This window comes from Pseudomonas sp. MT92, from assembly GCF_058792515.1.
In genome coordinates, this window is the sequence record NZ_JBXAFA010000006.1 from 1 (window position 1) to 56,699 (window position 56,699).

The window sequence follows — 56,699 nt, forward strand, 5'->3', positions numbered from 1 at the left end:
CGTTTCCACGCCGCCAACGCCCTGGTGGCCGTGGCCGCCGACCTGCTGGCCCTGACCCTGCTGGCCCCGCCGGGCGAGTTCGGCGCCGACGTGGCCATCGGCAGCGCCCAACGTTTCGGCGTACCGCTGGGCTTCGGTGGCCCGCACGCGGCGTACTTCTCCACCAAGGATGCGTTCAAGCGCGACATGCCGGGCCGTCTGGTCGGTGTCTCGGTGGACCGTTTCGGCAAGCCGGCCTTGCGCCTGGCGATGCAGACCCGCGAACAACACATCCGTCGCGAGAAGGCCACGTCCAACATCTGCACCGCGCAGGTGCTGCTGGCCAACATCGCCAGCATGTACGCCGTCTATCACGGCCCGAAAGGCCTGACGCAGATCGCCAACCGTGTGCATCAGCTGACCACGATCCTGGCCAAGGGCTTGAGCGCTTTGGGCCTGAACGTTGAGCAGGAACACTTCTTCGACACGCTGACGATCAAGACCGGCGCCGACACCGCCCAACTGCACGAACAGGCGCACGCCCGGCAGATCAACCTGCGCGTGGTCGATGCCGAGCGTCTGGGCCTGTCCCTCGACGAAACCAGCACCCAGGCCGACGTCGAAACCCTGTGGGCCTTGCTGTCCAGTGGCAAAACCCTGCCGGACTTCGCCGCCCTCGCCGCCGCCACTCAAGCGACGATCCCGGCCGCGCTGGTGCGTCAGTCGCCGATCCTCAGCCACCCGGTGTTCAACCGTTATCACTCGGAAACCGAGCTGATGCGCTACCTGCGCAAACTGGCGGACAAGGACCTGGCGCTCGATCGCACCATGATCCCGCTGGGTTCCTGCACCATGAAACTCAACGCCGCCAGCGAAATGATCCCGGTGACCTGGGCCGAGTTCGGTGCCCTGCACCCGTTCGCCCCGGCCGAGCAAAGCGCCGGCTACCAGCAACTGACCGACGAACTGGAAGCGATGCTCTGCGCCGCCACCGGTTACGACGCGATTTCCCTGCAGCCGAACGCCGGTTCCCAGGGTGAGTACGCTGGCCTGCTGGCCATTCGTGCCTACCATCAGAGCCGTGGCGAAGACCGTCGCGACATCTGCCTGATCCCGTCCTCGGCCCACGGCACCAACCCGGCCACCGCCAACATGGCCGGCATGCGCGTGGTCGTCACCGCCTGCGATGCCCGTGGCAACGTCGACATCGAAGACCTGCGCGCCAAGGCCATCGAGCACCGCGAACACCTCGCCGCGCTGATGATCACCTACCCGTCGACCCACGGCGTGTTCGAGGAAGGCATCCGCGAAATCTGCGGCATCATTCATGACAACGGCGGCCAGGTGTACATCGACGGCGCCAACATGAACGCCATGGTCGGCCTCTGCGCACCGGGCAAGTTCGGCGGCGACGTCTCGCACCTGAACCTGCACAAGACCTTCTGCATTCCCCACGGCGGTGGCGGCCCGGGCGTCGGCCCGATCGGCGTGAAATCGCACCTGGCGCCGTTCCTGCCAGGCCACGCGCAGATGGACCGCAAGCAAGGCGCGGTGTGCGCCGCGCCGTTCGGCAGCGCGAGCATCCTGCCGATCACCTGGATGTACATCCGCATGATGGGCGGCGCCGGCCTCAAGCGCGCCTCGCAGCTGGCGATCCTCAATGCCAACTACATCTCCCGTCGCCTCGAAGAGCACTACCCGGTGCTCTACACCGGCAGCAACGGCCTGGTGGCCCACGAGTGCATCCTCGACCTGCGCCCACTGAAAGACAGCAGCGGCATCAGCGTCGACGACGTGGCCAAGCGCCTGATCGACTTCGGCTTCCACGCCCCGACCATGTCCTTCCCGGTGGCCGGCACGCTGATGATCGAGCCGACCGAAAGCGAATCCAAGGAAGAACTGGACCGCTTCTGCGACGCCATGATCCGCATCCGCGAGGAAATCCGCGCGGTGGAAAACGGCACCCTGGACAAGGACGACAACCCGCTGAAAAACGCCCCGCACACCGCGGCGGAGTTGGTGGGCGAGTGGTCGCATCCGTATAGCCGGGAGCAGGCGGTTTATCCGGTAGCGTCGCTGATCGAAGGCAAATACTGGCCACCGGTCGGTCGGGTCGACAACGTATTCGGCGACCGCAACCTGGTTTGCGCCTGCCCGTCGATCGAAAGCTACGCTTAAGAAAAGCAGCCTCTAGCGGCAAGCCTCAAGCTGCAAGAAAGAGCCGATCGGCTTTAACGTGCAGCTTGTTGCTTGCCGCTTAGCGCTCGCGCGCTGGCGCGCGCCTATAACAAGAAACCGGAGAACAACCATGTCGTTAAGCGTGTTCGACCTGTTCAAGATTGGCATCGGCCCTTCCAGCTCCCATACCGTTGGCCCGATGCGTGCCGCCGCGCGTTTCGCCGAAGGCTTGCGCCGTGATGGACTGCTGACAACAACGACCTGTGTCAAGGTCGAGCTCTACGGTTCTCTGGGGGCCACCGGCAAGGGCCACGGCAGCGACAAGGCTGTGTTGCTCGGCCTGGAGGGCGAACACCCGGACACCGTAAACACCGAAACCGTGACCGCCCGCCTGCAAGAGATTCGCGGCAACGGACGCTTGAACCTGCTCGGCGAACACAGCATTGCGTTCAACGAGAAAGAACACCTGGCCATGATTCGCAAGCCGTTGGCCTATCACCCTAACGGCATGATCTTCCGCGCGTTCGATGCGGCAGGCCTGCAAATTCGCAGCCGCGAGTACTACTCGGTTGGCGGCGGGTTTGTCGTCGATGAAGACGCGGCAGGCGCCGACCGCATCGTTGAAGATGCCACGCCCCTGACCTTTCCCTTCAAAAGTGCCAAGGACCTGCTCGGCCACTGCACCACCTATGGCTTGTCGATCAGCGAGGTGATGCTGACCAACGAAAGCGCCTGGCGTCCGGAAGCGGAAACCCGCGCCGGTCTGCTGAAAATCTGGCAAGTGATGCAGGACTGTGTCGCCGCCGGCTGCCGCAACGAAGGCATCCTGCCTGGCGGCTTGAAGGTCAAACGTCGTGCGGCAGCGCTGCATCGGCAATTGTGCAGCAACCCCGAGTCCGCCTTGCGCGATCCACTCTCCGTGCTGGACTGGGTCAACCTCTACGCCCTGGCCGTCAACGAAGAAAACGCCAACGGCGGACGCGTGGTCACGGCCCCCACAAACGGTGCGGCCGGGATCATTCCGGCCGTGCTGCATTACTACATGCGCTTTATTCCCGGCGCGAACAATGACGGGGTCGTGCGTTTCCTGCTGACCGCCGCGGCCATCGGCATCCTGTACAAGGAAAACGCCTCGATCTCGGGCGCCGAAGTCGGTTGCCAGGGTGAAGTGGGCGTGGCGTGCTCCATGGCGGCCGGCGCGCTTTGCGAAGTCCTCGGCGGCAGCGTTCAGCAAGTGGAAAACGCCGCGGAAATCGGCATGGAACACAACCTCGGCTTGACTTGCGACCCGATTGGCGGACTGGTGCAGGTGCCTTGCATCGAGCGCAATGCCATGGGATCGGTCAAGGCCATCAATGCCGTGCGCATGGCCATGCGTGGTGACGGCCAACATTTCGTCTCCCTCGACAAGGTCATTCGCACCATGCGCCAGACCGGCGCCGACATGAAAAGCAAATACAAGGAGACCGCCCGTGGCGGTCTCGCGGTCAACATTATCGAGTGCTGATGTGCGCTCACCTGCACACTTCTTCAGGAGCTGAATATGTCCACCGAACAACTGTTGAAAACCCCGTTGCACGCCCTGCACATCGAGCTCGGCGCACGCATGGTTCCGTTCGCGGGCTATGACATGCCTGTGCAATACCCGCTGGGCGTGATGAAAGAACACCAGCACACCCGCGACCAGGCCGGCCTGTTTGATGTGTCGCACATGGGCCAGATCCGCCTGACCGGCGCCAATGCCGCCAAGGCTCTGGAAACCCTCGTGCCTGTGGACATCATCGACCTGCCGGTGGGCATGCAGCGCTACGCGATGTTCACCAATGAGAGCGGTGGCATCCTCGACGACCTGATGGTCGCCAACCTGGGTAACGACGAGTTGTTCCTGGTGGTCAACGCCGCCTGTAAAGATCAGGACCTGGCGCACCTGCGCAAGCACATCGGCGATCAGTGCACCATCGAGCCCCTGTTCGAAGAACGCGCGCTGCTCGCACTGCAAGGCCCGGCGGCCGTCACTGTCCTGGCACGCCTGGCGCCGGAAGTGGCGAAGATGACATTCATGCAGTTCACTCGAGTGAAGCTTTTGGGCGTGGAGTGTTTTGTCAGCCGCTCGGGCTACACCGGTGAAGACGGCTTCGAAATCTCCGTGCCGGCACAACACGCCGAAGCCCTGGCCCGCGCCCTGCTGGCCGAACCTGAAGTCGAAGCCATCGGCCTTGGCGCGCGCGACTCGCTGCGCCTGGAAGCCGGTCTGTGCCTGTATGGCCACGACATGAACACCGACACCACTCCGATCGAAGCCAGCCTGTTGTGGGCCATCTCCAAGCCACGCCGTGCCGATGGCGCACGGGCCGGTGGCTTCCCCGGCGCCGAGACGGTATTCGCCCAACAACAGACCGGTGTCGGCCGCAAACGTGTCGGCCTGCTGCCACAGGAACGCACCCCGGTGCGCGAAGGCGCAGAGATCGTCAACGAAGCCGGCGAGATCATCGGCAGCGTCTGCAGCGGCGGTTTCGGGCCGACCCTCGGCGGTCCTTTGGCGATGGGTTACCTCGACAGCGCTTATATCGCGCTCGATACGCCGGTCTGGGCGATTGTTCGTGGGAAAAAGGTTCCTTTGCTTGTAAGCAAAATGCCATTTGTTCCACAACGCTACTATCGCGGCTGATTGACTGTTCCTATAAGTAACGCGGTTGCGTTAACAGTGCACTAATGTGTAACGCAACCGCCATAAAATAGTGCACTGTTTGAATCTAAGCTTCGATTATGAACTTTGCTTATAACGATCGAAAACAATTGAACAAGCATAACGAATAACGCAGCCACTAACGGCCCGGAAAATTGCTCAAACTGAGCAAAACCGGGGGCTTCGCGGGGGCTTGTTTTTTCTCCCGTAGTTGGCGTAGAGTTTGTTCACTGTGTTTGCATGGGTCGCTTGGAATCGTGACCTGGGCAGTAGCCTACAAGTTAGCTACATCCCGTTCGACGTCTTCTTACTCTCCTGCAACCAGCCCCAGTACTCTTTCATGAGAAGGAGGCTGTCATCAATTTTAGCGTCAAAGGAAATAAGAAATGTCCCAACGTCAGAGCGGTACCGTCAAGTGGTTTAACGACGAGAAAGGTTTTGGTTTTATCACTCCAGAGAGCGGTCCGGATCTGTTCGTACATTTCCGCGCCATTCAGGGCAACGGCTTCAAGAGCCTGAAAGAAGGCCAAAAAGTGACTTTCATCGCCGTGCAAGGCCAGAAAGGCATGCAGGCTGACGAAGTCATCGCAGAAGCCTAATTTTCTGTAACGAAAAAGCCCCTGATGCTGACATCAGGGGCTTTTTTGTGCGCGCAAATCCGTAAAATGGCTTCTTTTTTCGCCGAGAGCCTGCCATGTCGAAACACCTGCTTACTCCTCAGGGCGATTTTCCTGTCGCTGGCCTGGGTCGTCGCCTGGCCGCGATGTTCTACGACTTCCTGCTGTGTACCGCGCTGCTGATCGTCACCAGCGGCATCTACAAGATGATTCAAATGGCGATCATCGGCGAAGACAAAATGCGCGCCCTCACCGAATCCGGCGCACTGGATGGCGATCCATTGCTGTCGACAGTGCTCCTGTTCGTACTGTTCGGCTTTTTCGCCAAGTTCTGGACCTGGTCTGGGCAGACGCTGGGAATGCAGGTCTGGTGCATCCGCGTGCAGAATGCCGATGGCTCAGCGATCAGCCTGTGGCAGGCTTTGCTGCGCTTCGTGGTTGCCATCGCATCACTGCTATGTGTCGGCCTGGGTTTTTTCTGGTCGCTGTTCGACAAGCAGAAACGCAGTTGGCATGACATGTATTCCAATACCCGGCTGGTGCGGATTCCAAAGAAGTCCAAATAAATTCGCACCGCACAAATCATTGTGGGAGCGAGCCTGCTCGCGATGGCGTATCAGTCAACATGCATGTGACTGACAGTCCGCCATCGCGAGCAGGCTCGCTCCCACAGTTTTTTCTACTCGCTGATTGAACTCAGGCGTTGCCCGCCAGTTTCATCCGCGCCGCATGGGTGAAATCGAGCATGCGCTTCAGCGGTCGGATCGCCTGTGGAATCAGCGCAGGATCAACAAAGATCTCATTCGCCCCCTCCTTCAAGCTCTTGAGCGTGCGCTCAAGGGTATTCATCGCCATCCACGGGCAATGCGCACAACTGCGGCATGCCGCGCCGTTACCGGCCGTTGGCGCCTCGATAAAGACCTTGTCCGGACACAGCTGCTGCATCTTGTAGAAGATGCCACGGTCAGTGGCGACAATCAGAGTCTTGTTCGGCAGGCTCTGCGCCGCCGCGATCAGCTGACTGGTGGAGCCAACGGCATCCGCCAGCTCGATCACCGACGTCGGCGATTCCGGGTGCACCAGAATCGCCGCATCGGGATACAGCGCCTTCATGTCTTCGAGCTGCTTGGATTTGAATTCCTCGTGAACGATGCAGGCACCATCCCAAAGCAGCATGTCGGCGCCGGTCTGGCGCTGAATGTAGGTGCCCAGGTGCTTGTCCGGGCCCCAGATGATCGTTTCGCCGTTATCCATGAGACTCTCGACGATCTCCAGCGCGCAGCTGGACGTCACCACCCAATCCGCCCGGGCTTTGACCGCTGCTGACGTGTTGGCATAAACCACCACCGTACGCTCGGGGTGCTGATCGCAGAACGCGGAAAACTCGTCGACGGGGCAACCCAGGTCCAGCGAACAAGTCGCTTCCAGGGTCGGCATCAGGATGCGCTTTTCCGGGTTGAGGATTTTGGCGGTTTCGCCCATGAACTTCACACCGGCGACCACGACGGTCTTGGCCGGATGGGCATTGCCGAACCGGGCCATCTCCAGCGAATCGGAGACACAGCCCCCGGTTTCTTCAGCCAGGGCCTGAATGATCGGATCACAATAGAAGTGAGCCACCAGCACTGCATCCTGAGCCTTGAGCTCGGCAGCGATAGCGGCACGGTAATAGGCTTCCTCATCGGCGGTCAGCGGCTTGGGCTGCTTGGCGTCGAGGTGGGCTTGAACCAGAAGGCGTTCGGAAATCTGCGTCATGTTCGCAAGACCTGCAGGCGCATTCGCGCGAAAGTCGAGTATACACCCGGCTCCGGACCCTTCAGGGGTACCGCCGGGAAAGTGGGTATTCATCAGGCACGGACAGTGTTGAAGCTGGGCAAGGCTACAGAATATCCCGGGGATGCAAAAGATGATTCTGACCTGCGTCACGCAGTGCAGCCCAAGAACGGGGCGGACCTAAATCGCAGGCAAAAAAAAATCCGGAAATCCTCACTTTCGTGGGCCTTCCAGACTTTTAAAACAGCTTGAAAATGGTGGGTCGTGTGGGATTCGAACCTACGACCAATTGGTTAAAAGCCAACTGCTCTACCAACTGAGCTAACGACCCGCTGTGTGGTGGCGCGTATAATACTGATTTTTAAGGACTATTCAACACCTTTTTTAAAATAATTTAAAAATAAGGTGTCGGGTCGCTGATTCCGGCCGCTGCAAAGCCTTCCGCACGCAGCCGGCAGCTGTCGCACTTACCGCAGGCACGACCATTATCGTCGGCCTGATAACAGGAAACGGTCAGGCTGTAGTCCACACCGAGCTTCACGCCAGCCTGGACGATCTGCGCCTTGCTCAGGTTTTGCAGTGGCGCCTGGATGCGGAAGCCCTGCCCTTCTACGCCGGCCTTGGTAGCCAGATTGGCCATGCGCTCGAACGCTTCGACGAACTCGGGACGGCAATCAGGGTAACCGGAGTAGTCGACTGCGTTCACGCCGATAAAGATGTCACGCGCGCCCAGCACTTCCGCCCAACCCAGCGCCAGCGAGAGAAACACCGTGTTGCGTGCCGGGACGTAAGTCACCGGAATGCCTTCGCTCGGCGCTTCCGGCACGTCGATGCTGCTGTCGGTCAGCGCCGACCCGCCAATGCCATTCAGGTTCAGTCCGATCACCTTGTGCTCGACCACACCCAAATCACGAGCAACACGTTCGGCAGCGTGCAATTCGGCACGGTGCCGCTGACCATAGTCGAAGCTCATGGTGTAGCAGCTGTAGCCATCGGCGCGGGCCATGGCCACGACAGTCGCCGAGTCCAAACCTCCGGAAAGCAGGATGACTGCACGTTTTTCAGCAGTGTTCAGTTGTTCTGTCATATCAGCGCCCCGGTTCGTCGTTCCAAAGATATTTATGCAGCTGCAATTGCAGACGCACTGGCAGGTTGTCCGCCACCACCCAGTCAGCCAGGTCCCGAGCATTAAGGTCATGGTGACTAGGCGAGAACAGGACTTCGCCGGCGCGCCGATCAAGACCGTACTGGATCAATTTGGACACGGACCAGTCATAGTCTTCCCGCGAGCAGATGACGAACTTCACCTGATCGTTGGGCGTGAGCAGCTCAATGTTCTCGTAACGGTTGCGATGCGCCTCGTTCGAACCTGGCGTTTTCAGGTCGACGACGCGACTGACGCGGGAATCTACCGCCGATATATCGAGAGAACCACTGGTTTCCAGTGACACTTCGTAACCGGCATCGCACAACCGCTTGAGCAATGGAATGGCGTTGGGTTGTGCCAGAGGCTCGCCGCCAGTGACACAAACATAACGCGGACGGAAACCAGCCACTTGCTCAAGAATATCGTCGAGCGTGCGGATGGTTCCGCCGGTGAAGGCGTAGGCACTGTCACAGTATTGGCAACGCAACGGGCAACCGGTCAGACGCACAAAAACAGTGGGCAGGCCGGCGGTCCGAGTTTCACCCTGCAACGAGTAGAAAACTTCGGTAATTCTCAATGTGTCTTGCATAGTCGCCACGGGCGTAACAGCTAAACAGGCTGTCCGCCTCCGTCAGGCACTTCAAGGGACCCCGGCAATGCGCAGATCCCAAAAAGCGTGTTTCAGAAAAAGGGGGTGAATTCTAACGAAAAAACCCGCGACAAGCGCGGGTTTCTTCGAAACGGGTCAAGCAGGCTTACATGCGCTGCAGATCGCGTTGAGCCAGCTGAGCGGCGGAAGTGCCCGGATACTGGGAAACCACCTGCTGCAGAATGCCTTTGACGCGGTCGGTGTGACCGAGACGGCGCTCTACGTCAGCGAGCTTGTACAGCGAATCAGGCACCTTGGCGTGCTTCGGGTACAGCTGCGAAACCTTGGCGAACGCCTGACCTGCGCCTTGCAGATCACCTTTGGCCAGGTTGACTTCGCCCAACCAGTACTGGGCATTACCCGCGTATTGGCTGTTCGGGTATTTGCGCAAGAACGCGGCGAAAGCCTGACTGGCCTTGTCGAAATCCTTGGCCTTGATCAGGTCGAAGGCTGCGTCGTAATAGAGCTTTTCCTTCGCCGGGTCCGCCGGTTCGCTACCCGCGGCGGGTGCTTGAGCGGCAGCCGCTCCCGCACCTGCGCCAGCTGCAGCAACGGGGGCGTTCAAATTGCCACCGGTAGAAGAATTCTCAGGAGTCGCGGCCGGTGCAGCGCCGGTTCCTATGCGCCGATCCAGGTCCTGGTATCGCTCCAGGTTTTCCTGCTTCATGCGCGCTACATCATTCTGCAGAACCTCGATCGCGCCTTGCTGACGCTCGATTTGTTGCTGCATCGATTGCAGTTGGTTGAACAGCTCGCCCTGTGCCGAGACAGGGGCCGAAACCCCTCCCCCGGCATAGGCGCCGTTCGTACCGTAACCTGCAGGCGGATAACTGCTCCCGCTATTGTTATAACCGGAGTTGTTATCGACCACAGGAACCGCAGCCCACACCGAAAGCGGTGCGAGACTGAGAGCCAGAACAGTTACAGCACGACGGCACGTTCGCATGACGAATTACTTACGCAGTTCGACGCGACGGTTTTGAGCCCAGGACTGCTCGTCGTTGCCGGTAGCAACTGGACGCTCTTCGCCGTAGGAAACCAGTTCCAGCTGAGCTGGGGAAACACCTTGCAGTACCAGGTAGCGCTGAACGGCTTTCGCACGACGCTCGCCCAGTGCCATGTTGTACTCACGAGTACCACGTTCGTCGGTGTTGCCTTCCAGAACAACGCGAGCGCCGTTTGCTTTCAGGTCTTTGGCGTGAACGTCCAGAGCGCGCATGGCTTCTGGCTTCAGGTCCGAGCTGTCGTATTCGAAGTAGAAAGTGGTGATTGCGCGCAGAGCAGCTTCTTCGCTCAGGGAGCCGTCAACTGCACCAGTGTTTGCGCCGTAACCAGCGTTTGGATCTACAGCGCCTTCACCGGCATTGTCGCCGCCTTTGGACGAGCAACCTACAGCTACAGCCATGGCCAGAGCCAGCGCAGCAAATTTACCAAACTTCAGCATTTCCATCGTGAAACTCCTAATGAACCCCAGTGTGTTAAGTAAAACGTATAGCGCCGCGTCAGTTCAGGTAAGGGGACCAGGAAGGTTCTCTGACTTCGCCTTGAGCGGTAGGAAGCGGGAGCCTTACGCGTCCATTGATGGACACGAGCATCAAGACTCCCCGGCCCTGCTGGCGGGTGGCGTAGATTACCATGGTGCCGTTGGGCGCGACAGTGGGCGACTCGTCCAGAGTGCTATCAGTGAGGATTTTTACACTACCGCGCTGCAAATCCTGGGCCGCCACTTTGAAATTGGTGAAACCGTCCTGGCGGTGAATCATCACCAGGGTCTTTTCGTCAGCCGACAATTTAGGGTTGGCGTTGTAGTTACCGATGAAGGTCACACGCTCGGCACCACCACCGCCCACGCTGGTTTTGTAGATCTGCGGCTTGCCGCCACGGTCGGAAGTGAAGTAGATGGTCGAACCATCCTTGCCCCAGAACGGTTCGGTGTTGATGCCTGGACCGTTGGTGACACGGGTGATCTGACGCGAACCCAGGTTCATCACGTAGATGTCAGGGTTACCGTCCTTCGACAATACGAATGCCAGGCGATTGCCATCTGGCGACCAGGCTGGCGCACCGTTGAGGCCTTCGAAGTTGGTGATCTGCTCACGGCGACCGGTGTCGATGTTCTGCATGAAGATGCGTGGGCGCTTCTGCTCAAACGAAACGTAGGCGATGCGCTTGCCATCCGGTGCGAAACGCGGCGACAGGATCGGTTCACGCGATTGCAGCAGCGTCACGGCGCGAGCACCGTCATAGTCCGAACGCTGCAGCGTGTAGCGAGTGTTCTTCTCGGAGAAACGCTCGGCGGTCACGTACAGCAGACGAGTCGAGAACGCACCTTTGATACCGGTGAGTTTTTCGAACGACTGGTCGGAGATGTAGTGCGCCATGTCGCGCAGTTGATCGACGCCACCCGACACGCTACCGGTCAGCACTTGCTGCTCGGTGGCGACGTTGAACAGTGCGTATTGAACCTGCAGGCGACCGCCGGCAGGAACGATGCTACCGACCATGACGTACTGGGCGCCCAGCGCCTTGAAGTCACGGTAGATGATTTCGCTGGCCTGGCTTGGCTGGCTGATCATGTTCTGCTTGGGAATCGGCGAGTAGTAACCCGAGTTACGCAGGTCGTTACCGATGATTTCGGCCATGTCGTCCGGCAGCACGCTGCCGCCCTGGTTGCCGAACGGGACAACGGCGATCGGAGTAGCCCGATCGCTGCCGCTGGTGACCAGAATGTTTTTCTCATCTGCCATCGCCATCCCTGCCATGCAGCAGATAACGACCAGCATTCCTCGAAGAAGGTTTCTCACAAGGCTAGATCCTCAGGTGTGAATGTCATCTTGAATGAACGATACGGAGCGAAATCGCTCGGCTTCATTCCCTGCATTTCTGTCAAACGTCCAATATTCTTCACCGCCGCTACAGCCGATGCGTCAAATGGACCGTCACCGCTGGACTTGGCCACGCTGACCGAAGTCACCGTACCGTCCGGCAACATGCCAATTTGCAACACGACCGTCATGCCTTTGCGGGCCGAAGGTGGACGAGCCCAGCCTTCCGCTGCACGAGCCCGAATCAGGTCATCGAAACTGCCGGCGACTTCGTCGCCCTGCTCATCGGCCAAGGCCTGCTGACGCTGCGGCGTGTCGGAAAGCAAATCTGCCAGGGCCTGAGCCTTTTTATCCTCGGCGGATTTACGTGCCGCGTCCTGCGCTTTCTTCTTCGCAGCATCGGCAGCAGCTTTCTTCTTCGCTTCTTCGGCGACTTTCTTCTTCGCCTCTTCAGCTTCAGCTTTCTTCTTGGCGTCTTCCGCGGCTTTCTTCTTCGCGTCTTCGACAATCTTCTTCTTGGCTTCTTCAGCGGCCGCTTTCTTGGCCTCTTCTTCAGCAGCCTTCTTGGCTTCTTCTTCCGCTTTCTTCTTGGCTATATCAGCCAATTGTTTCTCTTCTGCCTTCTTGGCTTCGGCGGTCTTCTTCGCTTCATCGGCTTTCTTGGCTTCATCAGCCTTTTTCGCCTCTTCCGCTTTCTTAGACTCGGCGGCCTTCTTGGCTTCCTCGGCCTTTTGAGCCGCTTCTTCTTTCTTTTGTTCCGCAGCCTTCACCGCTTCCTGCTCGACCTTCTTCTGTTCCATCTGTTCGACTTCGGTCTGACGCGCCGCAGATTTCTGCGCTTCACCGGCAATCTTCTGATTGGTCTGGGTGGTCGCCCGACTTTTCGATTTCAGCTGGTACAAGGTCGCCTGGACAATCGGCTTGGCCGGCGGCAGTTCCGGTGTCATGGCGAAACTGACGAACAGCATGCCGAACACCAGCACGTGCAAGCCAATCGCCCAGACACTAGGCCAGAAGTAGCTTTCCGAGGCGGACGGCTCTCGCTGTTGTTGCATCAGGGCGCCTCGGTAATCAAGCCAACATTACCGACCCCGGCTTTCTGCAATCCGCCCATGGCGCCCATGACAGAGCCGTAATCGACGGACTTGTCGCCGCGAATGAAGACCTGGGTGTGCTTGCCGCCCTCGTTGCCGGCGCGAATGATCTTGGTCACCGCATCGGTCATTTGAGGCAAGGTCATGGCCCTGTCCTGCTGCTTCTCTGTATCGACTTCGCTGCCAAGATTCCAGTAATAGGTCTTGTCAGCCTTGATCGAAATGGTCAGGACCTGGGTGTTGTTGTCCTGCGGCAAGGCCTCACTGGAAACCTTGGGCAGATCAACTTTCACGCCCTGATTGAGCATCGGCGCGGTCACCATGAAGATGACCAGCAGTACCAACATCACGTCGATGTAGGGCACCACGTTCATCTCGGCGACCGGCTTGCGCTTGTGTCGAGCTCGAGCGATTAAAGCCATTGGAAATTACCTGCTTATTCTTCGCTGGTGTGCACTTTGCGGTGCAGGATCGCCTGGAATTCATCGGCGAAGGTGTAGTAACGGCTCAGCAGGGTTTCGCTGCGAGCAGAGAAGCGGTTGTAAGCGATAACGGCCGGGATGGCGGCGAACAGACCAATCGCGGTGGCGACCAGGGCTTCGGCGATACCGGGCGCCACAGTCGCCAGCGTTGCTTGCTGGGCAGTCGCCAGGCCACGGAAGGAGTTCATGATGCCCCACACGGTACCGAACAGACCGATGTACGGGCTGACGGAGCCGACGGTGGCCAGGAATGGCAGACTCTGCTCGAGCTTTTCTTCTTCGCGGGAAATGGCGACACGCATGGCACGAGCCACGCCTTCCATGACGGCTTCAGGATCGACGCCTGGTTGCTGACGCAGACGGGAGAACTCCTTGAAACCGGCGCGGAAGATCTGCTCGACCCCCGAATCCGGGTCCGGGTTGCTGCCGGCCTGACGGTAGAGCTTGGACAGGTCGATACCCGACCAGAAGCGCTCTTCAAAGCTCTCCAGGGCACGTCGGCCAGCGCGTATCAGATTGCTGCGCTGAAAGATCATGATCCACGAGGTCACCGATGCGGCTACCAGGATCAGCATTACCAGTTGCACCACGACACTGGCATTGCTGACCAGGCTCCACATGGAGGAATGGTCGACGACGTTAGCTTCCACGCTTTATCTCCTGCTTTGAGTGTGTACCCGCGCCGCTCACGTCGGCAAAGGCCGCTCGTAGAGCTTCGGGAATGGCCCGGGGTTTCAAACTGTTAGTGCGCACACAGGCCACCAAAAACTGCCCCTCGCAGAGCAGCACATTATCCGTAGCCCGCCTGACCTGCTGTTTAAAGCGCAGGCTGGCACGGTTCAATTCGATTACTTCAGCGCTTACCAACAGTTCGTCGTCCAGTCGCGCCGGCGCGTGGTAACGCGCTTCGCTGGAATGCACGACGAACAACAGGTCCTCCCCTGCCAGCTGCGATTGGGCAAAACCCAGTTCTCGTAGCCGCTCGGTTCGAGCCCGTTCCATAAACTTGAGGTAATTAACGTAATACACGATGCCGCCCGCATCGGTGTCCTCGTAATAAACGCGACAACGATGTGCGAAAGGCTCAAGCCCGTTTTGCGCGCGCATACTCTAGTGCTTACTCCTCAGGTTGCCAATCCGGCGAGACAACTGTTTTTCATTGTTCTGCGGCTTTCTTGCAAAAGTACGGTCCTAGGACAGCACAATGCCCGAATAAATCAGCGCGCAAAGGTTATTAATCGTCCACGGCATCAAGGAACTCGTCTATCACGGGCATCTCGCCCAATCGTGACGGAATGTTCAAGCCGAAATGCAGATATGCATGCCGCGTCACCACCCTTCCCCGCGGCGTGCGCATGATGTAGCCCTGCTGAATCAGATAGGGTTCAAGTACGTCTTCAATGGTGTGACGCTCCTCGCTGATGGCTGCGGCGAGACTGTCGACCCCGACCGGCCCGCCATCGAACTTCTCGATCATGGTCAGCAACAGACGTCGATCCTGGTGATCGAAACCACGCTCATCGACATCCAGCAGGTTCAATGCCAGGTCGGCAATCGGCTTGGTGATGTGCCCCTTGGCGCGAACTTCGGCGAAATCCCGCACACGACGCAGCAAGCGATTGGCAATTCGCGGGGTACCCCGGGCACGGCGGGCGATTTCAAAGGCGCCTTCCGGATCCAGCGGCAAACCGAGGATGTTCGCTGAACGACTGACAATCGTGGCCAGATCGGCCGTGCTGTAGAACTCCAGACGCTGCACGATCCCGAAACGGTCACGCAACGGATTGGTCAGCATCCCCGCCCGCGTGGTCGCACCGACCAGGGTGAAGGGCGGCAGATCCAGCTTGATCGAGCGTGCGGCCGGCCCTTCACCGATCATGATGTCGAGTTGGAAATCTTCCATGGCCGGATATAGCACTTCTTCGACAATCGGCGACAGTCGATGGATTTCGTCAATGAACAGCACGTCATGGGGTTCAAGATTGGTCAGCAGCGCGGCGAGGTCACCCGGGCGCTCCAGCACAGGCCCAGAAGTGCTCTTGATCGAAACCCCCATTTCCTGGGCGATGATATTGGCCAGGGTGGTTTTACCCAGGCCCGGCGGACCAAAAATCAGCGTGTGGTCCAGGGACTCACTGCGCCCGCGGGCCGCCTGGATGAACAACTCCATCTGCTCGCGAACGGTCGGCTGACCGATGTACTCGGCCAGGCTGACAGGGCGTATCGCACGGTCCTGGACTTCCTCGCGATCACGGGGACCACCCGTTGCGGCGATCAGACGATCAGCTTCAATCACTTAGATCATTCCCTTCAGGGCACGACGAATCAGGTCTTCACTGCTCAATCCTTTCTCCTTGATCGCGGAAATCGCCTTGCTGGCTTCCTGAGGCTTGTAACCCAGGGAAATCAGCGCACTGACTGCATCGCTTTCAGCAGTATTCACCGGGGCCGGGCCATCTGGCTGGTTCGGCACCAGGGCAAACATCGCCGGCACCGTTTCCCAGGCCTTGAAGCGATCCTTGAGTTCGACCAGCAGGCGCTCCGCGGTTTTCTTGCCCACGCCCGGCACCTTGGTCAACGCCGAGGTGTCCTGGGATTGCACGCAACGGACCAACTCGTCGACCTCCAGACTCGACATCAAGGCCAGCGCCAATTTCGGTCCAACCCCATTGAGACGGATCAACTCGCGAAAAAAGTCTCGCTCGCGCTTGCCGACGAAGCCATAGAGTAACTGCGCGTCTTCGCGTACGACCAAATGGGTATGCAGCGTCAGCGGTTCACCGACCGACGGCAGCCGATACAGCGTAGTCATGGGCACTTCCAGCTCATACCCCAGACCGTTTACATCGAGAATCAGATGCGGCGGCTGTTTTTCAGCCAGTGTGCCGCGCAAGCGTCCAATCACGTTACAGATCCTTGAGCGTTGGCCAGCGCGAGGCCAGCGACTGACAGAACAAGGATTTTGCGCCGACGACACAGGCGAAAAACCTTCATTCCATAAAATTGACTGTTGATGCTATCAGAGACGCAAGCGCCCGCCACGACTGCGTGCCGTGCCCAGACCATGGGGCAACAGGCTGGAACGGGTGTGAGCATGGCAAATGGCAATGGCCAGGGCATCCGAGGCATCGATTTGCGGCTTGCTGGTCAGCTTCAGCATATGCATGACCATCATTTGCACCTGCTCTTTGTTTGCCCCGCCCGTCCCGGTTACCGCTTGCTTGACCTGGGTTGCGGTGTATTCGGCAATTTCCAGGTTTTCTTCGGCACCAGCGACAATGGCCGCGCCGCGAGCCTGTCCGAGTTTCAAAGCCGAGTCGGCGTTACGTGCCATGAACACCTTCTCGATGCCCATGGTCACCGGACCGTAGGTCTGGATGACCTCGCGAACGCCGCGATAAACGATTTGCAGGCGCTCATGCAACTCGCCCGACCCCGTGCGAATGCAGCCCGACGCCACGTAAACGCAGCCTCGGCCGGTATCGCGCACCACGCCATAACCGGTGATACGCGAACCGGGGTCGATACCTAGAATTAAAGTCATAACGCCTGCGGGTATTGAAAAAAACCAAGTGTCGAACCTGTAGGAGCGAGCTTGCTCGCGATGGACGCGAACGATGACGCGGGCTAACTGAATTAGCGCGCCGCTCTCGGGCTCATCGCGAGCAGGCTCGCTCCTACAAAGGCAAAATCAACCGAGCTGTGCGGCCACCGACTCTGGAATATCCGCGTTGGAGTAAACGTTCTGTACGTCATCCAGGTCTTCGAGCATGTCGATCATTTTGAGGACTTTCTCGGCGCCTTCCAGATCCAGCTCGGCGCTGGTGGTCGGCAGCATGACGATTTCCGCGTCATCACCCTTGAACCCGGCCGCTTCCAGCGCGTTACGCACGGAATAGAAACCGGCAAACGAGGTGAACACGTCGATGGAACCATCTTCATTGGTCACCACGTCATCGGCATCAGCCTCCATGGCCGCTTCGATCAGTGCGTCTTCATCAACGCCAGGCACAAAGGAGATCTGACCCTTGCGCTCGAACAGGTAGGCGACCGAACCGTCGGTACCCAGGTTGCCGCCGCACTTGCTGAACGCATGGCGTACCGCCGCCGCCGTGCGGTTGCGGTTGTCGGTCATGCACTCGACCATCACCGCTACACCACCCGGGCCGTAACCTTCATAGGTCAACTCGACCACATCGTCAGTGTCTGCCGCGCCGGTGCCTCGGGCAATGGCCCGATCAATGATATCGCGACTCATGTTCGCACCCAGGGCCTTGTCCAGGGCCAGGCGCAAACGCGGGTTGGAGCCCGGATCACCGCCACCCTGACGGGCCGCGACGGTCAGCTCACGAATCCACTTGGTGAAAATCTTGCCTCTCTTGGCATCCTGACGTTCTTTGCGGTGCTTGATGTTCGCCCACTTGGAATGACCTGCCATAACTCGCTCCGAATTCTCTTTGACACATTACCCGCCACGCGGCATCGCGTCGGCCGGCAAAAAAAATTTCGACCCTTATAAAGAAAAGGCGCATCCGAAGATGCGCCCTTCAGGCCAGTCTTACTCAGCCTTAGGCGTTTCGCGCAGACGAATATGCAGTTCGCGCAATGCCTTGGCATCCACCTGCCCCGGCGCCTGAGTCATGACATCCGCCGCGCTCTGGGTTTTCGGGAAAGCAATCACTTCACGGATCGACTGGGCGCCGGTCATCAGCATCACCAGGCGGTCCAGACCGAAAGCCAGGCCACCGTGCGGCGGCGCGCCGTACTTCAGGGCGTCGAGCAGGAAGCCGAATTTCTCTTCCTGTTCGGCTTCGTTGATCCCCAGCAGACGGAACACCGACTGTTGCATCTCTTTGCGGTGAATACGAATCGAACCACCACCGAGCTCGGTACCGTTCAGAACCATGTCGTAGGCGCGGGACAGAGCGGCTGCCGGGTTGGCCTCCAGCTCTTGCGGGGTGCACTTCGGCGCGGTGAACGGGTGGTGCAAGGCGCTAAAGCTGCCGTCGTCGTTTTCTTCGAACATCGGGAAGTCGACGACCCACATTGGCGCCCACTTGCAGGTCAGCAGGTCCAGGTCGTGGCCGAGCTTGATCCGCAGAGCACCCAGGGCTTCGCTGACGATCTTCGACTTGTCGGCGCCGAAGAACACGATGTCGCCGTCGACCGCACCGACGCGATCGAGAATCACGTTGAGGTTGGCTTCAGGGATGTTCTTCACGATTGGCGACTGCAGGCCTTCGACACCCTTGGCGCGCTCGTTGACCTTGATGTACGCCAGGCCCTTGGCGCCGTAGATGCCGACAAACTTGGTGTAATCGTCGATTTGCTTGCGTGGCATGCTGGCACCGCCAGGAACGCGCAAGGCGGCGATGCGGCATTTCGGGTCGTTGGCCGGGCCGCTGAACACCTTGAAATCGACTTCCTTGAGCTGATCGGCAACGTCAACCAGTTCCAGCGGGTTACGCAGGTCCGGCTTATCGGAACCGTAACGACGCATAGCCTCTTCGAAGGTCATGTGCGGGAACTCACCGAACTCCAGATCCAGCACTTCCTTGAACAGGTTGCGGATCATGCCTTCGGTCAGGCCCATGATGTCTTTTTCATCGAGGAAACTGGTCTCGATGTCGATCTGGGTGAATTCCGGCTGACGGTCGGCACGCAGGTCTTCGTCGCGGAAGCACTTGGCGATCTGGTAGTAACGATCGAAGCCGGCGACCATCAGCAGTTGCTTGAACAGCTGCGGCGATTGAGGCAGGGCGAAGAACGAACCGGCGTGGGTACGGCTCGGCACCAGGTAGTCGCGCGCGCCTTCAGGGGTGGCGCGAGTCAAGATCGGCGTCTCGACGTCGAGGAAACCGTTTTCGTCCAGGTAGCGACGAATGCTGGTGGTCATGCGCGAACGCAGACGCAGCTTCTCGGCCATTTCCGGGCGACGCAGGTCAAGGAAGCGATAGCGCAGGCGGGTTTCCTCGCCAACGTCGGAGAACTCGTTCAGCGGGAACGGCGGTGTTTCCGACTCGTTCAGCACTTCCAGCTCGTAGCCGAGGACTTCGATCATGCCCGACGCCATGTTGGCGTTGGTAGCACCGGCCGGACGCAGGCGAACCTTACCGGTGACCTTCACGACATACTCGCTGCGCACGCGGTCGGCGGCGGCGAAGGTTTCAGCGCGGTCCGGATCGAATACGACCTGGGCCAGACCATCACGATCACGGATATCGAGGAAAATCACCCCACCGTGGTCACGGCGACGGTGGACCCATCCGCAAAGGGTAATTTCCTGGCCGTCCAGGCTTTCGTTCAGTTGGCCGCAATAATGGCTGCGCATCATGGTCGTGGTTTCACTTCTCGTAATTCGAAATTCGGTTGGAGGCCCTGCGTATATACCAGTCGGCATATGATGCAAGGGCTCGCACGTGTCGTTCAACTCAGGTCCAGACCCTAGTCAGCTTTGTCGCCGCCGGCCAGGTTCTTCTTGGAACCGGTCTTGAAATCGGTTTCGTACCAGCCAGTACCGCTCAGGCGGAAACCCGGCATGGACAGCATCTTCTTAAGCTCTGGCGCCTGGCATGCAGGGCAGTCGACCAGCGGTGCGTCGCTGATCTTTTGAATGGCTTCCAACTGATGACCACAGGAAGCACATTGATAATCGTACATCGGCATGAGGTTTGTCTCGGTGATCAGATTGCTACCGTCTACACTCGGTTTTACGGCAAAGCGCGGGATTATATCCATTAAATGCAGCCTGTGCAGCCGTAAGACTGCACAGATCGACACACCGCTGTTCCACTGAGACAGTCAGGCCATCACCATGCAACGCCCTTCCTTGCGACTGTGCACGACACAGACAACACGCACCAGACCGCTGAAATTCTTCACCCCTCCATGACGCAAATGCACTTCGCGATCCACGTGGGACAACAATGCACTGACCGAACAACAGTTGATCCTGGCCATATCGCCCAGGATATCCCAGTAAACCTGCTCAAGCCGCAAACAGGTGGCGAAGCCATTGAGCCGCACCGACCGGGACAAGGGCCGGGCCAGCCCCATATCGAATTCGCTGACAAACGGATCAATCCTTTTGCCTGTGAGCGGACCGCTCCTCTGCTCGTTTCGCCTGTCCTCATAATCCATACCGTTGACACTCCTTTGCCATTCCGGGCTTTCATAAGCGCAATTTGTGTGCTTATAAAACCGCGAGGGCAAAGTTATATCCAGATGACTTTATGACCATCCACGTAGGATAAGCCAACAACTGAAGGCAGATCATGGAGAGCGTCCTACTCCGTGGTTTTTCCTACGCCCCCAAGTACAAGGGTCATTCCAGCATCAGGGCGTATTGCCGAAAAAAGACAAGACAGCGCGCGGACGACACCCGCCGGGTGTCGTCCGCGCACAGAATGAGTTACTCAGCCAGCAGTGAGCGCAGCATCCAGGCGGTCTTCTCATGAACCTGCATACGCTGGGTCAGCAGGTCAGCCGTGGGCTCGTCACTGACTTTTTCCAGCAATGGAAAGATGCCTCGAGCCGTACGTGTGACTGCCTCCTGGCCTTCGACCAATTGCCTGATCATGTCCTCGGCGGCTGGAACACCTTCTTCTTCCTTAATGGAAGACAGGCGCGCATAGACTGAATAGGCACCAGGCGCCGGAAATCCGAGTGCGCGAATTCGCTCGGCAATCAAGTCGACCGCCAGTGCCAGCTCGTTGTATTGCTCCTCGAACATCAAATGCAGGGTCCGAAACATGGGACCGGTGACGTTCCAATGGAAGTTATGGGTTTTCAAATAAAGTACGTAAGTGTCCGACAGCAGCCTCGACAATCCATCGACGATGGACTTGCGGTCCTCTTCACTGATTCCGATATCGATTGCCATGTTTTTCCCCTAGAGGTGACGAAATTCATCCGACAGGTGCAGGATCACTCTAGCAAGCCCTCCCCCCCGCCGCAGCCCTGCCCCCCCTTTTCATCCCACGAAAAATCGCCGCCCATGCACCGCTGGACTCCCTGATTTGAGTAGCTACTGGCTTTGCTGTTAAATAGGCGGTGTGTCGCTGACCCCTATATTTTCCGGGCGCCGCGCATAGGCTGACAACGGGTACGTGCCCAACGCCTCTTATTGTTCTGAAGCGAACCGTGCTCGATCAGCTCTTCCTTGTGATCCGTCTTAACGTGAGTTAATCAAAATGTTGAAAATCGTCCACCTGCTAATGGGCGCAGCGGCTCTGCTGCTGTCCTTCATCCCTAGCCTGCGATCCGAAGCCGTACCTTACCTGCAACAACCCGACGCACTGTACCTGGCCTTTTTCGGCCTGCTAAACCTTACTCTCGCTCCTGTTATCCCTTACTGGAACAAAGGCCCGCGCCATCAATTGCAGAACCTGGTCAGCGCCCTGCTGGTTCTGGCTGTTGTCCTGCAAACACTGACGCTGATCGCACCGATGCCGGTGATCGCCGGTCAACCTGCCGTTCTGTTCAGCCTGGTCGCTGCCCTGATTGCCGTTGTTTTGCACCTGGCGGTCAGTTTTTACAAATCGTCACCGGCCACCACTTCGCCTGGCTATGACATGAGCAACCGCGATACCGGCACCGTCAAGTGGTTCAACACGTCGAAAGGCTTCGGCTTTATTTCCCGCGACTCCGGTGACGATATTTTCGTGCACTTCCGGGCCATTCGCGGTGAAGGCCACCGCGTCCTGGTCGAAGGCCAGCGCGTGGAGTTCTCCGTCATGAACCGTGACAAGGGCCTGCAAGCCGAAGATGTGATCGCCGCTCTGCCGCGACGCTGATTCAAGGCATAAAAAAACCGCGAACAGCCAGGCTGTTCGCGGTTTGTTATTGCCGGCGCCTGGGCCTTAATAATGTGGCGGTGGCGCCTCTTCCTCGAACGACTCGAACTGGCCGGCCATTTCTTCCTGGCGCTTGAGCAATGCGGCCATTTGCAGTTGCAGGCGCTCAACCGCACGCTGCTGTGCCGCCACCACATCATTCAATGCCTGAATGGTGTCATCCTGAAACGCCAACTGGCTCTCCAGATCGGTAATGCGATCTTCCAGGCTCATGATTCAGCCCTCCACGAACGAAAAATTACTGGTCAGCACCAGACGCAGCCGATCTCGAATCACCTCGACCTGCTCGGCACTGTAGGGTTTGGCCGGGTGCTTGCCCCAGACCGGAGCCGGCCAGGCGGCGTCCTCACGCTTGCGCACGATCACATGCATGTGTAACTGGCTGACAACGTTGCCCAAGGCCGCGACATTCAACTTGTCGGCGCCGAACGAGTCCTTGAGCACCTCGGCCAGCGCAGTGGTTTCTTGCCAGAGCCGCAACTGATCGGCGACATCCAACTGAAATATCTCACTGATATCGTCGCGGCGAGGGACCAGGATGAACCAGGGATAATTCGAATCATTGGACAACAGCAACCGACATAGCGGGAAATCGCCAATCGGCAACGTGTCTTGTTGAAGTCGTGGATCTAAAGCGAACACTGAGTGCACTCCCGCCTGGTCATCAATTTTCAGCTTAGCGCCCACCCCGAAAGATCGCGCACCAAGCGACTGGTCGGCAGCATACCTGCGAATGTCGCCGGCTTCACGAGCAACCATTGTCGAAGCCCGCCCGAGAGCCTGCAAAGGGCCGACGCGCGCCCCGAGATGAGACATTTCATGGCGAAACGCACCATTACTGACCCGATGCCAGCAAAACGAATAGCGAAATGACCAGCAAATACCTATCCGTTCAGGGCGTGACAAACGCGTAACTGTACGAATTCAGTACAGCGCATAAAATTATTTGCACCAAAACCGCACAATGCGTCTACGCTGAATGCTTCGACATCCGCCATTTACCCACTGACGGGGTGAACCGGTAACGTTTTTGGTTGTCACGCCGCCGTACATCGCGATCAACACGATGCAAACCATGGCGTCAAGCACGAATAACGGAAGCATGAACCCCCCGGTTTTATGAGGTTTTGGCGCACCAGGCAGGCATTCAGAAAAAAAGATCAGCAAAAAGCTGGTTTGTGCACATTTGTTGCATTAGCACCCACATCGTCTATGAGGACACCGCTGGAAGCGGGAACCTTGAGACCAAAAAAAAACAGTGGCAGGTAGCCCGATGGAGATTCAAACGTTTCACCAGGGACTCTTTTTACCGATGCTCAAGCCCAGAAACAGCATTAAAGTTGTCCGTCCTGTTGCATCGGGGCTGTAAATTTGCGACATCTAGCAAGCCGTTTGCGACAGGGTCGTAAAGAAGCTGAAAGGTTAGATGCGCAAGTATCGCCAACATTGTCGGCGTGATATAAGTTTGCGCCGACACAAAAAGAAAGAGCCGCCCAGATAATAAAACAGGTGGGACGGCAGTACTCTTCTAAAAACCAAAGGAGCAAATCACGATGCGCGTGATGAAGTGGAGCATGATCGCACTGGCTGTTGCAGCTGGTACCTCGCAGTTCGCAGTAGCGTCCTCCCAGGACGATTCCAAGGGTTTCTTCGGCGATCAAAGCCTGAAACTGAAAACCCGTATGGAATACATGAACCGCGATTACAAAAACGGTGTTAGCAACCCGTCCTCCGGTACCTCCGGCTACCGTCAGGATACCGGTGTTAGCCAACTGCTCAACTACGAGTCGGGCTTCACTCAAGGTACTGTAGGTTTCGGCCTTGATGCCATGGCAATGGGCTCGGCTAAACTTGACGGTGGCTCGGGTCGCCGCGGTAACGGTCTGTTCGCCAACGACAGCGATGGCAACCCGGAAAAATCCCAAGGCAAACTCGGTGGCGCAGTTAAATTCCGCCTCTCCGATACCGTACTGAAATACGGTCAGCAGTTCGTTGCCAGCCCAGTGTTTGCTACCGATGACAGCCGTCTGCTGCCAGAAGTTGCTACCGGTACCCTGATCACTTCCAAAGAAATCAAGGGCCTGGAACTGAACGCTGGTCGTTTCACTTCCCTGAGCAAACAAACCGGCATGGGTCGTGACAGCATCGGCGGTCTGCCAGATGAAAATGGCAACGGCGGCAAAGGCCTGACCAACATCAATATCTTCGGTGCAAGCTACGCTTTCACTGATAATTTCACCGGTGCCCTGGCTGCGTCGGATGCTGATGACTACTTCAAAAAGTACTACATCAACCTGAACTACACCCTGCCAATCGCTGACAACCAGTCCCTGAACTTCGACCTCAACGGTTACAAAACCAAAGGCGAAAGCCGTGGTGACCTGGTTGACGCTATCGGTGACGGCACCCTGGGTGTGGACAACAACCTGTGGTCCCTGGCTGCTGCCTATAGCCTCGGCGCTCACAAGTTCACCGTCGCTTACCAGCAATCCAGCGGTGACAACGCTTACTACTACGGCGTTGACGGTAACAGCACCATCTTCGTATCCAACTCCATCCAGATCTCCGACTTCGTGGGTCGTGAAGAGAAGTCCTGGCAGGCTCGCTACGACCTGAACATGGCTACCTACGGCGTACCTGGTCTGAGCTTCATGACCCGTTACGTGAAGGGTGACAACATTAACGTTGCCAATGCTGGTGAAGGTAAGGAATACGAATGGAACCTGGAGTCCAAATACGTAGTCCAGGAAGGTCCGGCTAAAGATCTGTCGTTCCGCGTACGTTACGCCAACTATCGTTCGAACGCAGCGTACAGCGGCTACTCGCCTGACCTGTACGACACTCGTCTGATCGTAGAGTACCCGCTGAACATCCTCTAATCCGGGTGTAACACAGCAAGTACTGTAAAAAGCCGCCCACCTCTTCAGGTGGGCGGCTTTTTTATGCCTGCCATATTCATGAAAAACCAGCAAACAACTTCATTTCATAACATCAGTCTTTTTTTCAATGAACTGATCAAAACTCACAAAAAAGCCCAAGAGGCAATTATCCTCTTGGGCCCAGTGCCACTAACGGAGCAAATAACCAACTAAGTTGGTATGGCTTACTGCACTGCCGCTTCCTGAACCACACGAACAACCCGTTGTGGAAATGGAATATCGATGCCAGCCTTTTTCAATCGATCACGGGACTGTTCATTAAACATGAACATTACGTCCCAATAATCTGCCGTTTTGACCCACACTCGTAGGGAAACAGTGATCGAACTGTCACCCAAGGTCGAAATGACCGCCTGAGGCGCGGGGTCCGTCAAAACACGCGGATCCTTGGCCAGGTCCAGCAAGACTTGACGGGCCTTTTGCAAGTCTGCTTCGTAATCCACGCCAACGTCGAACACTACTTTGCGGGTCGGCTGGCGATTGGTGTTGGTGATGATGCCGTTCGACAGATTGCCGTTTGGCACGATAATCGTCTTGTTGTCACCTGTTCGTAACACGGTGTGGAAGATCTGGATGCTGTCGACAGTACCGGCGACACCTTGAGCTTCAATCCAGTCACCGATTCGGAAAGGCCGGAACAGCAAAATCAGCACACCACCGGCAAAGTTCGCCAGACTGCCCTGCAGCGCCAGACCAATGGCCAGACCCGCCGCACCGATCGCAGCCACGAACGAAGTGGTTTCCACACCGATCATCGACGCCACGCTGACGATCAGCAGTATCTTGAGAATGATATTCGCCAGGCTACTGATGAACCCTTGCAGGGCCAGATCCGCATTGCGCAGGGCCAAAAGACCGCCGAGCTTTTGCGTGACCTTGTTGATCAGCCACCAGCCAATGGCCAGGGTGATCACTGCCAGCAGCACACGACTGCCGTATTCCATGATCATCGGGATCCAGGCCTGGGATACCTTGACCAGGTTGTCTACTTCAGCATTCAAATCCATCTATTTTCTCCTGATTTCCGGCCATCCGGCACACGAAAAATAAACGGTAGAAATGACCGTCCCCTCAGGGGCAATCGTTTCTACCGTTGCTTGGGCCTCGGACGCCGAAAACGCCGAGAGGTTCCCGCTTGCTACGTCAGTCGCGGAAGTTGTTGAACTGCAGCGGCATGCCGAATTCCTTGGCCCGCAGCACTGCAATGGCCTCCTGCAGGTCATCACGCTTCTTGCCGGTGATGCGCACTTGCTCGCCCTGAATGGCGGCCTGGACCTTGAGCTTGGCGTCTTTGACGTGAGCGACGATTTTCTTCGCCAGCTCTTTGTCGATACCTTCCTTGAGGACGGCTTCCTGCTTCATCAACTTGCCCGATGCAAAGGCATCCTTGACTTCAAGGCATTGCACGTCGATCTTGCGCTTGACCAGCGACAGCTTGAGGATCTCAATCATCGCTTCCAGCTGGAAATCCGCTTCGGCGGTCAGGTTGACGGTCAGGTCCTTTTCCTTGAACTCGAAGCTGCCTTTGCCTTTCAGGTCATAACGACGATCGAGTTCCTTGACGGCGTTTTCGACCGCGTTGGTGACTTCGTGTTTGTCCAGTTCGGATACCACGTCGAACGACGGCATGTAATTTCTCCAATAAATGGGCGCGCCGATGAAGCACACCTGGCTTGCGGTAAAAATCCGCGCTGATTATAACGGGTCTTTCCCATCATTCACTGTGAGCCTTCCATGCGCGCCTTAAACAGAGCAAAAAGCTGATGTCCACAACCTGGCATGTCCTGGGGGCCGGAAGCCTTGGCACGTTGTGGGCGACGCGCCTGGCTCGGGCCGCAGTGCCGGTGCGGCTGATCTTGCGGGATACCGCGCGCTTGCAGGCTTACGAAACGGCAGGCGGGCTGACACTGGTCGAACACGGAGAGGCGCGGCACTACCCGGTGCCCGCCGAAACTCCTGACAGTATCGAGCCGATCAATCGCCTGTTGATCGCCTGCAAAGCCTACGACGCTGAAAAAGCCGTGGCGCAAGTCGCATCACGCCTGGCTCCCGGTGCAGAGCTGATTCTCCTGCAGAACGGCCTGGGCAGTCAGGACGCCGTCGCAGCGCAGGTACCACAGGCACGCTGCATTTATGCATCAAGCACCGAAGGCGCCTTCCGCGACGGCGACTGGCGTGTGGTGTTCGCCGGTCATGGATTCACCTGGCTTGGCGATGTTGGCCATCCAGTCGCGCCGATCTGGCTCGAGGACTTGAGCGCCGCCGGTATTCCCCATGAGTGGAGCACCGATATTCTGACCAGACTGTGGCGCAAACTGGCGCTCAACTGCGCGATCAATCCGCTGACGGTGCTGCACGATTGCCGAAATGGCGGTCTGCTGGAGCATCACTGTGAAGTCGCTACCCTTTGCGGCGAACTGACCGAATTGCTTGAGCGCTGTGGCCAGCCGGCGGCGGCCGAGAACCTGCAGCAAGAGGTGGAACGGGTGATCCATGCCACCGCTGCCAACTACTCTTCGATGCATCAGGACGTGAACAATCGACGTCGCACCGAAATCGGTTACTTGCTGGGTTACGCCTGCAAGGCGTCGGACAGGCACAAGCTCAACCTGCCGCACCTCAATCAACTGCAACAGCGCCTGGTTACCCATCTGAAAAGCCTTGGATTGCCCAGCGACTGAGCAGCGGCTACGCTGGCCACTTGTTCCTTTGCAGCGATAAACCTGATGCCATTGCGCCAGCGCCTTGAAAACCTTCCTGTCGGCCAGAAACTACTGGCCGCCCTGTTGGTGCTGTTAACCACCGTCCTGCTGGTCGCCAACCTGACCTTTATCAGCGCCGCGTATTACATTTCCCAGGAAAGCATGGCCCCGCAGGCCCTGCAGACCATTGGTCGACTGGTGTCCAACCCGAGCCTGGTGGCCGATGCCTTGCAATCGCCACAAAACGCCGAGCGCCTGCTCAATGAACTCAACAGCTATTCCCCGCTGCGGGCAGCCGCTCTCTATGACGGCAAGGGTGTACGTCTGGCACAGCTACAGCATGGCGACCACCTGAACCTGCCCGAGCGTTACCGGCACATCGAAGCCTGGCAAGCCACCGAGTTTCGCAGCAATCAAGTGATCACCCTGCCCCGTCCCGGGACTGACCCCGGCCACTTGCTGCTGGTGGCCAGCAGCGAACTGCCGATGGCGTTCTATACCGGCACCCTGACCGCCAGTCTCGGGATTCTGATCTTCAGCGTGCTGCTGTGGATGGTGATCGCCCGGCAAATCAAACGCCTGATTACCCGGCCGATCCACGAACTCGAAGAACTCTCCCGGCAAGTGACGCGGGAAGAGAACTACGCCTTGCGCGCCTCGCGTGGAAATCACGATGAAATCGGCAGTCTCGCTGAAGCGTTCAACACCATGCTTTCGCGCATCGAGGCCCGGGAGCAGCAACTCAAGCGGGCGCGGGATGATTCTCAGGCCGCTTATGACCAGGCTCAGGGGCTGGCTGAAGAAACCCGGCACACCAACCGCAAACTGGAGCTCGAAGTCCAGGTACGCAGCAAGATCGAGAAGAAACTCACCGGCTTTCAGAATTATCTCAACAGCATCATCGACTCCATGCCGTCGGCCCTGATCGCCCTCGACGAGCAGCTCTACGTCACGCAGTGGAACCAGGAAGCCAGCGCCCTCTCCGGCACGCGCCTCGATGAAGCCTTGAACCAGCCAATTTTTCTCGCTTTCGAACCGCTCAAGCCGTTTCTCCCACAACTCAAGCAAACCGTCGAACAACACACTGTGGCCAAGATCGAACGCGTGACCTGGGTCAAGGACGATGAACCCAAGCACTACGCCCTGACCTTCTACCCACTGATGGGCGGCGCCGGGCGTGGGGTGGTGATCCGGATCGACGACATCACCCAGCGCCTGTCCCTGGAAGAAATGATGGTGCAGTCGGAGAAAATGCTGTCTGTCGGTGGCCTTGCCGCCGGCATGGCCCACGAGATCAACAACCCTTTGGGCGCGATCCTGCATAACGTGCAGAACATTCGTCGACGCCTGTCCCCCGATTTGCCGAAGAACCTTGAGCAGGCCGAACAGGTCGGCGTCGAACTGTCGACGGTCAATGACTACCTGCAAGCCCGCGAAGTGCCGCAGTTGCTCGACGGCATTCAGCAAGCCGGCGCCCGAGCGGCAAAAATCGTGACCCACATGCTCAGTTTCAGTCGCCGCAGTACCCGACAAATGGCCCCTTGCGATCTACCGGCGCTGATCGATCAAGCCGTGGAAATCGCCGGTAACGACTTCGACCTGGCGATCGGTTTCGATTTCAAGGGCCAGGCAATCATTCGCCAGTTCGACCCGGCGCTGGGCCCGGTGCCCGGCACGGCCAACGAGCTGGAGCAGGTGCTGCTCAACCTGCTGAAAAACGCCGCCCAAGCCATTCACCAGCGCGAAGACGACAGCGAACCGGGACGGATCATTCTGCGTACCAGGCTGAATCCGCCCTGGGCCGAAATCCAGGTCGAAGACAACGGCGTCGGCATGAGCGAAAGCGTGCGCAAACGTACGTTCGAACCCTTCTTCACCACCAAGGAAATTGGTCAGGGCACCGGTCTCGGCTTGTCCGTCTCGTACTTCATCATCACCAACAACCATAAGGGTCAGATGGAAGTGCAATCGACCCTGGGCCAAGGCACCTGCTTCACCCTGCGCCTGCCATTGGCGGGCACCCCGCTCGTCTCTCAAGAACTCAATCAGCTATCGAGGTAACCATGGGCTTTCGCTTGTCGAAGATTTACACCCGCACCGGCGACAAAGGCGAAACCGGTCTGGGCGACGGCCGCCGCGTGCCCAAGGACCATCCGCGGATAGAGGCCATTGGCGAGGTCGATACGCTTAACAGTCAGGTGGGTGTGTTACTGGCCGGACTGGCCGCGCAAAGCGCCGAGCATCCGGGGTTGAAAGAAGTGGTCGAGGTATTGGCGCCCTGTCAGCACCGACTGTTTGACCTTGGCGGCGAACTGGCAATGCCGGAGTATCAAGCGTTGAACGCCGCAGAAATCGAACGCCTGGAAGCGGCGATCGATGTGTGGAACGAGGAGCTGGGGCCGCTGGAGAATTTCATTCTGCCGGGCGGTTCGATGCTGATTGCCCAGGCTCACGTCTGCCGCAGCCTGGCTCGCAGTGCCGAGCGCCGCTGCCAGCACTTGAACGCGCTTGAACCGCTGGCCGGAGTGGGGCTCGCATACATCAATCGATTGTCGGATTTGCTGTTTGTGATGGCGCGGGTGATTGCTCGGCGTCAGGGGGTTGCGGAGATTCTTTGGCAGCCCGCGGCGAAACCTGAAGTTTAGTCGTCGCCTATTAGGCCCTCTTCGCGGGCAAGCCCGCGAAGAGGTCGGCAGCATCACTGCATAATCAAGCCTCAGGCCAAAACGCCCGAATCCCGGCCACACCTTGCGCACCCGCCGCCCAAGCCTTCTGAACCTCCGCAGGCCCAACGCCACCGAGCAGGAACACCGGTTTGCTGAAACCGTCGATCAAGGTAGAGGCCTGTTCCCAACCCAGCGGTTGGGCGCCCGGATGAGTGAGGGTCGGCTGCACAGGTGACAGGGTCACGAAGTCCACGCCCATCTCTTCGGCCAGCGCCAGTTCTTCGGCGTTATGGCAGGACGCCGCCAACCAGCGCGACGCCGGCAATGGACGACCGGCCGCTGCGTATTTGCGCAGCTGCGCCGAGGTAATGTGCCAACCGGCGGAAGGGAAATCTCCCAGCCATTCGAACGGGCCCTTGATCATCAATTGCGCCTTGCCGGCGCACAGTCCCACCGCGTCCACAGCCAGATCACGATACTTGGGGTCGTAACCGTTCGGTGCGCGCAGCTGGATCAGCTTGATGCCGCTCGCGATGGCTTTCTGGATCCCCCTCAACAAGGCCGGGGTTTCCAGATCCTCCGGGGTGATCAGGTATTGCTCGGGCAAACGGGCAGCGGCGACGATAGGTCGATTGGCCTCAGGAAACTCGTAATTCGAGAGCTCACGGGCGGTCACCCAGGCCAAAGGCTGACCTTCGGCACCATGAGGTTCGCCGGTGAACGCCGAGACTTCCCAAACATCCAGTAATACTTGCTTGTCCGGGTAGTCGTGTTGAACCTTGATCAGCGGTCGCGCGACGTCGACGACAATGCCCAATTCTTCGTGAAGCTCGCGACCAAGAGCCGTTTCAACGGACTCGCCAGCTTCGACCTTGCCACCAGGGAATTCCCACAGCCCCCCCTGATGCTGGGTGTCGGCACGGCGAGCGATGAGAATCTTGCCGCTGCTATCACGGATAACGGCGGCGGCTACGTGTACTCGTTTCACCGCTTGATTTCCTCCAGTCCGGCCTTCTGCCAGGCCTTGAAGGCTGGCCATTGGTAGATGGTTTGAACATAGGCTTCGTCAGCTGCGGACAGCTTCACCTGATAGGTGCGCAGGCGCACGGCGATGGGCGCAAAAAACGCGTCGGCCAGGGTGGCCCGACCAAACAGGTACGGCCCGCTTTCCGTCGCGGCTGCGCGGCACTCGGCCCATAACGCGGACATGCGTTCAATGTCCGCCTGCACGTCGGCCGGAACCGGCGACAGCGGCGCATCACGGCTCAGGTCGAATGGCATGTTGCCGCGCATGGCGAAGAACCCGGCATGCATCTGTGCGCACGCCGAACGCGCCTGGGCACGGGCGGCGACGTCCTTGGGCCAAAGATCGGCATCCGGGAACTGTTCTGCCAGGTACTCGGCAATCGCCAGCGAATCGGCAATGGTGCCGTGTGAGGTTTTGAGCAGGGGTACTTTGCCGGTCGGCGAATGCTTGAGCAGCCGATCGCGGGTGTCCGGCTGGTTGAGCTTGATCAGCTCCTCGGTATAGGGGGCACCGGTCAGGTCGAGAGCCAGGGCGCCGCGCAGGGACCAGGAGGAAAGCAGTTTGTCGCCAATGATCAGGTGAAGGCTCATGTTCGGGACCTTTTGATGAAGGGGACAGGCCAGTCTAGCCAGTGACTGGCAGGCCGCCATCGCTAGCAGGCTAGCGCCCACAGTTGTTCGGGTTTACACAAATCCGATGTGGAAGCGAGCCTGCTCGCGATGGGGTCGACGCGATCTTAAGTACGGTACTCGGCGTTGATCTTCACGTACTCATGCGACAGGTCGGTGGTCCAGATGGTTTCGCTGCAATCGCCACGTCCCAGTTCGATACGGATGGTGATCTCTTCCTGCTGCATCACCGCCGCGCCCTGGGCTTCGGTGTAAGTCGCGGCGCGCGCGCCACGGCTGGCGATGCACACGTCGCCGAGGAACACGTCGATCTTGCTCACGTCCAGATTCGGTACACCCGCGCGGCCAACGGCGGCGAGGATACGACCCCAGTTCGGATCGGAAGCAAACAATGCAGTCTTGATCAGCGGCGAGTGGGCCACGGTGTAACCAACGTCCAGGCACTCCTGGTGATTAGCGCCGCCGTTGACTTCAACGGTGACGAACTTGGTCGCGCCTTCACCGTCGCGCACGATCGCCTGGGCCACTTCCATGCACACTTCGAACACGGCTTGTTTCAACTTGGCGAACAACTCGCCTTCAGCGCGTGTGATTTCCGGCAGCGCGGCCTGACCAGTGGCGATCAGCATGCAGCAGTCGTTGGTCGAAGTGTCGCCATCGATGGTGATACGGTTGAACGACTTGTTGGCGCCGTCCAGCAACAGGTTTTGCAACACATCGCGGGAGACTTTGGCGTCGGTGGCGATGTAGCCCAGCATGGTCGCCATGTTCGGGCGGATCATGCCCGCGCCTTTGCTGATGCCGGTGACGGTGATGGTCACGCCGTCATGCTGGAACTGACGGCTGGCACCCTTGGGCAGGGTATCGGTGGTCATGATGCCGGTGGCAGCGGCTTCCCAGTTATTGACCGACAGGTCGTCGAGGGCGGCTTGCAGCGCGCCTTCGATTTTCTCGACCGGCAGTGGCTCGCCGATCACACCGGTGGAGTACGGCAGCACCAGGCTGGCATCCACACCTGCCAGCTCGGCCAGTTTGGCACACGTGCGCGCGGCGGCGGCAAGGCCGGGTTCGCCGGTACCGGCGTTGGCATTGCCGGTGTTGGTCAACAGGTAGCGTACCGGGCCTTGCACGCGCTGCTTGGCCAGGATCACCGGTGCCGCGCAAAAGGCGTTGAGGGTGAACACGCCCGCGACGGTCGAACCTTCGGCACAGCGCATGACCACAACATCCTTGCGCCCCGGGCGCTTGATACCGGCCGAGGCAATACCGAGTTCAAAACCGGCAACCGGGTGCAACGTTGGCAAAGGACCAAGACCAACAGCCATGAATGCGCTCCTTATAGATGATGTGTGCACCGCTTCAGGAAGAGCGGTGGTGTAAATGGCAAAACGCCGCGACGGCAGGAGCCGGTCGCGGCGCGGGTATTTCAGCGTTTGAAACGGGGTTACTGAATCTGCCCGTGGCAATGCTTGAATTTCTTGCCCGAACCGCAGTAGCACAGCTCGTTACGGCCCAGCTTCTGCTCACTGCGTACCGGTGCGGTGGCCAGGGCCACATCGACCTCCTCACCCAACGCTTCCGGCTGCTCCAGACCTGGTGCTTCTTCATGCAGGAACTGCATGCGCGCCGCCAGTGCTTCGGCCTCCTGACGCAAACGGGCTTCTTCTTCGGCCGGATCTTCGCGACGAACCTGAACGTGGGACAGCACACGGATCGAATCGCGCTTGATCGAATCGAGCAGTTCGGAGAACAGCGTGAACGACTCGCGCTTGTACTCCTGTTTCGGGTTCTTCTGGGCATAGCCACGCAGGTGGATGCCGTGACGCAGGTGATCCATGGTCGACAGGTGGTCTTTCCACAGGTCGTCCAGCACGCGCAGAACGATTTGCTTCTCGAAAGTACGCAGCGCCTCGGCGCCCGCCTGGTCTTCTTTCTCGTTATACGCCGCCACGAGTTCCTGCATCAGCTTCTCGCGCAGGGTTTCTTCGTACAGGTGATCGTCTTCGTCGAGCCATTGCTGGATCGGCAGCGCCACGCCGAAGTCGCTCTGCAAGGCGGCTTCCAGACCGGCCACGTCCCACTGCTCCGGCAGCGATTGCGGTGGAATGTGTGCGCTGACGGTGGCGTTGAGCACGTCCTGACGGAAGTCGGCGATGGTTTCACCGATGTTGTCGGCGGCCAGCAACGTGTTACGCATGTGATAGATCACTTTACGCTGTTCGTTGTTGACGTCGTCGAACTCGAGCAGTTGCTTGCGAATATCGAAGTTGCGACCTTCAACCTTGCGCTGCGCCTTTTCGATGGCGTTGGTCACCATGCGGTGCTCGATCGCTTCGCCAGGCTGCATGCCCAGGGCTTTCATGAAGTTTTTCACCCGGTCAGAGGCGAAGATGCGCATCAGGCTGTCTTCCAGAGACAGGTAGAAACGGCTGGAACCGGCATCACCCTGACGACCGGCACGACCACGCAACTGGTTGTCGATACGGCGCGACTCGTGACGCTCGGACGCGATCACCTGCAAACCGCCCGACTCGAGCACTTGCTGGTGACGCTTCTGCCAGTCGGCCTTGATCTGGGCAATCTGCTCAGGGGTCGGGTCTTCCAGCGAAGCCACTTCCACTTCCCAGTTGCCGCCCAACAGGATGTCGGTACCACGACCGGCCATGTTGGTGGCGATGGTCAGTGCGCCTGGGCGACCGGCCTGGGCGATGATCTCGGCTTCCTTTTCGTGGAACTTGGCGTTCAGGACCTTGTGTTCGATGCCTTCCTTCACGAGCAGGCTGGACATGTGCTCGGACGTTTCGATGGTCGCAGTACCCACCAGCACCGGACGACCGGCAGCCATGCTTTCCTTGATGTCGGCGACGATTGCCGCGTATTTCTCGTCGGCGGTCAGGAACACCAGGTCGTTGTAATCCTTACGGGCCAACGGCTTGTTCGGTGGAATGACCATGACCTGGAGGCCATAGATCTGGTGGAATTCGAACGCTTCGGTGTCGGCCGTACCGGTCATGCCGGACAGCTTGCTGTACAGACGGAAGTAGTTCTGGAACGTGGTCGACGCCAGGGTCTGGCTTTCGGCCTGAATGTTGAGGTTTTCCTTGGCTTCGATGGCCTGGTGCAGACCCTCGGACAAACGACGGCCCGGCATGGTACGACCGGTGTGTTCGTCGACCAGGACAACCTGGCCATCCTGCACGATGTATTCGATGTTGCGATGGAACAGTTTGTGCGCACGCAGACCGGCATACACGTGAGTCAACAGGCTCAGGTTGTGCGCCGAGTACAGGCTCTCGCCTTCAGCCAGAAGGCCGATGCGGGTGAGGGTTTCTTCGACGTACTGGTGACCGGCTTCGTTGAGCTCTACCTGGCGGGTCTTCTCGTCAACGGTGTAGTGACCGGCCTTGGTGACTTCGCCTTCGACTTCCTCGACATGCAACTCCAGCTGCGGGATCAACTTGTTGATCTCGATGTACAGCCTGGAGCTGTCCTCGGCCTGACCGGAAATGATCAGCGGCGTACGGGCTTCGTCGATGAGGATGGAGTCGACTTCGTCGATCACGGCAAAATTGAGTTCACGCTGGAATTTTTCTTCCATGCTGAACGCCATGTTGTCGCGCAGGTAATCGAAACCGAATTCGTTGTTGGTGCCGTAGGTAATGTCGGCGGCGTAGGCGGCGCGCTTCTCTTCCGGCGGCTGGAACGGCGTGACCACGCCGACCGTCAGGCCGAGGAATTCATAAAGCGGGCGCATCCAGTTGGCGTCGCGGCGAGCCAGGTAGTCGTTCACCGTCACAACGTGCACGCCCTTGCCTGACAATGCGTTGAGGTAAACGCCCAGTGTCGCCACCAGGGTCTTGCCTTCACCGGTGCGCATCTCGGCGATCTTGCCTTCATGCAAGGTCATGCCGCCGATCAGCTGGACGTCGAAGTGGCGCATACCCATGACGCGCTTACCGGCTTCGCGGGCGACCGCAAAGGCTTCTGGCAGCAGCTTGTCGAGGGTTTCCCCTTTGGCGATGCGGGCCTTGAACTCATCTGTCTTGGCACGCAATTGATCGTCCGAAAGGGCCACCATTTGCTCTTCGAAGGCATTGACGAGTTGCACCGTCTTGAGCATGCGTTTGACTTCACGCTCGTTCTTGCTTCCAAAAAGTTTCTTTAACAAAGGCGCAAACATATCGGCAGGATCTTCCACACTAAAGGGATGGAGGGCGGCCCCGTGAGTCGCCCGTGCAGCCCTCATGGCCGCATGCGAACGAGCATTCTACCCGGAAACGATGGTGAGGAAAGTGGCGTTATTCCACGATGCTGGCACAGCGCTGTGACGGGGCTCACTTAAAATAGGGGCAAATGGCTGAACTTCAAGCCATAGGCGACAGAAGTTACTTGTTGATTTAATGGGCAAACCCCGCATAAAAGCAATGGGGCAGGTGCATCCGGTGCTTTCTGCTACCATGGCGGCTCTGTTACTTCAGGTGTCTGATCATGGCATTTCGCCCTCTTACGGCCAGAGCACCCGCCGTCCTGCTTCGCGAAGCCAAACCGCTCAAGGCCATCCTCGGCCACGCTCAACGCCTTGGACATCTGCAGCGGCTGCTGGAAAGCCAACTGCAACCGGCCGCCCGCGAGCATTGTCATGTAGCGTCGTGGCGCGAAGGCAGTTTGTTGCTGATTGTCACCGACGGTCATTGGGCCACTCGACTGCGTTATCAACAAAAGCGCCTGCAGCGGCAATTGCAGATGTTCGACGAGTTCACCAACCTCACGCGAATCCTGTTCAAGGTGCAGCCACCTACGGTTCAGCAAGGTGCCGCCGGGCATACCATGGATTTGTCCAACGATGCCGCCGCCACCATTCAGGCGACAGCCGACGGCATCAGCGACCCGAACCTGCGGGCCGCGCTGGAACGATTGGCGGCGCACGCCAGGCCCAAGGGTTGATAAAAAACCAATGTGGGAGCGAGCCCGCTCCCACCGTTTTTTACGCGCTGACTCAAATCAGCGGCGTTTGCTGCCGCCTAATAATGATCCCATCAACCCGCGCACCAGTTGCCGTCCCAACTGGTTTGCCGCCTGGCGCATCGCCGACTTCAGCGCCTGCCCTGCCGCCGTGCCGAGGAATTCGCCGGCCTGTTCGGTGAAACTTGGCTCCTGCGGAGCCGGCTTGCCGGGTACAGCTTCAGGCGCCAGGCCTTTGCGCCCCATTAGCACTTCATAAGCCGATTCGCGATCGATCGGTTTGTCATATCGCCCCTGCAATGGCGAGCTGGCAATCAATGCCGCGCGCTCGGCTTCACTCAGCGGCCCGATCCGCGATTGCGGTGGTGCCACCAGCACCCGCTGGACCATCTCCGGCGTGCCCTTGTCCTGCAAGGTGCCGACCAGCGCCTCGCCGATCCCGAGCTCGGTCAGCACCGACAGGGCATCGAACGCCGGGTTCGGCCGGAAGCCCTCGGCCACCGCCCGCAAGGATTTCTGCTCCTTGGCGGTGAATGCGCGCAAGCCGTGCTGGATGCGCAAACCCAACTGCGCCAGTACGTCATCCGGCAGGTCAGCCGGCGATTGGGTGACGAAATACACGCCGACACCTTTCGAGCGAATCAGCCGCACCACTTGTTCCAGACGATCCTGCAATGCCTTGGGCGTACCGGCGAACAACAGGTGTGCCTCGTCGAAGAACAGCGCCAGCAGCGGTTTATCCGCATCGCCGCGCTCCGGCAATTGCTCGAACAATTCAGCCAACAGCCACAACAGGAAAGTCGCATAAACCTTCGGCGCTTCATGAACCAGACGACTGGCATCGAGCAAATGAATACGTCCGCGCCCATCGGCACCCGGTTGCAGAATATCTTCGAGTTTCAGCGCCGGTTCGCCGAACAGCGCTTCGGCGCCCTGCTGTTCCAGGATCGCCAGGCGCCGCAACAGCGCCTGACTGGACCCGGTGGTCATCAACGCCGCGTCGTCGCCGAGCAACGCCGGATTGTCCTTGAGGTGATTGAGCAGCGCCTTCAAGTCTTTCAGGTCCAGCAGCAACAGGCCTTCGCGGTCCGCGACCTTGAAGGCGGCGTACAGCGCCGACTGCTGGCTATCCGTCAATTCGAGCAAACTGCCCAACAACAGCGGCCCCATTTCGCTCAAGGTCGTGCGCAATGGATGACCGGACTGACCGTGAACATCCCACAGCGTTACCGGATAAGCCTGAGGCTTGTGGTTCAGCCAGGGCATGCCGGCGATCCGCTCGGCGATTTTGCCCTGGGGATTGCCGGCGGCGCCCAAGCCACACAGGTCGCCTTTGATATCGGCGGCGAATACCGCTACACCGGCGTCACTGAAGGCTTCGGCCATGCGTTGCAAGGTAACGGTCTTGCCTGTCCCGGTGGCGCCCGCGATCAAACCGTGGCGATTGGCCAGGCGCATGGCCTGGGTGATCGGCTGCCCCGCGGGATCGGCGCCGATAACGATTTGCAATGACTCAGACATTTGGTCACCCATGGTTAATCTTTGGTCCTACACGGCCGATAGAAATAACTACAAAGCACACAGACACAATCTGTAAGAAATTTCTCTAAGGAGCGGCGGAAATATCACTTGCTTTGAACCTTGCACATTTTGCGTCTCTTTATAAAAGCACGCGCTGTACATTAAGACCTTAGCGGACCCCTAAGTCATGAACAAAAATCTGCGTTTCAGCCATAAAATCCTGCTTGCCGCCGCGCTCGTCGTCATTACTGCCTTCGCCTCATTCACGCTGTACAACGACTACTTACAGCGCAACGCCATTCGAAGGGACCTGGGCAATAATCTGCAGGAGATGGGCAGGGTCACTGCCAACAACATCCAGACCTGGCTGGCCGGTCGCAGCTTGTTGATCGAAAACCTGTCGCAAACCGTCGCTCTGAACCCTGATACCGGCAACGTTTCCAATCTGCTTGTGCAGAAAGCGGTGACGTCGACGTTCATGGGCGCCTATCTGGGCAACAAGGATGGTTCTTTCATGATCCGTCCGGACAGCAAGATGCCCGATGGCTATGACCCGCGCGCTCGCCCCTGGTACAAGAGTGCGCAAAGCGCGAACGGCCCTGCATTGACTGAACCGTATATTGATCTGGCCTCTGGCCAACTGGTGATTTCCATCGTCGACAGTGTGATCAAGGACGGACAAAACATCGGTGTCGTCGGCGGCGACTTGAGTTTGCAAGTGATCGCCGACACGCTTAACGCGCTGGACTTCGGCGGCATGGGCTACGCCTTTCTGGTCAGCTCGGACGGCAAGATCCTGGTCCACCCCGACAAATCGATGGTGATGAAATCGCTCAAGGATGTTTACCCGCAGGAGACGCCTGCCATCAGCAGCGACCTGAGCGAAATCCAGGTCGATGGCAAAACCCGCATCATGACCTTCACCCCGATCAAAGGATTATCGTCGGTGAACTGGTACATCGGTTTATCCGTGGACAAGGACAAAGCCTTTTCCACGCTCAGCGAGTTCCGCGCCTCGGCAGTCGTTGCCACCGTCATTGCCGTGGCGATCATCATCGCCCTGCTGGGCATGCTGATCCGCATCCTGATCCAGCCGTTGCACGTCATGACTCGCGCCATGGCCGATATTGCCGACGGCGAAGGTGACCTGACCAAACGCCTGACCATTGTGAACCACGATGAGTTCGGCATCCTTGGCACCGCTTTCAACCGCTTTGTAGAGCGCATTCACGGTTCGATCCGCGAAGTGTGTTCGGCCAGCGGGCAGGTCAACGAAGTCGCGTTGCGGGTCGTCGCGGCCTCGAACTCCTCGATGTACAACTCCGACCAGCAGGCCTCACGCACCAACAGTGTGGCGGCAGCCATCAATCAGCTCGGCGCCGCCGCCCAGGAGATCGCCCGCAACGCCGCGCAAGCATCGACCCAGGCCAGCGATGCCCGCAGCCTGGCCGAAGACGGCCAGCACGTGGTCGATCGCAGCATTGCCGCGATGAATCAGCTATCGAGCATGCTCAGCGCCTCCAGCAGCAATATCGAGTCGCTCAACAGCAAAACCGTGAACATCGGGCAGATTCTCGAAGTGATCACCAGCATCTCCCAACAAACCAACCTGCTGGCCCTCAACGCCGCCATCGAAGCCGCACGAGCGGGTGAAGCCGGACGCGGGTTTGCCGTGGTCGCCGACGAAGTTCGCAACCTGGCGCACCGCACCCAGGAGTCGGCGCAACAGGTACAGACCATGATCGAGGAGCTGCAAGTCGGCGCGCGCGAATCGGTCAGTACCATGAGCGACAGCCAGCGCCACAGTCAGGACAGCGTGGACATCGCCAACCTGGCGGGCGAACGCCTGAGCAGCGTGACCCAGCGCATCGGCGAAATCGACGGCATGAACCAGTCGGTGGCCACGGCGACCGAAGAGCAGACGGCCGTGGTCGAGTCGATCAACGTCGACATCACCGAAATCAACACCCTCAATCAAGAAGGTGTGGAAAACCTGCAAGCGACCTTGCGTGCCTGTGCCGATCTGGAACAGCAGGCGGCGCGACTGCAGCACCTGGTGGGCAGTTTCCGAATCTAGCGTCTGATCCCCCCTTATGGCGAGGGAGCAATCTCCCTCGCCATAACATCGCCGTTACCTCCGTCCTCGCCCACAAATCCGCAACCGAACAACTATTCTTCATTAAGGTCAACCAAGGGAGAGCAACGGACCGGAGGGATGTTGATCGTGCACATCGCTGACATAACCATGTTCTACGCCCCCGCCAGCGGTGGCGTGCGCACTTATCTGGATGCCAAACACCGTCGCCTGTGCAACCGGCCGGGTATCCGCCACAGTTTGTTGATTCCTGGGGCCTCTTTTAGCGAACGTGATGGCATTTACACCGTTCCAGCGCCCGCCCTGCCCTTCGGCAAGGGTTATCGTTTCCCTCTCCGTCTCGCGCCCTGGCGCAATGTCCTGCAGGATTTGCAACCGGACCTGATCGAGGTCGGCGACCCTTACCTCACCGCCTGGGCCGCCCTGGATGCCCGACGGCAACTGGACGTGCCGGTCATTGGTTTTTACCACTCGGACCTGCCGCTGCTGATCAGCAACCGGATGGGCAATTGGGTCACCCCCAACATCGAGGCTTATGTCAGGAAGCTCTACGGCAATTTCGACCGCGTGCTGGCGCCCAGTCGGGTCATGGCTGACAAACTGACAGGCCTGGGGGTGAAGAACGTTTTCGTGCAGCCTTTGGGCGTCGACTTGCAGACCTTCCACCCCGACGCCCGTGATCCGGGGCTGCGAGCCGAACTGGGCATTGATGAAAACACCCATCTGCTGATCTTTGCCGGGCGCGGTTCCAAAGAAAAAAACCTGCCTGTGCTGCTTGAGTGCATGAAGCGCCTGGGCCGGCGCTTTCACTTGCTGCTGGTGGGCTCTTCGATGCCGGCTGCGGTGCCGGATAATGTCACTGTCGTCGACGAATTCTGCCCCGCCGCGCAAGTCGCCCGCCTGATGGCCAGTGCCGATGCGCTGCTGCATGCCGGTGATCAGGAGACCTTTGGCCTGGTGATCCTCGAAGCCATGGCCAGCGGAATTCCGGTGGTGGCCGCGGCGGCCGGGGCCTTTGAGGAAATTGTCACCCGTCAATGCGGCTTGCTCTGTACGCCCAACGATCCGCAAGCGATGGCCAATGCGGTGCACGAACTGTTCAATCAGGGCTGCGCCGCCCTTGGCCAACAAGCGCGGCGCCATGTCGAACGACATTACTCCTGGGACACCGTGGTCAACAGCCTGCTCGGCCACTATCACGCCGTACTCGGCAGCCAATGGCCGCAGGTGGCCAATGGCTGAGCCCATGGCCCCGCCCAGCCTGTTGTTGGTGCTGCACGACGTCGCACCACACACCTGGGCCGATTATCAGCCCTTTGTCGAAGCCGTCGATGCTTTGGGCAACGTGCCGGTGACCTGGCTGGTGGTGCCGAACTTCCACAAACACGATGACCTGGAGGCGCATCCCGGATTCCGTCGCCTGCTCAGCGGAAGACTCGCTCGCGGTGATGAGCTGGCGTTGCACGGTTATTTCCATTGCGACGACGGACCGATGGCGAGCAATCCCCGAGACTGGTTCATGCGCCGGGTCTACACCCACGAAGGCGAGTTCTACAGCCTGACCCGGGAAGCGGCCCTCACCCGCCTGCACGCCGGCATCGAAATGTTTCAGCGTTACCGTTGGCCACTGCATGGCTTCGTCGCTCCGGCGTGGCTGATGAGCGAAGGGACGCGCCAGGCCTTGCGTCAATTGCCGCTGAGTTACACCAGCGACCCGCAACACCTCTATCAATTGCCGGGTTTTGCCGTCGTCGATGCCCCTGGCCTGGTCTGGAGCGCGCGCAGTGCCTGGCGCCGGGGAATATCGAAGCTGGTCAGTGATCAACGCGAACAACGCTGGCGACAAGCGCCGGTGATTCGGCTCGGCCTGCACCCGGTGGACATGCGCCATGAGTTCTCCCGCACGTATTGGCTGCAAACCCTCAAGCGCCTGATCGCCGAAGGTCGAGTACCGATGACCAAGGCAGACTGGCTGGCACGACACTGCGAGCGCATGGGTCGTGCCGCATGAGTCGCGGCTTTCTGCTGTTCCTCGGCCTGCTCGCGGCGGTGCTGATCCCTTGGCTATTGGGCGGGAGCGAGACCTGGTCGCGATTGCAGAGTTTTCCGTTGAGCGAATTGTTGATCATGTTCGGCATGATCCTGTTGTGCTGGCTGATCAATACGCTGCGTTTGCGCCTGTTGCTGGGAGATCAACGGGATAAGGTGAGCCCGGTCAAAAGCCTCGGGGTGGTGATGGCCGCCGAATTTGCCTACTGCGCCACGCCGGGCGGCAGCGGCGGGCCACTGACGATCATGGCGCTGCTGGCACGCAACGGCGTGCGGCCAGCGAGAGGCAGCGCGGTGTTCGCCATGGATCAGCTCAGTGACTTGCTGTTCTTTCTCTGCGCGTTGAGCGGGATTCTGATTTATGCCCTGTTCCAGCACTTGAGCCAGCGCATGGAATGGTTGCTGACCGTCAGCGCGATCTCGATGTTCGGCGGATTGATCAGTTGCATCGTCGTGGCTCGCTATCATCGCGGGCTGATCCGTCTGACCGGCCGGTTGCTGGCTCGTCTCAATGTCAAAGCCAGCACCCGGGTTCGCTGGGCCCGCAAGCTCCTGCATTTCCTTGCAGCCTTTACCGACACCCTGAAGCTGCCCTTTCAGACATTGATCACGGTGTTTGCCCTGACCTGCCTGCATTGGGTCTTGCGTTACAGCGTGTTGTACCTGGCACTGCGCGGGCTCGGCGCGGACTTGCAGTGGGCCTGGAGTTTTCTGATCCAGATGCTGTCATTGAGCGCAGGGCAATTCAGTCTGTTGCCGGGGGGCGCGGGGGCGGCGGAATTGACATCGGCGGCGCTGTTGGCGCCCATGGTGGGGAAATCCACGGCAGCAGCGGCGATCCTGATCTGGCGGGCGGTGACTTACTACTTTTATCTATTGGTGGGTGGCCCGGTATTTCTATTGATGCTTGGCCGACCCTTGCTCAAGAAGCTGATGAACTTCAAGCAGGCTTAGGCGGTTTTTCGGGCGGCTCCTGCAATTGCTCCCACAATTGGGCCGCGCCGGGAAACTCCGTGCCGTCCTCCGGGCTCATGTCATCCGGGTCATAACGACTCAAACAGCCCTCCCCCAGCGTGGCGGGTGCCCTGGAAGTGGCTTTATCCAGTGGATCGGCCATAGACATATCCTCAGTGTAGAAACGGCGAAGGGCCTGAAGCGATTGAACGCCCAGGCCCTCCGAATTTCAACCGTGTCGTGTGGCGACGGTCAGAACACCACGGTTTTGTTGCCGTGCACCAGCACCCGGTCTTCCAGGTGATAACGCAGACCGCGGGCCAGCACCATTTTCTCGACGTCACGACCGAAACGCACCATGTCTTCGATGCTGTCGCTGTGGCTGACGCGCACCACGTCCTGCTCGATGATCGGCCCGGCGTCCAGCTCTTCGGTCACATAGTGGCAGGTCGCACCGATCAGTTTCACACCACGCAGGGAAGCCTGGTGGTAAGGCTTGGCACCGACGAACGATGGCAGGAAGCTGTGGTGAATGTTGATGACCTTGTGCGCATATTCGCGGCACAGTTCCGGCGGCAGGATCTGCATGTAGCGGGCCAGTACGACCACTTCGGCATCGTGCTGTTTGACCAGGCGCGAGACTTCGGCGAAAGCCGGCTCCTTGTCCTGTGGATTGACCGGCACGTGGTAGTAGGGAATGCCGTGCCATTCGACCATGCTGCGCAGGTCGTCGTGGTTGGAAATCACACAGGCGATTTCACAGTCCAGTTCGTCGCTGTGCCAGCGATGCAGCAAATCAGCCAGGCAATGGGACTCGCGGCTGGCCATCAGGACCACGCGCTTCTTCTGCTCGGTATCGGTGATGCGCCAGTCCATCGAGAATTCTTCGGCAATCGGCGCAAAGGCTTCGCGCAAGGCTTCGATACCGAAAGGCAGCGAGTCGGCACGAATTTCGTGACGCATGAAGAACCAGCCACTGAGATTGTCCGAGTGATGACTCGCTTCAGTGATCCAGCCATTATGGGACGCCAGAAAATTACTGACTTTGGCAACGATGCCGACGCGGTCCGGGCAAGAAATCACCAGCCGAAAAGTGCGCATGAGGGGAAACTCCAGAACTTCGCAAAGGCGGGCATTCTAACGATTGCGCAGCAAAACTGCAGTATTGATGACGTAGCACCATGCCCGACCGTCAGCGACAGGACCGTTGCCGCCGTCGGCAACCGGCGGTAACAGCGGCGTAGTTAAACATCTACAAGCATACAATTGTGAATATCCGCGCCGGTGTATCGCACTATTTAACCGCACATCCAGTGTGCGGCGAATTTCATCGCGACTAAATTAAATAAAACTCCCTTTAATGTTTACTTGATGAAACACCCTGACTATTATTGCGGCACTGTTCCCTGCCATCCTATGACCTGCATAAGGTAGTCATCATGTCCCTGATCAACGAATATCGTGCCACCGAAGAAGCTATCAAAGAGCTGCAAGCCCGTTTGAAGAACCTGTCCCAAGACGACAAACTGCAAACCGAGCTGGAATTCGAAGGCAAACTGCGCACCCTGATGGGCGAATACTCCAAGTCCCTGCGTGACATCATCGCGTTGCTGGATCCAGAATCCAAAACCAAAGCACCACGCGGCGGCGCTGTAAAAACTACCGGCACCAAACGTGCTCGCAAAGTTAAACAATACAAAAACCCGCACAACGGCGAAGTCATCGAAACCAAAGGTGGCAACCACAAGACTCTGAAAGAGTGGAAAGCCAAGTGGGGCGGTGACGTGGTCGAAGGCTGGGCTACCCTGCTGGGCTAAGCCGCGGTGCTTGTCGCGAAATGAACTGCAAAAAAAGAACGCCAGCATACGCTGGCGTTTTTTTATGCCCGGAGTTCAGGCTTCGGGGATTTTCGTTTTCAAAGACTCAAACGTTTACGCAACCCCTGGACATATTCCTGCCATTCATTCAGCACCGATTTTTGAAACGGTGTCGCAGTAACATTCAGTTGGGCTGCGGTCTGTACGAAACTTTCCAGGGTATTGGGAGCGCCCCACTCAGGCACTGACAAACGTTTCTGACAGAATAATCGCCAGCGTTCTTGCTCGTCGAAATTCAACGTATCGGGAAAGTTACGTGCGCGATATCGAAACAATAATTCCGGCAAACGCTCATCATCGAACGGCCATTGCGCTTGCGCTAATTGTGCCGGATCGGCCATTCGCACTTGTTCGCACAGGCGTCGATCGCGATCACCGATAAAACCGTCGTATAACTGTTGTTCCGGGTCCTGACTCGCGGTGAAATCCTCGCGGGCGTATATCGCCGAGACTTTATCCTGCCAAACTTTTTTCGCATCGTTTAGCCGCAGCGCACGCTGCTGATAAAGCGCCATATCCAGCCCCAGCCGCTGCTGATCTTCCGGGCGAAGTACCGACATCGGCGCCACCACCGGGCATTTATTGATGTGAATGAGCTTGAGTGGAACCGGCAACTCACCTTCGGCCAGATCTTCACGACGGGTATACAACCGCTGTCGCAATGTCTCGGCGTCCAGGTCGAGCAGCCCCTGAGGATCCAGCTGCAGATCACAGACGATCAAGGCGTTCTTGTTACGCGGATGCCAGGCCAGGGGCAACACCACACCGACGTAATTACGCGTCGCGGAAAAGCGCCCGGAGACATGCACCATCGGCTGCAGCAATCGAATCTGATCCAACACCTTTTGCTTGCTGCGCAGATTAAACAGCCAGTCATACAGCTTCGGTTGCTTTTCCCGGATCAGCCGCGCCAGCGCGATGGTGGCCCGTACATCCGATAGCGCTTCGTGGGCGTTGCCATGGTCGATGCCATTGGCGGCGGTCAAACGTTCGAGCTTGAGCGTCACCCGGCCTTCATCATCCATCGGCCAGACGATGCCATCGGGGCGCAAGGCATAGGCCGCGCGCACTACATCGATCAGATCCCAGCGACTGTTACCACCCTGCCACTCCCGCGCGTACGGGTCGAAAAAGTTGCGATAGAGGCTGTATCGAGTCATTTCGTCGTCGAAACGCAAGGTGTTGTAACCCGCACCGCAAGTACCGGGCGCCGCGAGTTGGGCATGCACCCGGGTCATGAAGTCAGCTTCACTCAGGCCGTGCTCGGCCAATTGACCCGGGGTTATGCCGGTGATCGCGCAGGCCGCCGGATGCGGCAGGATGTCGTCACTGGGCTGACAATAGAGATTGACCGGCTCGTCTATTTCATTGAGATCGAAGTCGGTACGCAGTCCCGCCATTTGCAGTGGGCGATCGCAACGGGGGTTGATGCCCGTCGTTTCATAGTCGTACCAGAAGATGGAGGTCACGGGCTATTCCTGAACTGAAGATCGGCGAAGTCTAGGCGTTCATATCCCGCCCCGGCCAGCAAACTTGTCATTGAATCATCTCTGCTTGTTTACCGTGCAATACATGTTGTGTCGTATTCCCCGGTGAGGCTGCTAGCATCCGTAGGACAGTCCATCCCGATCAGGCCACATCATCAGGTAGCCCATGCTCGAGACTACAGCACTGCCAAGGAAAGCAACGCTGTCCCTGCCACTGGATACGCGGTATCAAGTCGAAACGCCGGAAGGCATCGATTTGCCATTGCGCCCGGCCGGGCTGATGGTCCGTGCGCTGGCGTTCACCATCGACCTGATGCTGCGCGGGTTGATCCTCGGCTCGCTGTTCATTGTTTTGGCGATGCTCGGAAAACTGGGCGCCGGACTGGGCTCACTGCTGATCTTCGCGGTGAGCTGGTGGTATATGGTGCTGTTCGAAGTCCTCAACCAGGGACGTTCACCGGGCAAACAGTGGATGGGCCTGCGCGTGGTGCAGGACGACGGCACCCCCATTGGCTGGTCGGCATCGTTGCTGCGTAACCTGTTGCGATGTGTCGACCTGTTGCCGTTCGGTTACTTCCTCGGCGCCATCAGTTGCTTGCAACACCCTGGATTCAAACGCCTCGGTGACATTGCCGCCGGCACCCTGGTCATCTACCGCGAACAACCACTGAGCCGGCCGCAGCTGCCGCCCGCCGAACCCCGCCGCCCTGCATTTCCCCTGACACTGGCCGAGCAAAGGGCCATCATCGGCTTCGCCGAGCGCCAGAGTGAACTCTCTGCCGCCAGGGTCAACGAACTCGCGTCCATCCTCGCCCAACCACTGCAGGTTCGGCCGCCACAGGCGGTGGCCGAGCTCAACGGCATCGCCCGTGGTTTGTTGGGGTCGGCATGAAGCAAAGTCTTTTCGAACATCGGCACATGGCCGAATGGGAGCAGTTTTCCCGGACGCTGGACAGACTGGAGGGGAACAAGAACGCCGCCGGCGTCGAAAACTTCCCCAGCGATTATCGCCGTCTCTGCCAGCACCTGGCATTGGCGCGGGAGCGTGGCTACAGCAGTTTTCTCATCGACTCGTTGCAACAACAAGCGCTGCGCGGGCATCAACAGCTTTATCGCCACCGCAGCCGACTCGGCCCCCATGTGTTGAGTTTCATCCTGGCGGACTTCCCTCGGCTGGTACGCGAGCAATGGCGTTTCGTGCTGGCTGCCTGCCTGATGTTTTTTGGCAGTCTGATCGGCTTCGCGCTATTGGTGTACTTGTACCCGGAACTGATCTACAGCCTGATTCCAGCCGAACAGGTGAGTGAGATGCAGGGCATGTACGATCCTGACGCCGGTCACCTGGGACGCTTGGCGGAACGCGCGGCCAGTGAAGACTGGGCGATGTTCGGCTACTACATCATGCACAACACCGGGATCGCCTTTCAGACCTTCGCCAGCGGTTTGCTGTTTGGCCTGGGCAGCGCATTCTTCCTGATTTTCAACGGCCTGATGATCGGCGCGATAGCCGGGCATCTGACCCGGATTGGCTTTGGGCAAACCTTCTGGTCATTCGTGATCGGCCATGGTGCCTTCGAACTGACGGCCATCGCCCTGGCCGGAGCCGCCGGCCTGCAATTGGGCTGGGCATTGATTGCACCAGGGCGCCAGCCCCGTGGGGAGGCCTTGCTGGTGGCGGCGCGCAAGAGCGTGTTACTGATTTGCGGGGTCATGCTGTTTCTGCTGGTTGCGGCTTTTATCGAAGCCTACTGGTCGTCGATGACGGCGCCCTCGCCCCTGATCAAATACCTGGTCGGTGCGGCACTATGGATGTTGATGGCGGCGTATTTGCTGTTTGCCGGACGGAGCCGCCATGCGCCTGAGTGACGCCAGCGTGGTGATCCGTCCGCGTCCGACCTGGGAAGCCATGGACCTCGGCGTGTTGTTGAGCCAACGCCACCGGCGCCTGCTGATGACCAGTTGGGCCATTGTCACCTTGCCGGTTTTCGTGCTGTTCAGCGCGGTCTTCTGGACATCGCCGTCTCTCGCGATATTCCTTTTCTGGTGGCTGAAACCGGCCTTCGAACGCCTGCCGTTGTTCATTCTGTCCAAAGCCATGTTCGGTGAAACGCCCACACTGAAACAGGCGCTTTTCCAATGGCCGCGACTGCTCCAGCCCCAATTGCTGGCCAGCCTGACCTGGCGAAGACTGAGCCTGAGCCGCAGTTTTCTATTGCCAGTGGTGCAGCTCGAAGGCCTGGGCGCAGAGGCGCGACAGCAGCGCATACAGGTGTTGTTACAGCGCGACGCCGGTGCGGCGCGGTGGCTGACGGTAATAGGCGCGCATCTGGAAACAGCGCTGTGGATCGGCATGATGGTGCTGTTCTACCTGCTCTTGCCACAACAGGTTGCACTCGACTGGAACTGGCAGTCGCTGATTGCTGCCGGCACTCAGGATTGGCAGTGGCTGGAACACCTGACCAATGCCTTCTATGTCCTGGTGCTGATCGTTTGGGAGCCCATCTACGTTGCCTGCGGGTTCAGCCTGTACCTGAACCGGCGCACCGTGCTGGAAGCCTGGGACATCGAACGGGTATTCCGCCAGCTCCGCAAGCGTTTGAACGGTACATCGGTTGCGTTGCTCCTGACGATAATGCTGTCGATGCCGAACGCGCAGAACGCCTGGGCAGCCGAGTCGACCATGACACCTGACAGCCCGCGTTTGCTGGAACAACCACTGACCAGCCAGGCGTCCCGCGACAGCATCAAGGCAATCCTCGAGCAGCCCCCCTTCAAGAACAGGGAAACCGTGACCCGTTATCGCTTTGGCGAGGCGCAAGCGACCCGCGAAAACCAGAGCGACGACCGCACTCCCGAGTGGCTCAAAGCGCTGTTGAAGCTGTTTGACAGCCAGCGCTTCAGTGCATTGGCCACGCTGATCGAAGTGGTGTTGTGGGGGACCGTGATGGCGGCCATCGGCGGGTTGATCTGGCGTTATCGTCACGGGTTGCAGGCTTTCTTCAGCCGTCGCCCGAGGCCGCGCGAAAAAGCCGCGCGACCGTTACCGCAGCAGGCTTTCGGCCTGGACCTGAGTCCTGACACGCTCCCCCACGACATCGCCGCCAGCGCCGAAAGCCTCTGGCAAACCCACCCTCGGGAAGCGCTGGGATTGCTCTATCGCGCGTTGCTCAGCCACTTGCTGCACGACTTCAACATCGCGTTGAAAGCTGCCGACACCGAAGGTCAAGTCCTGGAGCGTGTCGAACGATTACAACAACCGGCCCTGTCGGCTTACAGCAGAAACCTGACCGGACACTGGCAGAACATGGCCTACGGTCATCGACCGCCACCGGCACATGTGCGACAGCAATTGTGCGATGGCTGGCGCAGCTTGTTCGGCCCGGAGGCAGTCCATTGATCCGGCGTGCCTGGCTAATGGTTGGCGTAATCATTGCCATGTTGCTGGGCGCACTGAGTATTTATCTGTACCTCAAGGCAATCCCCTATCCGGCGGAAATCGACCACGGCCCCTCGCCCGAAGCCCAGGCCAATCCCTACCTGGCCGCCGAACATTTCCTGCGCAAACAGGGCCTGACCGTCAGCCATGCCAACCGCTTCGATGTCCTGCCCAGCCTGGAGCCACGTCACCATAGCCTGCTGTTGCTCGGCGACCGCTACACCATGACACCCCGGCAAATTGACCAGCTGATGAGCTGGACCCGGGCCGGCGGGCGCCTGTTGTTCGTCGCTCAGTCGCTGTGGGATGAGAAGACCGGACAAAGTAACGATCTGTTGCTGGACCGGGTCCAGTTGCACCAATCCTTGAGCAAAGACCTCAAGGCCCCACCGCCCGACATCAGCGACGACCCCTATCCCACACTCACCAAGCTCTATCTGGAAAACGAACACGCGCCGGCCTATGCCAGCTTCGACACCGCGTTCCATCTCGAAGACCCGAACAACCTCGCCCAGTCCTGGGCCAACAGTGCCAAGGGCACGCACATGATGCAGCTCAACCATGGGCTTGGCTCGATCATTGTGGTGACCGATGCCGACCTGTGGAAAACCCCCGCTATCGATCAATACGACAACGCCTGGCTGCTCTGGTACCTGACCGCGGACACGAACGTGACCCTGTTGTTCAACACCGATCACGACAGCCTGTGGACCTTGTTGTTGCGTTATTTCCCCCAGGCGCTGGTTGCCCTGATCGCCCTGATCGGCCTGGGTTTCTGGCACGTCGGCGTGCGTCACGGCCCGCTACTGAAGCCAGCGACGAAGGCTCGTCGCCAATGGCAGGAGCACTTGCACGCCAGTGCCGATTTCATGCTGCGCCGCAGTGGTCAGGGCCGTCTGTTGGAAGCATTGCAGCAGGACATCCTGCATCGCATGCGACGGCGCCACCCGGGTTATGAACAACTCGGCGTCAGCGAACAATGGCAGGTGCTCGCACGCCTGACCGGCCAACCCACACACGCTATTAGCCAGGCCATGAGCCCGCGACCGAAGCAACGGCTTTCCAGTGGCGAATTCAGCCGCCTGGTCGCTCAGCTGCAAACCCTGAGGAATGCCTTATGATCCGGCGCCTGAAAAGCGTTGGATTTCCGTGAAATTGGAAACAGACACGTGGAAACTCAGGTGTTTCAGGGTCTATTCAATGCTCTAACTGATGAGTGCAGAGGACGGCAGAAGGAGTCCCTGGAGCAGCGACTCTGGATCATTCCACCGATCATGAAGTGTGGTGCTCCCCCTCGCCTCATTTACACATTGAAATAGTCATGCAACGGATCCTTTAGCCATTCCTGTAGTTCTGCTTCGGCCTGCTCCAGTGCGGTGCGATTGAGCAGTTTGCGCAATAGGGCAATGTTCACCGCGCGGGCCCGGAGGTTGAAGGCCGAACTGCGTTCGCCGGTTTGGGACGGTTGATAGATGCCAAGCTTTTCGTACAGCTGCTGCAAGCGGTTCTGCACGCTGCGCAACGACAGGCTGCGGCGGTTGGCGATGGTGCGGTCGGTCAGCCCCAAGGCGATGTCTTGCAGCACTTCGTATTCTGCATCGGTAAGGCCCACCGACTGGTCCTGGGCCTTTTGCTGGACGCCGCGAATCTCGCGGTCGATCACGCATTGCTGCTCGATGAACAGGCTGCGCAGCGCCAGGCGCAGGCGTTCTTCGGACGCAGTCTTGAGGATGTAGCCGTAGGCCGCCCCTTGCGGAACGATGCGCGCAATACCGCGTACATAGGCTTCATCGGCATAGTTGGACCAGAACAGAATCGAGGTCTCGGGACGCTCCTTCCAGATCGTCTTGGCCGCCTCGACGCCCGTTCGCCTGGGCATTTGCAGGTCCATCACCACACACGCCACTTGATGCTCGTGGGCCAGACGCTCGCCGATCTGGCCGTCGTCGGCCTCCAGCAGGCGCGAGCATTCGGGCATGGCGGCTTCTATGACTTCTTTGAGGAAGGCGCGGTGCACCGGATCGTCTTCTATCAACAGAACGTCCATCAAATCTCCGGATCGCTAGTCAGGTGGTATTCGTCCAGGGGCAACCTTATGCACACCCGTGTGCCCTTGCCCTGTTCGCCACGGTCGATTTGCACCTTGGCACCCAGCAACTGGGCGCGGATCTGCATGTTTTTGATGCCGCCGGTATCCAGGCGATTGCTGCAATCAAGGCCCAGGCCATCGTCGATGATGGTCAGGTTCAGATGGCGCCGCGAGCGGCTGATGTCGATGGCAATCGAGTCCGGCGAAGCGTGTTTGATCGCATTGTTGACCGCTTCCTGAATGATGCGGAATAAAGCGATTTTTTGCGGCTCGGCCAGGCGATTGGCTTGGCCCAAGGTGTTGTCGCGCAGGTGCGTGGCAATTTCCAGCCCGCTATTGCGCACGCTGCGCAGGAGCAAGTCCTCCAGGCCTTCTTCGAAACCGAACAGCTGCAGCACCGTGGGTTTGACCGCATCAATGATAGAGCGCAGCTCTTGCATGCTCTCCTGCAAGGCCTGGCTGATGGGACGCAATGTCTCGCCGCTCAGGCTGTCTTGCAGTTGCAGGCGGGCGAGGCGTCGATGCAGGCGGGTCATGTCGGCCAGGGTCTGGTCGTGCAAGTCCATGCCGATGCGCTGGCGTTCGTTTTCCAGCTCTTCGGTCAGGCGCAAGGCCCCGAGGCGCAAGCCTTCTTCCCGGGCGCGGGTCTGGGCCTGGGCGATGGCCAGTTCCTTGGCCTGGTCGGTCTGGCGCAAGGCGTATAGATAAGAGGCGAGCAGGTCGGCGACGTGTTGGGCATGGTGCACATCGTCCAGGGTGTAGTAATTGGCCGAGTGCATGGAGCAGCTCAAGGCGCCGATCACTTCGTTTCGCACCCGCAACGGCACATGCAATCGACTGCGCAGTTGGGCATCGAAAATCGGCCGGTTGAACGCACCGGGAAACTGAAAACGCGGGTCGTTCATCGCGTCATCACTGAGGATGAAGGGCGCTTCCCCCAGCAACAAAGTGCGCAACGGGCTTTGCGACACTGGCAACGGCTGCTTGGCAAAACCGCTCCATGAGGTATGAACACCGGCCTCGTAGGCAGTGTGCAGATGGTTTTCGGCATTGAGCAGCAACAGGCTCACGTCGAGGTGATCGTGGGGCAGGATGAAGCGGATCTGCTCGGAGACCGCATTGATCATCGACTGGAAGTCCAGCAAGCCAGCCAGGGCCCTGGAGATGCCGAGAAAGTGTTTGAGCACTTCTTCGGCCTGAATGTGTGGTCGTAGCACGATGGTTTCGGCTCTGATTTTGTCCGGCTCACCATACGCCGTGTGCGGTGTGTCCACCACGCCAAGCAGGCGGGCGAGTGAAGGTTTGCGGTGTCGCGCGGGTTTTGTGCGGGATCCCGCACCCATCATGCGTGTATCCGCCGAAAGTCTGCACCTATAGCCACAGACACCGCCTGCTCAGGGGGTGCAGACTGGCCCCGAATGCGTAGTACCACCGGTCAGTTGTTTGCCTGCTGCCGAAAGCCCACAACAATAACAAGGGTCACACTATGAAATTCCAACCATTGCGCTGTGCGCTGCTGTCCAGTGCACTGATTCTGCTGCCAAGCTTCGCCGCTCTGGCCGATACCTCCGATAAAACGATTGCCTTGTCCAACAACTATGCGGGTAACTCCTGGCGTCAGGGCATGCTTGCCAGTTGGCAACAAACCACGGAAAAAGCCGTCAAGGACGGGTTGATCGCCGGTGCCGATTCGTTCACCACGGGTGAGAACCAAGCCACGGAACAAGCGGCGCAAATCCAGAACCTGATCCTGCAGGGTTACAACGCCATCGTCATTGATGCAGCATCGCCCACCGCCCTCAACGGCGCGGTGAAGCAGGCGTGTGACGCAGGCATCATCGTCGTTTCCTTTGACGGCGTGGTCACCGAGCCTTGCGCCTACCGCATCTCCATGGACTTCAAGCAAAGCGGCATCGCCCAGATGGACTATCTGGCCGAGCGTTACCCCGACGGTGCCAATGTGCTGGAGGTGCGCGGCCTGGCCGGGGTCTCTGTGGATGAGCTGATTCACTCCGGAATTGTGGCCGGCGCGCAGAAGCATCCCAAGCTCAAACTGGTCGGTTCGGTGAATGGCAACTGGTCCCAGACCGCCGCGCAAAAAGCGGTGGCCGGGGTGCTGCCCAGCTTGCCGAAAATCGACGCGGTGGTGGCCCAGGGTGATGATGGTTACGGCGTGGCCCAGGCGTTTACCGCGGCGGGGCGACCGATCCCGACCATCATGTTCGGCAACCGCGAGGAAGAGCTGTCGTGGTGGAAGAAACAGAAAGACGCCAATGGTTACCAGTCCTTCTCCATCTCCAGCGCACCGAGTATTTCCAGCCTGGCGTTCTACGTCGCCCAACAACTGCTGGATGGCAAAGAACTGCCCCACGACTTGCTCTCGCCAGCGCTCAGTGTGACCCAGGACACCCTGGAATCCTCGCTCAAGGGCGTTGAAAAGGGCGGGATTGTCAGTCAGGTCTACAGCATCGAAGACGTCGCGGGCCTGAAAACCTCATCCGCCCAATAACCAACGCACATCGCGCCGCGGTGTTTGGCTGAGCGGCGTGGCACTGTCGAGGAGGCTGTTATGACTTTCCCCAACCCTGCGTTGGTGACCTTTACGGGCACTGGCAAGTCGTTCGGCGCGGTGCGTGCGCTGAGCGAGGTCAATCTGAGTTTTCACCGGGGTGAATGCCTGGGCCTGATCGGTCACAACGGCGCCGGTAAATCCACCCTGATGCAGGTGCTGGCCGGTACCCTGAGTGCCGATTGCGGCGTGTTGCACTTGGCCAGGCATGAAGTGCGCAGCAGTTACAACGTGCAGATGGCCCGCCAGCACGGCATTCGTTGCGTGTTTCAGGAACTGTCTTTGTGCCCGAACCTGAGCGTTGCCGAGAACCTGCGGCTGATGTCGCCAGCGATTCGTGGCTGGGGTTGGCGCCGACAGGCCAAGGCGCTGATCGACGCCAGCCTTGATGAGATTTTTCCCGGCCATGGTATTGCAGCCGACGACATCGTCGCCGACCTGCCGATTGGCAAGCGGCAGATGGTTGAGATTGCCCGTGCTTTTGTCCAGGTGGATGAGCGCCTGGAACTGGTGATTCTCGACGAGCCCACCTCTTCGCTGGACGCCCGGGTGGCCGAGCAATTGCTGGGTTTCGTCCGGCGCTTCGTGGCGGGTGGCGGCAGCGTGGTGCTGATCAGCCATATCCTCGGTGAGATGCTCGACACCTGCGACCGCATTGCGGTGATGCGCGATGGCCGCATCGTGGAGATTCGCCCGGCGGGGGATTTCAGTCACGCCTCGCTGGTGGAATGCATGGGCAGCGCGACCAAGGAGGCAGTACAGCAGCAGGCGTTTGTCTCCCGTCGTGAAGGCAAGGCCGCAGTGGTCGAACAGCGGCCGGCGCGCCAGGTCGATGGCCAGACGGTCAAGGCCCATACCGGTGAAATCGTCGGTCTGGCGGGCCTGGCCGGGCATGGTCAGAGCCAACTGCTGATTCAAGTGTTGCGCCAACGCATCACCCGCGGCCAGGGGGCGGCGCTGGTGGCCGGTGATCGGCAGACCGATGGCGTTTTCCCGCTGTGGTCGATTGCCGAAAACATCACCATCAGTTCCCTGGCGGACCTCAAGCGCGGCGCCTTGATCGATCCACAAGCCGAACGCGCCATGGCCGAACAATGGCAGACCCGCATGGGCATTCGTACGCCGGACATGGACAACCCGATTCTTTCATTGTCCGGCGGAAACCAGCAAAAGGCCCTGTTCGCCAGGGCCCTGGCCTCGCGTAATGACCTGATCCTGATGGACGACCCCATGCGCGGCGTCGATGTGGGCACCAAACGCGAGGTGTATTCGATCATCGCCCAAGAGGCCGCCAAAGGCCGGACCTTTATCTGGTACACCACCGAACTGGAAGAGCTCGACTACTGCGATCACATCTATGTGTTTCGCGACGGTCAGGTGGTGTTGGATCTACCCCGCAACGAATTGAGCGA

Annotated in this window: 54 protein-coding genes, 1 tRNA gene and 1 pseudogene (1 of these 56 running past the window's edge); 23 read left to right on the top strand and 33 right to left on the bottom strand. The window is 59.0% G+C overall.

All coding sequences use genetic code 11. From position 1 onward, the window contains the following. The 5 genes from gcvP to AC1Q6D_RS12615 all read left to right on the top strand — a co-directional run. Positions 1-2,157: aminomethyl-transferring glycine dehydrogenase (gene gcvP, locus AC1Q6D_RS12595; protein WP_492618469.1), on the top strand; the 2,157-nt coding region annotated here is incomplete at its 5' end. A gap of 130 nt (positions 2,158-2,287) precedes the next feature. After that, positions 2,288-3,664, top strand: coding sequence for an L-serine ammonia-lyase (locus AC1Q6D_RS12600; protein WP_103406783.1), 1,377 nt, complete (start codon positions 2,288-2,290; stop codon positions 3,662-3,664). Between the two features lie 36 nt (positions 3,665-3,700). Next, positions 3,701-4,825: a glycine cleavage system aminomethyltransferase GcvT gene (gene gcvT / locus AC1Q6D_RS12605; RefSeq protein ID WP_103406784.1), complete on the top strand. Its 1,125-nt coding sequence runs from the start codon at positions 3,701-3,703 to the stop codon at positions 4,823-4,825. A gap of 404 nt (positions 4,826-5,229) precedes the next feature. Then, positions 5,230-5,442: a cold-shock protein gene (locus tag AC1Q6D_RS12610; protein ID WP_010220199.1), complete on the top strand. Its 213-nt coding sequence runs from the start codon at positions 5,230-5,232 to the stop codon at positions 5,440-5,442. Positions 5,443-5,537: 95 nt separating this feature from the next. Then, positions 5,538-6,026, top strand: coding sequence for an RDD family protein (locus tag AC1Q6D_RS12615; protein ID WP_103406785.1), 489 nt, complete (start codon positions 5,538-5,540; stop codon positions 6,024-6,026). Positions 6,027-6,156: 130 nt separating this feature from the next. On the opposite strand, the gene nadA is transcribed toward AC1Q6D_RS12615, so the two are convergent. The 19 genes from nadA to AC1Q6D_RS12710 all read right to left on the bottom strand — a co-directional run bounded on the left by nadA (position 6,157) and on the right by AC1Q6D_RS12710 (position 21,312). Next, positions 6,157-7,215 carry a quinolinate synthase NadA gene (gene nadA / locus AC1Q6D_RS12620; protein ID WP_047532491.1) on the bottom strand — a complete coding sequence of 353 codons (1,059 nt, stop codon included), beginning with the start codon at positions 7,213-7,215 and terminating at the stop codon, positions 6,157-6,159. Between the two features lie 273 nt (positions 7,216-7,488). Beyond that, positions 7,489-7,564: transfer RNA gene (locus AC1Q6D_RS12625), tRNA-Lys, on the bottom strand. Positions 7,565-7,627: 63 nt separating this feature from the next. Then, complete coding sequence (gene queC, locus AC1Q6D_RS12630) at positions 7,628-8,320, bottom strand: 7-cyano-7-deazaguanine synthase QueC (RefSeq protein WP_103406786.1); 693 nt, start codon at positions 8,318-8,320, stop codon at positions 7,628-7,630. 1 nt (position 8,321) lies between these two features. Next, positions 8,322-8,969: a 7-carboxy-7-deazaguanine synthase QueE gene (gene queE / locus AC1Q6D_RS12635; protein ID WP_047532495.1), complete on the bottom strand. Its 648-nt coding sequence runs from the start codon at positions 8,967-8,969 to the stop codon at positions 8,322-8,324. A gap of 166 nt (positions 8,970-9,135) precedes the next feature. Then, entirely contained in the window at positions 9,136-9,975 is an 840-nt protein-coding gene (gene ybgF, locus AC1Q6D_RS12640; RefSeq protein ID WP_090464623.1) for a tol-pal system protein YbgF, read from the bottom strand. A 6-nt stretch (positions 9,976-9,981) separates the two neighbouring features. Then, the gene (gene pal, locus AC1Q6D_RS12645; protein ID WP_003178634.1) at positions 9,982-10,479 is read right to left on the bottom strand and encodes a peptidoglycan-associated lipoprotein Pal; all 498 of its coding nucleotides are present in this window, start codon (positions 10,477-10,479) and stop codon (positions 9,982-9,984) included. A 52-nt stretch (positions 10,480-10,531) separates the two neighbouring features. Further along, entirely contained in the window at positions 10,532-11,812 is a 1,281-nt protein-coding gene (gene tolB / locus AC1Q6D_RS12650) for a Tol-Pal system beta propeller repeat protein TolB (RefSeq protein ID WP_162842395.1), read from the bottom strand. A 17-nt stretch (positions 11,813-11,829) separates the two neighbouring features. Next, positions 11,830-12,909: a cell envelope integrity protein TolA gene (gene tolA / locus AC1Q6D_RS12655; RefSeq protein WP_047532505.1), complete on the bottom strand. Its 1,080-nt coding sequence runs from the start codon at positions 12,907-12,909 to the stop codon at positions 11,830-11,832. Then, positions 12,909-13,361: a protein TolR gene (gene tolR, locus AC1Q6D_RS12660; protein ID WP_161793955.1), complete on the bottom strand. Its 453-nt coding sequence runs from the start codon at positions 13,359-13,361 to the stop codon at positions 12,909-12,911. Before tolR ends, tolA begins: the two co-directional genes overlap by 1 nt. A 23-nt stretch (positions 13,362-13,384) precedes the next feature. Beyond that, on the bottom strand, positions 13,385-14,080 hold the full coding sequence (gene tolQ, locus AC1Q6D_RS12665) for a protein TolQ (RefSeq protein ID WP_047532507.1): 696 nt from the start codon (positions 14,078-14,080) through the stop codon (positions 13,385-13,387). Beyond that, a complete protein-coding gene (gene ybgC, locus AC1Q6D_RS12670) occupies positions 14,070-14,537 on the bottom strand; it encodes a tol-pal system-associated acyl-CoA thioesterase (protein WP_047532508.1) in 468 nt (155 codons plus the stop codon). The genes tolQ and ybgC overlap by 11 nt, the downstream gene beginning before the upstream one ends. Before the next feature lie 127 nt (positions 14,538-14,664). Beyond that, on the bottom strand, positions 14,665-15,726 hold the full coding sequence (gene ruvB / locus AC1Q6D_RS12675; protein WP_047532509.1) for a Holliday junction branch migration DNA helicase RuvB: 1,062 nt from the start codon (positions 15,724-15,726) through the stop codon (positions 14,665-14,667). Further along, complete coding sequence (ruvA, locus tag AC1Q6D_RS12680) at positions 15,727-16,335, bottom strand: Holliday junction branch migration protein RuvA (protein ID WP_047532510.1); 609 nt, start codon at positions 16,333-16,335, stop codon at positions 15,727-15,729. It abuts the gene before it with no gap. Between the two features lie 114 nt (positions 16,336-16,449). After that, positions 16,450-16,974 (bottom strand): crossover junction endodeoxyribonuclease RuvC, encoded by a 525-nt coding sequence (ruvC, locus tag AC1Q6D_RS12685; RefSeq protein ID WP_034149140.1) that lies wholly within the window; start codon positions 16,972-16,974, stop codon positions 16,450-16,452. A 147-nt stretch (positions 16,975-17,121) separates the two neighbouring features. Next, positions 17,122-17,868 (bottom strand): YebC/PmpR family DNA-binding transcriptional regulator, encoded by a 747-nt coding sequence (locus tag AC1Q6D_RS12690; RefSeq protein ID WP_103406787.1) that lies wholly within the window; start codon positions 17,866-17,868, stop codon positions 17,122-17,124. A gap of 120 nt (positions 17,869-17,988) precedes the next feature. Then, entirely contained in the window at positions 17,989-19,764 is a 1,776-nt protein-coding gene (aspS, locus tag AC1Q6D_RS12695) for an aspartate--tRNA ligase (protein WP_047532512.1), read from the bottom strand. Between the two features lie 110 nt (positions 19,765-19,874). Beyond that, positions 19,875-20,096 carry an FmdB family zinc ribbon protein gene (locus AC1Q6D_RS12700; protein WP_007977333.1) on the bottom strand — a complete coding sequence of 74 codons (222 nt, stop codon included), beginning with the start codon at positions 20,094-20,096 and terminating at the stop codon, positions 19,875-19,877. A 135-nt stretch (positions 20,097-20,231) separates the two neighbouring features. Then, a complete protein-coding gene (locus AC1Q6D_RS12705; protein WP_103406788.1) occupies positions 20,232-20,570 on the bottom strand; it encodes a ribbon-helix-helix domain-containing protein in 339 nt (112 codons plus the stop codon). A 271-nt stretch (positions 20,571-20,841) separates the two neighbouring features. Beyond that, positions 20,842-21,312, bottom strand: a complete 471-nt coding sequence (locus tag AC1Q6D_RS12710; RefSeq protein WP_047532514.1) for a Dps family protein — start codon at positions 21,310-21,312, stop codon at positions 20,842-20,844. A 310-nt stretch (positions 21,313-21,622) separates the two neighbouring features. Here AC1Q6D_RS12710 and AC1Q6D_RS12715 point away from each other — a divergent pair, with 310 nt between their 5' ends. Further along, on the top strand, positions 21,623-22,225 hold the full coding sequence (locus AC1Q6D_RS12715) for a cold-shock protein (RefSeq protein ID WP_047532515.1): 603 nt from the start codon (positions 21,623-21,625) through the stop codon (positions 22,223-22,225). A gap of 66 nt (positions 22,226-22,291) precedes the next feature. On the opposite strand, the gene AC1Q6D_RS12720 is transcribed toward AC1Q6D_RS12715, so the two are convergent. Next, a complete protein-coding gene (locus AC1Q6D_RS12720; protein WP_047532516.1) occupies positions 22,292-22,498 on the bottom strand; it encodes a SlyX family protein in 207 nt (68 codons plus the stop codon). 3 nt (positions 22,499-22,501) lie between these two features. Beyond that, positions 22,502-22,927: an HIT domain-containing protein gene (locus AC1Q6D_RS12725; protein WP_103403975.1), complete on the bottom strand. Its 426-nt coding sequence runs from the start codon at positions 22,925-22,927 to the stop codon at positions 22,502-22,504. Positions 22,928-23,838: 911 nt separating this feature from the next. Between AC1Q6D_RS12725 and AC1Q6D_RS12730 the strand changes: the two genes are divergently transcribed. After that, the gene (locus AC1Q6D_RS12730) at positions 23,839-25,164 is read left to right on the top strand and encodes an OprD family porin (protein WP_103403969.1); all 1,326 of its coding nucleotides are present in this window, start codon (positions 23,839-23,841) and stop codon (positions 25,162-25,164) included. Positions 25,165-25,388: 224 nt separating this feature from the next. On the opposite strand, the gene AC1Q6D_RS12735 is transcribed toward AC1Q6D_RS12730, so the two are convergent. Together AC1Q6D_RS12735 and AC1Q6D_RS12740 are read right to left on the bottom strand one after the other, a co-directional pair. After that, entirely contained in the window at positions 25,389-26,231 is an 843-nt protein-coding gene (locus tag AC1Q6D_RS12735; RefSeq protein ID WP_047532520.1) for a mechanosensitive ion channel family protein, read from the bottom strand. A 136-nt stretch (positions 26,232-26,367) separates the two neighbouring features. Further along, on the bottom strand, positions 26,368-26,853 hold the full coding sequence (locus AC1Q6D_RS12740; RefSeq protein ID WP_047532521.1) for a YajQ family cyclic di-GMP-binding protein: 486 nt from the start codon (positions 26,851-26,853) through the stop codon (positions 26,368-26,370). Between the two features lie 134 nt (positions 26,854-26,987). Here AC1Q6D_RS12740 and AC1Q6D_RS12745 point away from each other — a divergent pair, with 134 nt between their 5' ends. From AC1Q6D_RS12745 to AC1Q6D_RS12755, 3 genes are read left to right on the top strand one after another with little or no spacing between them, the layout of a single operon-like run. Continuing rightward, on the top strand, positions 26,988-27,905 hold the full coding sequence (locus tag AC1Q6D_RS12745; protein WP_103403968.1) for a putative 2-dehydropantoate 2-reductase: 918 nt from the start codon (positions 26,988-26,990) through the stop codon (positions 27,903-27,905). A 45-nt stretch (positions 27,906-27,950) separates the two neighbouring features. Next, positions 27,951-29,987, top strand: a complete 2,037-nt coding sequence (locus AC1Q6D_RS12750) for a sensor histidine kinase (protein ID WP_047532523.1) — start codon at positions 27,951-27,953, stop codon at positions 29,985-29,987. 2 nt (positions 29,988-29,989) lie between these two features. After that, entirely contained in the window at positions 29,990-30,571 is a 582-nt protein-coding gene (locus tag AC1Q6D_RS12755; protein WP_103403967.1) for a cob(I)yrinic acid a,c-diamide adenosyltransferase, read from the top strand. Between the two features lie 64 nt (positions 30,572-30,635). On the opposite strand, the gene AC1Q6D_RS12760 is transcribed toward AC1Q6D_RS12755, so the two are convergent. From AC1Q6D_RS12760 to secA, 4 genes are all read right to left on the bottom strand, one after another. Continuing rightward, entirely contained in the window at positions 30,636-31,580 is a 945-nt protein-coding gene (locus AC1Q6D_RS12760; RefSeq protein WP_103403966.1) for a Nudix family hydrolase, read from the bottom strand. Then, the gene (locus AC1Q6D_RS12765; RefSeq protein WP_103403965.1) at positions 31,577-32,209 is read right to left on the bottom strand and encodes a glutathione S-transferase family protein; all 633 of its coding nucleotides are present in this window, start codon (positions 32,207-32,209) and stop codon (positions 31,577-31,579) included. Before AC1Q6D_RS12765 ends, AC1Q6D_RS12760 begins: the two co-directional genes overlap by 4 nt. 146 nt (positions 32,210-32,355) lie before the next feature. Further along, positions 32,356-33,573 (bottom strand): bifunctional glutamate N-acetyltransferase/amino-acid acetyltransferase ArgJ, encoded by a 1,218-nt coding sequence (argJ, locus tag AC1Q6D_RS12770; RefSeq protein WP_103403964.1) that lies wholly within the window; start codon positions 33,571-33,573, stop codon positions 32,356-32,358. Positions 33,574-33,692: 119 nt separating this feature from the next. Further along, positions 33,693-36,428 carry a preprotein translocase subunit SecA gene (gene secA, locus AC1Q6D_RS12775; RefSeq protein WP_047532533.1) on the bottom strand — a complete coding sequence of 912 codons (2,736 nt, stop codon included), beginning with the start codon at positions 36,426-36,428 and terminating at the stop codon, positions 33,693-33,695. A gap of 308 nt (positions 36,429-36,736) precedes the next feature. On the opposite strand from secA, the gene AC1Q6D_RS12780 reads away from it, so the two are divergent. Further along, on the top strand, positions 36,737-37,192 hold the full coding sequence (locus AC1Q6D_RS12780) for a DUF721 domain-containing protein (protein WP_047532534.1): 456 nt from the start codon (positions 36,737-36,739) through the stop codon (positions 37,190-37,192). A gap of 57 nt (positions 37,193-37,249) precedes the next feature. On the opposite strand, the gene AC1Q6D_RS12785 is transcribed toward AC1Q6D_RS12780, so the two are convergent. Continuing rightward, positions 37,250-38,731, bottom strand: coding sequence for a helicase HerA-like domain-containing protein (locus tag AC1Q6D_RS12785; protein WP_103403974.1), 1,482 nt, complete (start codon positions 38,729-38,731; stop codon positions 37,250-37,252). Between the two features lie 187 nt (positions 38,732-38,918). Between AC1Q6D_RS12785 and AC1Q6D_RS12790 the strand changes: the two are divergent. The 5 genes and pseudogenes from AC1Q6D_RS12790 to gpgF all read left to right on the top strand — a co-directional run. After that, positions 38,919-39,950 (top strand): annotated as a pseudogene (locus tag AC1Q6D_RS12790) (HAMP domain-containing protein); the annotation flags it as partial. Positions 39,951-40,043: 93 nt separating this feature from the next. Then, positions 40,044-40,808, top strand: coding sequence for a methyl-accepting chemotaxis protein (locus AC1Q6D_RS12795; protein ID WP_371919898.1), 765 nt, complete (start codon positions 40,044-40,046; stop codon positions 40,806-40,808). Between the two features lie 138 nt (positions 40,809-40,946). Beyond that, on the top strand, positions 40,947-42,068 hold the full coding sequence (gene gpgS, locus AC1Q6D_RS12800) for an N-acetylglucosaminyl phosphatidylglycerol synthase (RefSeq protein WP_103403962.1): 1,122 nt from the start codon (positions 40,947-40,949) through the stop codon (positions 42,066-42,068). Beyond that, positions 42,061-42,837 (top strand): N-acetylglucosaminyl phosphatidylglycerol deacetylase, encoded by a 777-nt coding sequence (gpgD, locus tag AC1Q6D_RS12805; RefSeq protein WP_103403961.1) that lies wholly within the window; start codon positions 42,061-42,063, stop codon positions 42,835-42,837. The genes gpgS and gpgD overlap by 8 nt, the downstream gene beginning before the upstream one ends. Beyond that, a complete protein-coding gene (gene gpgF / locus AC1Q6D_RS12810; RefSeq protein ID WP_103403960.1) occupies positions 42,834-43,829 on the top strand; it encodes a glucosaminyl phosphatidylglycerol flippase in 996 nt (331 codons plus the stop codon). The genes gpgD and gpgF overlap by 4 nt, the downstream gene beginning before the upstream one ends. On the opposite strand, the gene AC1Q6D_RS12815 is transcribed toward gpgF, so the two are convergent. Next, the gene (locus tag AC1Q6D_RS12815; RefSeq protein ID WP_167361790.1) at positions 43,816-43,992 is read right to left on the bottom strand and encodes a hypothetical protein; all 177 of its coding nucleotides are present in this window, start codon (positions 43,990-43,992) and stop codon (positions 43,816-43,818) included. The two genes, gpgF and AC1Q6D_RS12815, sit on opposite strands and share 14 nt — an antisense overlap. Before the next feature lie 89 nt (positions 43,993-44,081). Next, positions 44,082-44,930 (bottom strand): formyltetrahydrofolate deformylase, encoded by an 849-nt coding sequence (purU, locus tag AC1Q6D_RS12820; protein ID WP_020797876.1) that lies wholly within the window; start codon positions 44,928-44,930, stop codon positions 44,082-44,084. Between the two features lie 338 nt (positions 44,931-45,268). Between purU and mvaT the strand changes: the two genes are divergently transcribed. Further along, the gene (gene mvaT, locus AC1Q6D_RS12825; RefSeq protein WP_007933316.1) at positions 45,269-45,646 is read left to right on the top strand and encodes a histone-like nucleoid-structuring protein MvaT; all 378 of its coding nucleotides are present in this window, start codon (positions 45,269-45,271) and stop codon (positions 45,644-45,646) included. Between the two features lie 98 nt (positions 45,647-45,744). On the opposite strand, the gene sbcB is transcribed toward mvaT, so the two are convergent. Further along, positions 45,745-47,175: an exodeoxyribonuclease I gene (sbcB, locus tag AC1Q6D_RS12830; protein WP_103403959.1), complete on the bottom strand. Its 1,431-nt coding sequence runs from the start codon at positions 47,173-47,175 to the stop codon at positions 45,745-45,747. 184 nt (positions 47,176-47,359) lie between these two features. On the opposite strand from sbcB, the gene AC1Q6D_RS12835 reads away from it, so the two are divergent. From AC1Q6D_RS12835 to AC1Q6D_RS12850, 4 genes are read left to right on the top strand one after another with little or no spacing between them, the layout of a single operon-like run. Beyond that, the gene (locus AC1Q6D_RS12835) at positions 47,360-48,085 is read left to right on the top strand and encodes an RDD family protein (protein WP_103403958.1); all 726 of its coding nucleotides are present in this window, start codon (positions 47,360-47,362) and stop codon (positions 48,083-48,085) included. After that, positions 48,082-49,059: a stage II sporulation protein M gene (locus tag AC1Q6D_RS12840; RefSeq protein ID WP_103403957.1), complete on the top strand. Its 978-nt coding sequence runs from the start codon at positions 48,082-48,084 to the stop codon at positions 49,057-49,059. The genes AC1Q6D_RS12835 and AC1Q6D_RS12840 overlap by 4 nt, the downstream gene beginning before the upstream one ends. After that, positions 49,046-50,590 carry a DUF4129 domain-containing protein gene (locus AC1Q6D_RS12845; RefSeq protein WP_103403956.1) on the top strand — a complete coding sequence of 515 codons (1,545 nt, stop codon included), beginning with the start codon at positions 49,046-49,048 and terminating at the stop codon, positions 50,588-50,590. The genes AC1Q6D_RS12840 and AC1Q6D_RS12845 overlap by 14 nt, the downstream gene beginning before the upstream one ends. Further along, positions 50,587-51,750, top strand: coding sequence for a DUF4350 domain-containing protein (locus AC1Q6D_RS12850; protein WP_103403955.1), 1,164 nt, complete (start codon positions 50,587-50,589; stop codon positions 51,748-51,750). Before AC1Q6D_RS12845 ends, AC1Q6D_RS12850 begins: the two co-directional genes overlap by 4 nt. A 182-nt stretch (positions 51,751-51,932) precedes the next feature. Here AC1Q6D_RS12850 and AC1Q6D_RS12855 read toward each other — a convergent pair whose 3' ends face one another. Continuing rightward, the gene (locus tag AC1Q6D_RS12855; RefSeq protein ID WP_103403954.1) at positions 51,933-52,676 is read right to left on the bottom strand and encodes a response regulator transcription factor; all 744 of its coding nucleotides are present in this window, start codon (positions 52,674-52,676) and stop codon (positions 51,933-51,935) included. Beyond that, positions 52,676-54,064, bottom strand: a complete 1,389-nt coding sequence (locus AC1Q6D_RS12860; protein WP_256590202.1) for a GAF domain-containing sensor histidine kinase — start codon at positions 54,062-54,064, stop codon at positions 52,676-52,678. The genes AC1Q6D_RS12855 and AC1Q6D_RS12860 overlap by 1 nt, the downstream gene beginning before the upstream one ends. 140 nt (positions 54,065-54,204) lie before the next feature. Here AC1Q6D_RS12860 and AC1Q6D_RS12865 point away from each other — a divergent pair, with 140 nt between their 5' ends. Further along, positions 54,205-55,227: an ABC transporter substrate-binding protein gene (locus AC1Q6D_RS12865; protein WP_047532554.1), complete on the top strand. Its 1,023-nt coding sequence runs from the start codon at positions 54,205-54,207 to the stop codon at positions 55,225-55,227. A gap of 60 nt (positions 55,228-55,287) precedes the next feature. Beyond that, positions 55,288-56,699 carry the 5' portion of a sugar ABC transporter ATP-binding protein gene (locus tag AC1Q6D_RS12870; RefSeq protein ID WP_103403953.1) on the top strand. 43 nt of this gene lie beyond the right edge of the window, so the window shows 1,412 of its 1,455 coding nt (coding positions 1-1,412); it begins with the start codon at positions 55,288-55,290; its stop codon lies beyond the right edge, outside the window.

Coding starts and splice junctions, on each gene's coding strand:
- AC1Q6D_RS12840 (WP_103403957.1), top strand. CDS start 48,082: ATGAAGCAAAGTCTTTTCGAACATCGGCACATGGCCGAATGGGAGCAG.
- AC1Q6D_RS12815 (WP_167361790.1), bottom strand. CDS start 43,992: ATGGCCGATCCACTGGATAAAGCCACTTCCAGGGCACCCGCCACGCTG.
- ybgC (WP_047532508.1), bottom strand. CDS start 14,537: ATGCGCGCGCAAAACGGGCTTGAGCCTTTCGCACATCGTTGTCGCGTT.
- mvaT (WP_007933316.1), top strand. CDS start 45,269: ATGTCCCTGATCAACGAATATCGTGCCACCGAAGAAGCTATCAAAGAG.
- queC (WP_103406786.1), bottom strand. CDS start 8,320: ATGACAGAACAACTGAACACTGCTGAAAAACGTGCAGTCATCCTGCTT.
- gcvT (WP_103406784.1), top strand. CDS start 3,701: ATGTCCACCGAACAACTGTTGAAAACCCCGTTGCACGCCCTGCACATC.
- AC1Q6D_RS12765 (WP_103403965.1), bottom strand. CDS start 32,209: ATGAGCCTTCACCTGATCATTGGCGACAAACTGCTTTCCTCCTGGTCC.
- AC1Q6D_RS12720 (WP_047532516.1), bottom strand. CDS start 22,498: ATGAGCCTGGAAGATCGCATTACCGATCTGGAGAGCCAGTTGGCGTTT.
- AC1Q6D_RS12740 (WP_047532521.1), bottom strand. CDS start 26,853: ATGCCGTCGTTCGACGTGGTATCCGAACTGGACAAACACGAAGTCACC.
- gpgS (WP_103403962.1), top strand. CDS start 40,947: ATGTTGATCGTGCACATCGCTGACATAACCATGTTCTACGCCCCCGCC.
- AC1Q6D_RS12860 (WP_256590202.1), bottom strand. CDS start 54,064: ATGATGGGTGCGGGATCCCGCACAAAACCCGCGCGACACCGCAAACCT.
- nadA (WP_047532491.1), bottom strand. CDS start 7,215: ATGACGCAGATTTCCGAACGCCTTCTGGTTCAAGCCCACCTCGACGCC.
- queE (WP_047532495.1), bottom strand. CDS start 8,969: ATGCAAGACACATTGAGAATTACCGAAGTTTTCTACTCGTTGCAGGGT.
- AC1Q6D_RS12715 (WP_047532515.1), top strand. CDS start 21,623: ATGTTGAAAATCGTCCACCTGCTAATGGGCGCAGCGGCTCTGCTGCTG.
- AC1Q6D_RS12750 (WP_047532523.1), top strand. CDS start 27,951: ATGCCATTGCGCCAGCGCCTTGAAAACCTTCCTGTCGGCCAGAAACTA.
- AC1Q6D_RS12855 (WP_103403954.1), bottom strand. CDS start 52,676: ATGGACGTTCTGTTGATAGAAGACGATCCGGTGCACCGCGCCTTCCTC.
- purU (WP_020797876.1), bottom strand. CDS start 44,930: ATGCGCACTTTTCGGCTGGTGATTTCTTGCCCGGACCGCGTCGGCATC.
- ybgF (WP_090464623.1), bottom strand. CDS start 9,975: ATGCGAACGTGCCGTCGTGCTGTAACTGTTCTGGCTCTCAGTCTCGCA.
- AC1Q6D_RS12700 (WP_007977333.1), bottom strand. CDS start 20,096: ATGCCGATGTACGATTATCAATGTGCTTCCTGTGGTCATCAGTTGGAA.
- tolB (WP_162842395.1), bottom strand. CDS start 11,812: ATGCTGGTCGTTATCTGCTGCATGGCAGGGATGGCGATGGCAGATGAG.
- AC1Q6D_RS12785 (WP_103403974.1), bottom strand. CDS start 38,731: ATGTCTGAGTCATTGCAAATCGTTATCGGCGCCGATCCCGCGGGGCAG.
- AC1Q6D_RS12835 (WP_103403958.1), top strand. CDS start 47,360: ATGCTCGAGACTACAGCACTGCCAAGGAAAGCAACGCTGTCCCTGCCA.
- pal (WP_003178634.1), bottom strand. CDS start 10,479: ATGGAAATGCTGAAGTTTGGTAAATTTGCTGCGCTGGCTCTGGCCATG.
- AC1Q6D_RS12730 (WP_103403969.1), top strand. CDS start 23,839: ATGCGCGTGATGAAGTGGAGCATGATCGCACTGGCTGTTGCAGCTGGT.
- AC1Q6D_RS12795 (WP_371919898.1), top strand. CDS start 40,044: ATGTACAACTCCGACCAGCAGGCCTCACGCACCAACAGTGTGGCGGCA.
- AC1Q6D_RS12705 (WP_103406788.1), bottom strand. CDS start 20,570: ATGGATTATGAGGACAGGCGAAACGAGCAGAGGAGCGGTCCGCTCACA.
- AC1Q6D_RS12690 (WP_103406787.1), bottom strand. CDS start 17,868: ATGGCAGGTCATTCCAAGTGGGCGAACATCAAGCACCGCAAAGAACGT.
- AC1Q6D_RS12710 (WP_047532514.1), bottom strand. CDS start 21,312: ATGGCAATCGATATCGGAATCAGTGAAGAGGACCGCAAGTCCATCGTC.
- tolA (WP_047532505.1), bottom strand. CDS start 12,909: ATGCAACAACAGCGAGAGCCGTCCGCCTCGGAAAGCTACTTCTGGCCT.
- AC1Q6D_RS12865 (WP_047532554.1), top strand. CDS start 54,205: ATGAAATTCCAACCATTGCGCTGTGCGCTGCTGTCCAGTGCACTGATT.
- gpgF (WP_103403960.1), top strand. CDS start 42,834: ATGAGTCGCGGCTTTCTGCTGTTCCTCGGCCTGCTCGCGGCGGTGCTG.
- AC1Q6D_RS12600 (WP_103406783.1), top strand. CDS start 2,288: ATGTCGTTAAGCGTGTTCGACCTGTTCAAGATTGGCATCGGCCCTTCC.
- AC1Q6D_RS12745 (WP_103403968.1), top strand. CDS start 26,988: ATGTCCACAACCTGGCATGTCCTGGGGGCCGGAAGCCTTGGCACGTTG.
- ruvC (WP_034149140.1), bottom strand. CDS start 16,974: ATGACTTTAATTCTAGGTATCGACCCCGGTTCGCGTATCACCGGTTAT.
- aspS (WP_047532512.1), bottom strand. CDS start 19,764: ATGATGCGCAGCCATTATTGCGGCCAACTGAACGAAAGCCTGGACGGC.
- AC1Q6D_RS12735 (WP_047532520.1), bottom strand. CDS start 26,231: ATGGATTTGAATGCTGAAGTAGACAACCTGGTCAAGGTATCCCAGGCC.
- AC1Q6D_RS12755 (WP_103403967.1), top strand. CDS start 29,990: ATGGGCTTTCGCTTGTCGAAGATTTACACCCGCACCGGCGACAAAGGC.
- AC1Q6D_RS12780 (WP_047532534.1), top strand. CDS start 36,737: ATGGCATTTCGCCCTCTTACGGCCAGAGCACCCGCCGTCCTGCTTCGC.
- gpgD (WP_103403961.1), top strand. CDS start 42,061: ATGGCTGAGCCCATGGCCCCGCCCAGCCTGTTGTTGGTGCTGCACGAC.
- AC1Q6D_RS12615 (WP_103406785.1), top strand. CDS start 5,538: ATGTCGAAACACCTGCTTACTCCTCAGGGCGATTTTCCTGTCGCTGGC.
- secA (WP_047532533.1), bottom strand. CDS start 36,428: ATGTTTGCGCCTTTGTTAAAGAAACTTTTTGGAAGCAAGAACGAGCGT.
- argJ (WP_103403964.1), bottom strand. CDS start 33,573: ATGGCTGTTGGTCTTGGTCCTTTGCCAACGTTGCACCCGGTTGCCGGT.
- AC1Q6D_RS12610 (WP_010220199.1), top strand. CDS start 5,230: ATGTCCCAACGTCAGAGCGGTACCGTCAAGTGGTTTAACGACGAGAAA.
- AC1Q6D_RS12845 (WP_103403956.1), top strand. CDS start 49,046: ATGCGCCTGAGTGACGCCAGCGTGGTGATCCGTCCGCGTCCGACCTGG.